The sequence below is a fragment of the Kitasatospora nipponensis genome (genome assembly GCF_039528135.1).
GTDB lineage: Bacteria > Actinomycetota > Actinomycetes > Streptomycetales > Streptomycetaceae > Kitasatospora > Kitasatospora nipponensis.
Window position 1 is genome coordinate 1 of the sequence record NZ_BAAALF010000034.1, and the last position, 56,256, is coordinate 56,256.

Annotated in this window: 62 protein-coding genes; 24 read left to right on the plus strand and 38 right to left on the minus strand. The window is 70.8% G+C overall.

Annotation, left to right across the window (positions count from 1 at the left end):
* On the minus strand, positions 1-580 hold a 580-nt coding region (locus ABD323_RS12580), incomplete at its 3' end, for an IPT/TIG domain-containing protein (RefSeq protein WP_344441483.1).
* A gap of 311 nt (positions 581-891) precedes the next feature.
* On the minus strand, positions 892-1,638 hold the full coding sequence (locus tag ABD323_RS12585; protein ID WP_344441484.1) for an IPT/TIG domain-containing protein: 747 nt from the start codon (positions 1,636-1,638) through the stop codon (positions 892-894).
* A gap of 2,289 nt (positions 1,639-3,927) precedes the next feature.
* Here ABD323_RS12585 and ABD323_RS12590 point away from each other — a divergent pair.
* The 5 genes from ABD323_RS12590 to ABD323_RS12610 all read left to right on the plus strand — a co-directional run bounded on the left by ABD323_RS12590 (position 3,928) and on the right by ABD323_RS12610 (position 10,938).
* Positions 3,928-4,911 carry an ice-binding family protein gene (locus tag ABD323_RS12590; protein WP_344441485.1) on the plus strand — a complete coding sequence of 328 codons (984 nt, stop codon included), beginning with the start codon at positions 3,928-3,930 and terminating at the stop codon, positions 4,909-4,911.
* Positions 4,912-5,131: 220 nt separating this feature from the next.
* Complete coding sequence (locus tag ABD323_RS12595; RefSeq protein WP_344441487.1) at positions 5,132-5,590, plus strand: class F sortase; 459 nt, start codon at positions 5,132-5,134, stop codon at positions 5,588-5,590.
* Positions 5,591-6,730: 1,140 nt separating this feature from the next.
* Positions 6,731-7,330, plus strand: coding sequence for a WD40 repeat domain-containing protein (locus tag ABD323_RS12600; RefSeq protein ID WP_344441548.1), 600 nt, complete (start codon positions 6,731-6,733; stop codon positions 7,328-7,330).
* Positions 7,309-10,065, plus strand: a complete 2,757-nt coding sequence (locus ABD323_RS12605; protein ID WP_344441488.1) for a P-loop NTPase fold protein — start codon at positions 7,309-7,311, stop codon at positions 10,063-10,065. Before ABD323_RS12600 ends, ABD323_RS12605 begins: the two co-directional genes overlap by 22 nt.
* 64 nt (positions 10,066-10,129) lie before the next feature.
* A protein-coding gene (locus tag ABD323_RS12610) for an IS5 family transposase (RefSeq protein ID WP_425555970.1) occupies positions 10,130-10,938 on the plus strand; the annotation gives its coding sequence in 2 pieces (ribosomal slippage) (positions 10,130-10,456 and positions 10,459-10,938; 807 coding nt in all).
* Between the two features lie 9 nt (positions 10,939-10,947).
* On the opposite strand, the gene ABD323_RS12615 is transcribed toward ABD323_RS12610, so the two are convergent.
* Positions 10,948-11,373, minus strand: coding sequence for a CehA/McbA family metallohydrolase domain-containing protein (locus ABD323_RS12615; protein ID WP_344441490.1), 426 nt, complete (start codon positions 11,371-11,373; stop codon positions 10,948-10,950).
* On the opposite strand from ABD323_RS12615, the gene ABD323_RS45990 reads away from it, so the two are divergent.
* A complete protein-coding gene (locus tag ABD323_RS45990) occupies positions 11,357-12,058 on the plus strand; it encodes a polysaccharide deacetylase family protein (protein WP_425555971.1) in 702 nt (233 codons plus the stop codon). The genes ABD323_RS12615 and ABD323_RS45990 overlap by 17 nt on opposite strands.
* Here the strand turns inward: ABD323_RS45990 and ABD323_RS12620 are convergent.
* From ABD323_RS12620 to ABD323_RS12630, 3 genes are all read right to left on the minus strand, one after another.
* A complete protein-coding gene (locus ABD323_RS12620) occupies positions 12,048-13,061 on the minus strand; it encodes a ParB/RepB/Spo0J family partition protein (protein ID WP_344441491.1) in 1,014 nt (337 codons plus the stop codon). The genes ABD323_RS45990 and ABD323_RS12620 overlap by 11 nt on opposite strands.
* Positions 13,058-14,212, minus strand: coding sequence for a ParA family protein (locus ABD323_RS12625; RefSeq protein ID WP_344441492.1), 1,155 nt, complete (start codon positions 14,210-14,212; stop codon positions 13,058-13,060). Before ABD323_RS12625 ends, ABD323_RS12620 begins: the two co-directional genes overlap by 4 nt.
* A 343-nt stretch (positions 14,213-14,555) precedes the next feature.
* The gene (locus ABD323_RS12630; RefSeq protein ID WP_344441494.1) at positions 14,556-14,960 is read right to left on the minus strand and encodes a hypothetical protein; all 405 of its coding nucleotides are present in this window, start codon (positions 14,958-14,960) and stop codon (positions 14,556-14,558) included.
* A 129-nt stretch (positions 14,961-15,089) separates the two neighbouring features.
* On the opposite strand from ABD323_RS12630, the gene ABD323_RS12635 reads away from it, so the two are divergent.
* Positions 15,090-16,238 carry an SMI1/KNR4 family protein gene (locus ABD323_RS12635; RefSeq protein ID WP_344441496.1) on the plus strand — a complete coding sequence of 383 codons (1,149 nt, stop codon included), beginning with the start codon at positions 15,090-15,092 and terminating at the stop codon, positions 16,236-16,238.
* 140 nt (positions 16,239-16,378) lie between these two features.
* Here ABD323_RS12635 and ABD323_RS12640 read toward each other — a convergent pair whose 3' ends face one another.
* The 9 genes from ABD323_RS12640 to ABD323_RS12680 all read right to left on the minus strand — a co-directional run bounded on the left by ABD323_RS12640 (position 16,379) and on the right by ABD323_RS12680 (position 20,856).
* On the minus strand, positions 16,379-16,756 hold the full coding sequence (locus ABD323_RS12640; RefSeq protein WP_344441498.1) for a hypothetical protein: 378 nt from the start codon (positions 16,754-16,756) through the stop codon (positions 16,379-16,381).
* Positions 16,757-16,847: 91 nt separating this feature from the next.
* Positions 16,848-17,219, minus strand: a complete 372-nt coding sequence (locus tag ABD323_RS12645) for a hypothetical protein (protein WP_344441499.1) — start codon at positions 17,217-17,219, stop codon at positions 16,848-16,850.
* Between the two features lie 129 nt (positions 17,220-17,348).
* On the minus strand, positions 17,349-18,215 hold the full coding sequence (locus tag ABD323_RS12650; protein WP_344441500.1) for an Lsr2 family DNA-binding protein: 867 nt from the start codon (positions 18,213-18,215) through the stop codon (positions 17,349-17,351).
* 1 nt (position 18,216) lies between these two features.
* Positions 18,217-18,627, minus strand: coding sequence for a hypothetical protein (locus tag ABD323_RS12655; protein WP_344441501.1), 411 nt, complete (start codon positions 18,625-18,627; stop codon positions 18,217-18,219).
* On the minus strand, positions 18,624-18,845 hold the full coding sequence (locus ABD323_RS12660; protein WP_344441503.1) for a hypothetical protein: 222 nt from the start codon (positions 18,843-18,845) through the stop codon (positions 18,624-18,626). The genes ABD323_RS12655 and ABD323_RS12660 overlap by 4 nt, the downstream gene beginning before the upstream one ends.
* Complete coding sequence (locus ABD323_RS12665) at positions 18,842-19,123, minus strand: hypothetical protein (RefSeq protein ID WP_344441504.1); 282 nt, start codon at positions 19,121-19,123, stop codon at positions 18,842-18,844. Before ABD323_RS12665 ends, ABD323_RS12660 begins: the two co-directional genes overlap by 4 nt.
* Before the next feature lie 141 nt (positions 19,124-19,264).
* Positions 19,265-20,008 carry a hypothetical protein gene (locus ABD323_RS12670; protein ID WP_344441505.1) on the minus strand — a complete coding sequence of 248 codons (744 nt, stop codon included), beginning with the start codon at positions 20,006-20,008 and terminating at the stop codon, positions 19,265-19,267.
* Between the two features lie 34 nt (positions 20,009-20,042).
* Positions 20,043-20,186 (minus strand): hypothetical protein, encoded by a 144-nt coding sequence (locus ABD323_RS12675; RefSeq protein WP_344441506.1) that lies wholly within the window; start codon positions 20,184-20,186, stop codon positions 20,043-20,045.
* A 283-nt stretch (positions 20,187-20,469) separates the two neighbouring features.
* Positions 20,470-20,856, minus strand: coding sequence for a hypothetical protein (locus ABD323_RS12680; protein ID WP_344441507.1), 387 nt, complete (start codon positions 20,854-20,856; stop codon positions 20,470-20,472).
* Between ABD323_RS12680 and ABD323_RS12685 the strand changes: the two genes are divergently transcribed.
* Positions 20,845-21,126 (plus strand): hypothetical protein, encoded by a 282-nt coding sequence (locus tag ABD323_RS12685; protein WP_344441508.1) that lies wholly within the window; start codon positions 20,845-20,847, stop codon positions 21,124-21,126. The genes ABD323_RS12680 and ABD323_RS12685 overlap by 12 nt on opposite strands.
* Before the next feature lie 140 nt (positions 21,127-21,266).
* Here ABD323_RS12685 and ABD323_RS12690 read toward each other — a convergent pair whose 3' ends face one another.
* The 5 genes from ABD323_RS12690 to ABD323_RS12710 form a co-directional block, all read right to left on the minus strand.
* Positions 21,267-21,761 carry a hypothetical protein gene (locus tag ABD323_RS12690; RefSeq protein WP_344441510.1) on the minus strand — a complete coding sequence of 165 codons (495 nt, stop codon included), beginning with the start codon at positions 21,759-21,761 and terminating at the stop codon, positions 21,267-21,269.
* A 129-nt stretch (positions 21,762-21,890) separates the two neighbouring features.
* A complete protein-coding gene (locus tag ABD323_RS12695; protein ID WP_344441549.1) occupies positions 21,891-22,331 on the minus strand; it encodes an NUDIX domain-containing protein in 441 nt (146 codons plus the stop codon).
* A 131-nt stretch (positions 22,332-22,462) separates the two neighbouring features.
* A complete protein-coding gene (locus ABD323_RS12700; RefSeq protein ID WP_344441511.1) occupies positions 22,463-22,702 on the minus strand; it encodes a hypothetical protein in 240 nt (79 codons plus the stop codon).
* Between the two features lie 79 nt (positions 22,703-22,781).
* On the minus strand, positions 22,782-23,501 hold the full coding sequence (locus tag ABD323_RS12705; protein ID WP_344441512.1) for a hypothetical protein: 720 nt from the start codon (positions 23,499-23,501) through the stop codon (positions 22,782-22,784).
* Between the two features lie 73 nt (positions 23,502-23,574).
* Complete coding sequence (locus tag ABD323_RS12710) at positions 23,575-23,931, minus strand: RRQRL motif-containing zinc-binding protein (protein ID WP_344441513.1); 357 nt, start codon at positions 23,929-23,931, stop codon at positions 23,575-23,577.
* Between the two features lie 654 nt (positions 23,932-24,585).
* Here ABD323_RS12710 and ABD323_RS12715 point away from each other — a divergent pair.
* Positions 24,586-25,068 (plus strand): WapI family immunity protein, encoded by a 483-nt coding sequence (locus tag ABD323_RS12715; protein ID WP_344441514.1) that lies wholly within the window; start codon positions 24,586-24,588, stop codon positions 25,066-25,068.
* Here ABD323_RS12715 and ABD323_RS12720 read toward each other — a convergent pair whose 3' ends face one another.
* The 16 genes from ABD323_RS12720 to ABD323_RS12795 all read right to left on the minus strand — a co-directional run bounded on the left by ABD323_RS12720 (position 25,069) and on the right by ABD323_RS12795 (position 38,105).
* A complete protein-coding gene (locus ABD323_RS12720; RefSeq protein WP_344441515.1) occupies positions 25,069-25,683 on the minus strand; it encodes a hypothetical protein in 615 nt (204 codons plus the stop codon).
* Positions 25,684-25,811: 128 nt separating this feature from the next.
* Positions 25,812-26,036, minus strand: coding sequence for a hypothetical protein (locus tag ABD323_RS12725; protein WP_344441516.1), 225 nt, complete (start codon positions 26,034-26,036; stop codon positions 25,812-25,814).
* 32 nt (positions 26,037-26,068) lie between these two features.
* Positions 26,069-26,728: a hypothetical protein gene (locus ABD323_RS12730; protein WP_344441517.1), complete on the minus strand. Its 660-nt coding sequence runs from the start codon at positions 26,726-26,728 to the stop codon at positions 26,069-26,071.
* Positions 26,729-26,873: 145 nt separating this feature from the next.
* Positions 26,874-27,338: a hypothetical protein gene (locus ABD323_RS12735; protein ID WP_344441518.1), complete on the minus strand. Its 465-nt coding sequence runs from the start codon at positions 27,336-27,338 to the stop codon at positions 26,874-26,876.
* 86 nt (positions 27,339-27,424) lie between these two features.
* A complete protein-coding gene (locus ABD323_RS12740) occupies positions 27,425-29,563 on the minus strand; it encodes an ArsR family transcriptional regulator (RefSeq protein WP_344441519.1) in 2,139 nt (712 codons plus the stop codon).
* Positions 29,564-29,834: 271 nt separating this feature from the next.
* Positions 29,835-30,230: a hypothetical protein gene (locus tag ABD323_RS12745; protein WP_344441520.1), complete on the minus strand. Its 396-nt coding sequence runs from the start codon at positions 30,228-30,230 to the stop codon at positions 29,835-29,837.
* A gap of 31 nt (positions 30,231-30,261) precedes the next feature.
* Positions 30,262-31,512, minus strand: coding sequence for a hypothetical protein (locus ABD323_RS12750; RefSeq protein WP_344441521.1), 1,251 nt, complete (start codon positions 31,510-31,512; stop codon positions 30,262-30,264).
* A gap of 22 nt (positions 31,513-31,534) precedes the next feature.
* Positions 31,535-32,080 carry a hypothetical protein gene (locus ABD323_RS12755; protein WP_344441522.1) on the minus strand — a complete coding sequence of 182 codons (546 nt, stop codon included), beginning with the start codon at positions 32,078-32,080 and terminating at the stop codon, positions 31,535-31,537.
* A gap of 205 nt (positions 32,081-32,285) precedes the next feature.
* A complete protein-coding gene (locus tag ABD323_RS12760) occupies positions 32,286-32,555 on the minus strand; it encodes a hypothetical protein (protein WP_344441524.1) in 270 nt (89 codons plus the stop codon).
* Between the two features lie 264 nt (positions 32,556-32,819).
* Positions 32,820-34,538 (minus strand): DUF2637 domain-containing protein, encoded by a 1,719-nt coding sequence (locus ABD323_RS12765; RefSeq protein WP_344441551.1) that lies wholly within the window; start codon positions 34,536-34,538, stop codon positions 32,820-32,822.
* A 139-nt stretch (positions 34,539-34,677) separates the two neighbouring features.
* Complete coding sequence (locus ABD323_RS12770) at positions 34,678-35,268, minus strand: hypothetical protein (protein WP_344441525.1); 591 nt, start codon at positions 35,266-35,268, stop codon at positions 34,678-34,680.
* 106 nt (positions 35,269-35,374) lie between these two features.
* Complete coding sequence (locus ABD323_RS12775; RefSeq protein ID WP_344441552.1) at positions 35,375-35,647, minus strand: WhiB family transcriptional regulator; 273 nt, start codon at positions 35,645-35,647, stop codon at positions 35,375-35,377.
* Between the two features lie 24 nt (positions 35,648-35,671).
* Complete coding sequence (locus ABD323_RS12780) at positions 35,672-36,091, minus strand: hypothetical protein (RefSeq protein ID WP_344441527.1); 420 nt, start codon at positions 36,089-36,091, stop codon at positions 35,672-35,674.
* 91 nt (positions 36,092-36,182) lie between these two features.
* Positions 36,183-36,677, minus strand: a complete 495-nt coding sequence (locus tag ABD323_RS12785; RefSeq protein WP_344441528.1) for an ATP-binding protein — start codon at positions 36,675-36,677, stop codon at positions 36,183-36,185.
* A 266-nt stretch (positions 36,678-36,943) separates the two neighbouring features.
* Positions 36,944-37,144 carry a hypothetical protein gene (locus ABD323_RS12790; RefSeq protein ID WP_344441529.1) on the minus strand — a complete coding sequence of 67 codons (201 nt, stop codon included), beginning with the start codon at positions 37,142-37,144 and terminating at the stop codon, positions 36,944-36,946.
* Positions 37,145-37,250: 106 nt separating this feature from the next.
* Positions 37,251-38,105, minus strand: a complete 855-nt coding sequence (locus ABD323_RS12795; protein WP_344441530.1) for a hypothetical protein — start codon at positions 38,103-38,105, stop codon at positions 37,251-37,253.
* 355 nt (positions 38,106-38,460) lie between these two features.
* Here ABD323_RS12795 and ABD323_RS12800 point away from each other — a divergent pair, with 355 nt between their 5' ends.
* From ABD323_RS12800 to ABD323_RS12835, 9 genes are all read left to right on the plus strand, one after another.
* A complete protein-coding gene (locus tag ABD323_RS12800; protein ID WP_344441531.1) occupies positions 38,461-39,273 on the plus strand; it encodes a GntR family transcriptional regulator in 813 nt (270 codons plus the stop codon).
* Complete coding sequence (locus tag ABD323_RS12805) at positions 39,263-39,607, plus strand: hypothetical protein (RefSeq protein ID WP_344441532.1); 345 nt, start codon at positions 39,263-39,265, stop codon at positions 39,605-39,607. Before ABD323_RS12800 ends, ABD323_RS12805 begins: the two co-directional genes overlap by 11 nt.
* A 2-nt stretch (positions 39,608-39,609) precedes the next feature.
* Positions 39,610-40,281, plus strand: a complete 672-nt coding sequence (locus ABD323_RS12810) for a YdcF family protein (protein ID WP_344441553.1) — start codon at positions 39,610-39,612, stop codon at positions 40,279-40,281.
* A 62-nt stretch (positions 40,282-40,343) separates the two neighbouring features.
* Positions 40,344-40,625 carry an FAD-dependent oxidoreductase gene (locus ABD323_RS12815; RefSeq protein WP_344441533.1) on the plus strand — a complete coding sequence of 94 codons (282 nt, stop codon included), beginning with the start codon at positions 40,344-40,346 and terminating at the stop codon, positions 40,623-40,625.
* Positions 40,626-40,682: 57 nt separating this feature from the next.
* A complete protein-coding gene (locus ABD323_RS45995; protein WP_425555973.1) occupies positions 40,683-41,258 on the plus strand; it encodes a GIY-YIG nuclease family protein in 576 nt (191 codons plus the stop codon).
* A gap of 747 nt (positions 41,259-42,005) precedes the next feature.
* Entirely contained in the window at positions 42,006-43,643 is a 1,638-nt protein-coding gene (locus ABD323_RS12820; RefSeq protein WP_344441534.1) for a helix-turn-helix domain-containing protein, read from the plus strand.
* Positions 43,640-44,560, plus strand: coding sequence for a DciA family protein (locus ABD323_RS12825; protein WP_344441535.1), 921 nt, complete (start codon positions 43,640-43,642; stop codon positions 44,558-44,560). The genes ABD323_RS12820 and ABD323_RS12825 overlap by 4 nt, the downstream gene beginning before the upstream one ends.
* A gap of 132 nt (positions 44,561-44,692) precedes the next feature.
* Entirely contained in the window at positions 44,693-46,315 is a 1,623-nt protein-coding gene (locus ABD323_RS12830) for a hypothetical protein (RefSeq protein ID WP_344441536.1), read from the plus strand.
* A 293-nt stretch (positions 46,316-46,608) separates the two neighbouring features.
* Complete coding sequence (locus ABD323_RS12835; protein ID WP_344441537.1) at positions 46,609-47,364, plus strand: hypothetical protein; 756 nt, start codon at positions 46,609-46,611, stop codon at positions 47,362-47,364.
* Positions 47,365-47,559: 195 nt separating this feature from the next.
* Here the strand turns inward: ABD323_RS12835 and ABD323_RS12840 are convergent, their stop codons facing one another.
* Positions 47,560-47,928: a hypothetical protein gene (locus ABD323_RS12840; protein ID WP_344441538.1), complete on the minus strand. Its 369-nt coding sequence runs from the start codon at positions 47,926-47,928 to the stop codon at positions 47,560-47,562.
* Positions 47,929-49,051: 1,123 nt separating this feature from the next.
* Between ABD323_RS12840 and ABD323_RS12845 the strand changes: the two genes are divergently transcribed.
* The 6 genes from ABD323_RS12845 (at position 49,052) to ABD323_RS12870 (ending at position 54,615) form a co-directional block, all read left to right on the plus strand.
* The gene (locus tag ABD323_RS12845; protein WP_344441540.1) at positions 49,052-49,318 is read left to right on the plus strand and encodes a hypothetical protein; all 267 of its coding nucleotides are present in this window, start codon (positions 49,052-49,054) and stop codon (positions 49,316-49,318) included.
* A gap of 435 nt (positions 49,319-49,753) precedes the next feature.
* Entirely contained in the window at positions 49,754-49,945 is a 192-nt protein-coding gene (locus tag ABD323_RS12850; protein ID WP_344441541.1) for a hypothetical protein, read from the plus strand.
* A gap of 228 nt (positions 49,946-50,173) precedes the next feature.
* Positions 50,174-52,228, plus strand: coding sequence for an NAD-binding protein (locus tag ABD323_RS12855; protein WP_344441542.1), 2,055 nt, complete (start codon positions 50,174-50,176; stop codon positions 52,226-52,228).
* A 23-nt stretch (positions 52,229-52,251) separates the two neighbouring features.
* On the plus strand, positions 52,252-52,602 hold the full coding sequence (locus ABD323_RS12860; protein WP_344441543.1) for a hypothetical protein: 351 nt from the start codon (positions 52,252-52,254) through the stop codon (positions 52,600-52,602).
* 405 nt (positions 52,603-53,007) lie between these two features.
* Entirely contained in the window at positions 53,008-53,619 is a 612-nt protein-coding gene (locus tag ABD323_RS12865; protein ID WP_344441544.1) for a DUF6461 domain-containing protein, read from the plus strand.
* 306 nt (positions 53,620-53,925) lie between these two features.
* Positions 53,926-54,615: an adenylate kinase family protein gene (locus tag ABD323_RS12870; RefSeq protein ID WP_344441545.1), complete on the plus strand. Its 690-nt coding sequence runs from the start codon at positions 53,926-53,928 to the stop codon at positions 54,613-54,615.
* Between the two features lie 315 nt (positions 54,616-54,930).
* On the opposite strand, the gene ABD323_RS12875 is transcribed toward ABD323_RS12870, so the two are convergent.
* Positions 54,931-55,320, minus strand: coding sequence for an aggregation-promoting factor C-terminal-like domain-containing protein (locus ABD323_RS12875; protein ID WP_344441546.1), 390 nt, complete (start codon positions 55,318-55,320; stop codon positions 54,931-54,933).
* Positions 55,321-56,256: the final 936 nt, after the last annotated feature.

Below are 56,256 nucleotides of genomic sequence, written 5' to 3' on the forward strand. Positions count from 1 at the left end.
GCACCGACGTGACGCCGGTGAACCCGCTGCCGGTCAACGTCACCGTCGCCCCGGCCGGCCCCGACGCCGGACTGACCGAACTGATCGCCGGAGCGGTGGGCACGTAGGTGAAGGCGATGCCGTTGCTGGTCCCGGACGGGGAGGTCACCGTGATCTGCACCGTCCCGGATCCCGCCGGCGCCGTCGTCAGCACCTGGGTGTCCGACACCACCGTGAAGGTCGCGGCCACCGCGCCGAAGTGCACCGACGTGACGCCGGTGAACCCGCTGCCGGTCAACGTCACCGTCGCCCCGGCAGGCCCCGACGCCGGCGTACTCACCGTGATCACCGGAGCGGCCGGCGCATACGTGAAGGCGATGCCGTTGCTGGTCCCGGACGGCGAGGTCACCGTGACCTGCACCGTCCCCGAGCCCGCCGGCGCCGTCGCCGAGATCACGGTCGCGGACACCACCGTGAACGACGCGGCCACCACACCGAAGCGCACCGACGTGACGCCGGTGAACCCGCTGCCCGTCAGCAATACCGTCGTGCCTGCTGGTCCGGACGCTGGAGTGGCCGTAGTGATGATCGGAGCAGTCATGGTGATCCTTTGCCTGTGCGCGGCCCGCTGGACCGGTCGAGGTGGAGGGCGAGCTGTGGCCGTCACCGTCAGCGCGGGCCGAGCAGGCGCCAGGGACGACTCCCCGCGCAACGGGGAATGAGCCCCGGCCGGATGGGGGATATCGGCCGGGGCTCGTCAGGGGGGGGTGGTGCCGTCCGAACAGGGATGGTGCGGGACCCGTTCGGACGGGGTTGGAGGGGCGCGGCCACGGGCGCGGCCGCTGAGTACCGCCGTCAGGTGCCGCCGTCAGCCATCCCTGTCAGGCGGAACCCGGACCGCGGATCCGTGGATCAGATGCCGGGGCCGGCGACGTAGGTGAAGGCGCCCACCGCCGTGGAGCTGCCGCCCGTGGTGGTGACGGTCACGTCCTGGGCACCGGCCGTCCCGGGCGGGGTGACCACCGAGAGGCTGGTGTCGGACAGGACCGAGAACGGGGCCACCGCTCCCCCGATGGTGACCGACTGGGTCGTCGTCAGGTTGGTCCCGGGGACGGTCACCGCGGTGCCACCGGAGGTCGGACCGGAGTTGGGGCTCGGGGTGCCGAGCGTGGGCGTGTCGACGTACGTGTAGCTCAGGCCGTTGTTGGTGCCACCGGCGGTGGTGACGCTCACCCCGACCGTGCCGGCCGCGGTGCCGGCCGGCACGACGACGCTGAGCTGGCCGTCGCTCAGCACCGTGGGCGTCGCGGAGTTGGCGCCGAAGGTCACCGCCGTGGCGGAGGACAGACCGACACCGTTGAGCGTGATGGTGTTCCCACCCGCCGTGGGGCCGGAGGTGTCACTGATCGAGGCCTTGAACGGCGCACCGACGTAGAAGAAGGAGAGCGGGTTGCTGGTCCCGCCCGGGGTGGTCACGGTGACCCCCACGGTGCCGGCGCCCGAGGGGGAGACCGCGGTGACCTGTGTGGGCGAGACGTTGGTGAAGGAGGTGGCCGCCTTCGAGCCGAAGTGCACGGCACTGGTGCCGGCGAGGTTCGTCCCGGTGATGGTCACCAGGGTGCCGCCGCCGGTGGATCCCTGGTTGGGGCTGATGGGCATGATGTTCCTCCTACTGACCTCGGTGAGAGTTCGACGCCGTCCCCAGGTCCGGCACCGGACCGCGGGATGGCGGGTACGTCCTCGCCGCACGAGGCGGCGCCTGCATCCGGCCGGTGGCCTCAACCACGTGCGGCCGGATCGTCATGGTCCAGGCGTTCGTTCGTCATCCCCGCCGGGTGGGGCCGGCGTCGACGCCGGCGACTGCGGCGGGAGCACGGCAGGTGCGGTGGTCATCAGGCAAAAATGGCCGTTGATGAAGGGCCGGGCGAGTGGCTGGGCGGCGGCGGACAGCTCGAGCCGCCGTTGCCGTGCCGAGGTCGTCCGGCTCGGCCGGTGGTGCTGTGGCTGCCGCGGCGGCGGACTGGGCCACCTCGAGAACCATGGAAACCCGAACCAGGCGGTCGGCGAGATCACGACGGTCAGCAGCACGGCCCGCAGAACACTGATCGCTCGCATGACGCCTCCCGGGCGTATGTGAGCCGCCGCACCAGCCGATGCCCAGAGGGCACCGGCTGGTGGATCCAAGTCCTCTTCGGAGGCGCCCATCGCAGGCCATCGCGTGACACCACCTCTCTCCCTGCGAGGAGAGGCAGCGAAACGCTGGCTGCCACGTTCCTCCGGAGAGGGATGGGCGGCCCGCCGGTTTGGATACACACAGTAACCCAGGAGGGTGAATACGGTGACAAGCCTTCCGCCATAAAGTCACCCGTACGGAGTAGTACTCTCCGGCGCCCGCCCCGTGCCACCACAGCTACGGCCGGAGCTGCGCGTCCTGGCTTTTCAGAGTCCGCGCGTCGCCGGGCGCTGGTGGAACGGTTTGCTTCTCGCGGTTCGGAGCCGCGTGGTCGCGGCGGTGTTGTCCGCGGACAACACCGCCGCGACCACGCGAAGGCCATCCACACCCCCGCCTACCTGCGTCCATCCCGCCGGCTCAGCGCGGCGGACGATGTCGCCGCCGGCCCGGAGCAGACCGTGCGGGCCCGAGCCGGCGGCAGCTGGGGTGACGGCCGCGTGGTCCTCCAGGCCGCATCCCGCTGGCTTCACGAACTCCCGTCCGCTGGCGGACGGGAGCAGCCGCCGACAGTGGTCAGCACACGTGAGTCGCTCACTGTGCGTAGGGCCGCTGGCGTGCAGGAAACGGCGCAGGGATGTCGTCCCAGGACAACACGAGGTGCTCGCCCGGACGCTGGCGGACCGCAGGCGCCGGGGCAGGGCGGCCGGCTGTGTACGGGCCGACCGCCCCGGAGACGGCACGCCGTGCGGACCCGAGCCGTTGGGAGGCGAACCGGTTCGGGCGGTGTCGAGCAGGCGGTACCGCGGGGCGCTCCCGGCGAGCGCTCGCCGGGACTAACGACGACCTCGCCGGAAGGGCACGGTCATGAGCTTGGCCGAAGTCCGGGCCGGCGCGACTGTCGAGGTTCGAGCACCGAAGCTCGACTGACAGCCATTCAGCTCGGCCAGGCCGCCCGCCAGCTTCTCCGCGGTTCTCCGGGGCAAGGCATCCCCTCACCGGAGGCCCGCACCCCGAGGAACGACCCTCGTGATCCTGATCAACGGACTGACGACCCGACGCCCGCTCCTCAGAACGGGGCCCGCGGTCGGCCCACAGGCTGGCTCTTCCTCGACTGCCGGTCCGCGGCAGCCAGCCCGCTCGCAGCGTCGAGTCGTCCCAAGGACGGGGCTCAAGAGGAAGCCGCATACCTATATGTACACAATCTTCCACAGCCCTGAGATGCCTGAAGAAGGACCGGGAGTGAAGTACTCCACCGTCGATTTCGACCCTTCCCCAGCCTTTCCGCGCATTGCCACCAGCATCGTCCTCGACCTGCGATGGCACCTGCCGCGACTGCCACAAGTGACTGGTACTAATGGCCTGTTGGCGCCCAATGTCCCCACACTCTTGCAATTTCAACGAAATGGGGAACTTTCGAAGCATGGCCACGAAACGAGAAAATAGGGCGAGCGTGGCTGCCGGAAAGGGCGGTAAGCCTGTGGTGCTATGAGCACATATAAGAGCCTCACCGGCCCGCCATTGACGCGAGGCGGCCACGGTCGCGACCCGACCGCCTCGGAGGCTCGACGCGTGCGTGGGCCTGGTGCTGCCGGCTCGTGCGTGTCATCGGTGCTCGACGCTTCCCGTCTCGGAGCCGTCGGGCTGATCCATGATCAGAAAGGTCTTCTCCTGTGCCAGTTGATGCCTCTATTCCGCCTGTTCTGCTGCCCGAACGGCGCAGCCGTGCCCGCTTCCAAAGCTGGCTCGCCCTGATTCCCGGGATCGCGCTCCTGACCGTGACGGTGGCCCTGCTGCCGAGGCCCGCCTATGCGGCGACGCTGCCGGTCCCGCTGGGGACGGACAGCAGTTACGCGGTCCTGGGTGGGTCGACGGTCGCCAACACCGGCCGGAGCGTTCTCCACGGTGACCTGGGGCTGAGCCCCGGCACGTCGGTGACGGGCTTTCCGCCCGGCGTCGTCCACGGGGCACAACACGTGGGTGATGCCGCCGCTCTGCAAGCGCAGTCGGACCTGGGAGCCGCCTACAACGACGCGGCGGGGCGAGCTGCGACGTCCAGTGTCGCGGGGGACCTCGTCGGATTGACGCTGACGCCGGGCGTGTACAGGTCCGCCGGTTCGCTGGGTTTCACCGGGACCCTGACGCTGGACGCACAGGGTGACCCCAACGCGGTCTTCGTCTTCCAGGTCGCCTCGACCCTGACCACCGGGCCGGCCAGCAACCTGGCCCTCATCGGTGGTGCGCAGAGCGACAACGTCTTCTGGCAGGTGGGCGACTCGGCCACGCTCGGGAGCCATTCCTCGTTCAAGGGCAACATCCTGGCACTCACCTCCATCGCGGCGCAGAGCGGCACGGTGATCGAGGGCCGGGCCCTGGCACGCAACGGCAGTGTCACGCTCGACACCACCACGGTCTCCAGGGACGGCACTGGGGCGACACCGACCCCCACGCCGACCCCCACGCGGACACCGACGCCAAGGCCGACTCCTACCTGGACGCCGACACCGCGGCCGACTCACACGCCGCAGCCGACTCCCACCGCCACCCCGACCCACGGCTGGCCGGGTGGAGGCGATGACCCCGGTGGCCCCGGCCATCTCGGCGGCGGGCCGGTGGGCGCGATCGGCGCCGGCGGCGGCGGCAGCGTGCACGACGTCGACCCGACCGAGATCATCGGTGGCTCGGCCCTGCTGGCAGCGGTGGGGACAGGCTTCGGCATCCGCTTCCTGCGCCGGCGCGCCGCCCGCGATGCGGCGTCCTGACGCACGACCCCGGCCCCGCCGCGGCCGTGGAGCCGGCTGGCTGGTGTCAGGCGTCACGGCCGCGGCGGTGGCAGGCGGCCTGTGGCTGCTTCACGACGGCATGCAGATCACCGGTCCGCCCCAGCCGCTCCCGCAGGCCGCTGCCGGTCAGTCCCCCAGCGGGAGTGAGGAGCCTTCGGTCAGCCCCTTGGCCCGATCGCCCCAACCAGAAGCGGCACCGATGCCGCCCTCGGAGCCGACCCGGATCAGGATCCCCTCGATCCGGGTCGACGCTCCGATCACCGCCCTCGGCCTGGACCCTGACCACCACCTCAGCACGCCACCGGTGGCCGTGAAGAACCTGGTCGGCTGGTACCGGGACGGCGCCAGCCCCGGTGCGCCCGGCAACGCCATCGCAATCGGGCACGTCGACACCATGACCGGCCCGGCGGTCTTCTACCTCCTTGGGGTCCTGCACCCGGGAGACCTGATCGAGGTGATCCGCCGTGACCGTCGGACCGCGGTCTTCACCATCGACGCCGTGCGGATCTACCTGAAGAGCGCGTTCCCCGACGCCGCCGTCTACAGCCCCACCGCACGACCGGAGTTGCACCTCATCACTTGCGGCGGCAGCTACGACAAGCGAACCGGCTACCAGTCCAACACCGTTGTCTCCGCCCACCTCACGGCCAGCCGATAGCAGTACGCCTCGGCGGGCGAGGCCATCACCGTGCGGATCCCCGGCATCAGCGCCCCGACCAGTATGCGTACGACTTCACCGGAAGCGTCGCCAACCCACCGATCCAAACAAGCTGATCACCGAGAACCAGTACAACCAGGCCGAGCGCCTGGACCTGCATCACCGGGCCCGCACGGCACCCAGCTCAGCGTCACCACGCCAGCCACGACGTACCCGGGATTGTCTTCATCCCGTCGCTACTGGGCGCGAGCACCGAGGCCTCGGTCGACGTCTACGGCAGCCCTGGACCGGCTCACCACCGGGGTCCCGCAGGACTGCGCCCCCGAGGATGGCTACAGCTGGGGCGCCAACAGAAACGGCACCTCCGAACAGACGGTGCTGGCAGGCGGCGGCATGCCCACCCACGTCGGCGGCTGAATCTACATCGTGATGACTTCCACACGGCCTTCTTCGCGTGTGGCCCAGGCCGGGGGTGTGGAAACGGCGTTTCCACACCCCCGGCAGGTACCCGGGATCCTTCGGCGGCTGACGGCCGACCTCCCCCATGCGGTGGCAGCACATCACAACGGGCAGCTCAGACTGCCCTTATATCGCCAGGAAGGCCATTCCTGGGAGGAGAAAATCTCTACACGGGCGCCTGACGACCTCTCAGCACTTTGATCATCTCGGCATACCAGCAGGCAGCCCGCAGGCCGCTAGAGGGCCCATTCTGGCGGTCGCCTTTCGCAACAAATACCCCTTTTGCCGGATCTGGACCCCAGGAGCCGGGCGCACCTCGGGTAGCTCCACCATCCGGCTGGCCAACAAGTCCAGGAGCGCCAGCACCGAAGCGTGTTGTCCGTGGACAACACGACGCCAGCCGTCCTTCTCCAGACTGCGCATGTCTCGTGAGACATCTCTGAGCGATGATCTCGCTGCGAAATCAAACAGCAGATATCCCCACACCGCGGTTACCGGCCCGATAGCCGCAGGCCTTCGGGCTGGTGGTGCAGCCCCGGGTGGCCAATCAGGTCAAGGCTGGTTGGAATCTCCTCCGTCCGGCCAGCTCGCTGGACCAGACTTGCTCACGGGCTGTCCTCAGTCCCCGGTGTGCCACACGGTCATTGGGCGGCCGGGCCCCATGATCGAGTGGTGACGAATATGCACTCACCAAGGCAAACTCGACGTGATCCTCCTCTCCTGGGAGTCCCGCTCGGCGAAACTCTCGCCAGCCACACCGGCTGGGTGTTGTCGGTGGCGTGGGCGCGGGACGGGGACCGGCTGCTGCTGGCCACCGGCAGCAGCGACTCCGTGGTGCGGCTGTGGGAGCTGACCGGCCCGGACATGCTCACCCCAGCCGACGAAACCCTCGCGGGCGGCGACGGGCATGTGTTGTCGGTGGCGTGGGCGCGGGACGGGGACCGGCTGCTGCTTGCCACCGCCAGCGAAGAATCGGTGGTGCGGCTGTGGGAGCTGACCGGCCCGGACACGCTGACCCCGCTCGGCGAACCCCTCACCAGCCACACCGGGCGGGTGTTGTCGGTGGCGTGGGCGCGGGACGGGGACCGGCTGCTGCTGGCCACCGCCAGCAGCGACTCCGTGGTGCGGCTGTGGGAGCTGACCGGCCCGGACACGCTGACCCCGCTCGGCGAACCCCTCACCAGCCACACCCGGTGGGTTCGGTGGCGTGGGCGCGGGACAGGGACCGGCTGCTGCTTGCCACCGCCAGCAGCGACTCCGTGGTGCGGCTGTGGGAGCTGACCGGCCCGGACACGCTGACCCCACTCGGCGAACCCCTCGCCAGCCACATCGAGGTGGTGGGGTCGGTGGCGTGGGCGCGGGACAGGGACCGGCTGCTGCTTGCCACCGCCAGCGACGATTGGACGGTGCGGCTGTGGGTGCTGACCGGCCCGGACACGCTGACCCCGCTCGGCGAACCCCTCACCAGCCACACTCGCCCGGTGGGTTCGGTGGCGTGGGCGCGGGACGGGGACCGGCTGCTGCTGGCCACCGGCGGCTGGGACGGGACGGTGCGGCTGTGGGAGCTGACCGGCCCGGACACGCTGACCCCGCTCGGCGAACCCCTCACCAGCCACACCGGGCGGGTGTTGTCGGTGGCGTGGGCGCGGGATGGGGACCGGCTGCTGCTGGCCACCGGCAGCGACGACCGAACAGTCCGATTGTGGGAGGTGGTGGAGGATCGAGCGGTGTCGCGGCTCCCGCGATACCGTTCCGATGCGCCGGAAATGGTGGACGAGCTGGCCCCGGGCAGCGAGGCCCGGTCGTTGGGAGTGGTGGACGAGCTGGACCGGAGCCAGGACGCCCGGGCGCTGGCTGAGCTGATCACCGCCCGCTCCGCGCGCCCGCCGTTGGCCGTGGGCCTGTTCGGCGACTGGGGCACGGGCAAGAGCCACTTCCTGGAGCTGCTTCGGCGCGAGGTAGCCACGGTCGCTCGCCCCGGCAACGAACTGGCGCGCCAAGCGGTGCGCCAGGTGCGGTTTAACGCCTGGCACTATGCCGAGACCAGCCTGTGGACCAGCCTGGTCGCCGAACTGTTCGCCCAACTCGCCGCCCCAACACCAGAAATGGATGCGGCTGGCGCGCAGCGCAGCATGTCGCGGCTTACTGCCGACCTGGTCGACCGTCGACGGCTGCCGGAGCGGCTCGCGGCCGCCCGGGCGCGCCATGAACGCCTGCAGGACGCCTTGCGTCGGCGGGATCTGCGGCGGGTGCTGTCCGAAGATCAGCGACGAGAGCTCGATAGGTTGATGGGCGAGGATGCCGCACCCGCCGCGCTGTACGGGCGGGTGGCCGGGGATATCGCGGTGCTACGGGAAAGCCTGCTCACCGTGCGGGCGATCGTCAAGGGAAGCGGGCGCCAGCTTCTGCTCTTCCTCGTCGGGTGCACTCTGGTCCTCGGGGCCGGTGTTGCGGTGGTGTGGGTGTGGTCGTGGCTGCCGCGCTGGGTGGCGGCCGTGCCGGTCCTGGTGCCCGTGCTGGCGGCGGCGCAGTGGGATTGGGCCAAGGTGCGCGAGACCAAAGCGAAGCTGGACGAGGCGTGGAAGCGCGCGCATGCGTTCGTGGAGCGGCAACGGACACGGATTCAGATCGCGGCCGAGGTCGCGTCGGCCGAGGTCGCGGAGCTGGAACGGGAGATGCAGAACCTGACCGCGGCTGGGCAGCTGGCAGGCATGGTCAACGAGCGGGCCGCGGCGGCAGACTACCGCAGTCAGCTGGGCGTGATGACGCAGATCCGTGAGGACTTCCAGCGCATGGCCGCCCTCCTTGCCCAGGCCTCCATGCCCACCGAGTCGGACGCCCCGCCACCCGAGCGCGGCCCTGCTCCCGGCGCCGCACGAACCGAGGACGTGGCAGGAGACAACCTTCCCCGAATCGACCGCATCGTCCTCTACATCGACGACCTCGACCGCTGCCCACCGGACCGGGTCGTGGAAATGCTGGAGGCGATCCACCTGCTGCTCGCCGTCGACCTCTTCGTCGTCGTGGTCGCGATCGACCCGCGCTGGCTGCTGGGGTCGATCGCCGCGCACTACCGTGACGTCCTCGACAGGCCAGGCAAGGCCACCGACGCGTTCGACCCGAATGACGAGGACGCGTGGCTGTCCTCGCCCTCCCAGTACCTGGAGAAGATCTTCCAGGTGGTACTCACCCTCCCTGCCCTGGACGCTGGCGGATACCAGCGCATGCTGCACTCCCTGATCAGCGCACGCCCCGACCAGAAAGCACCCGAGCAACCTGCCCCCGCAGCGTCCGAGAACCGCCCACTGTCCCCGACCCCGACCAGTGATCGGCCGACACGGCCAGCCGACGACGAGTACGAGGAGTTTTACGGGCCGCGCGTCAAAGCCGTCCGCGCCGTCGAGCGGGTCGACCTACTCACCCTGGATCCCGACGAACTCGCTCTCCTCGACCTTCTTGGCCCGCCGCTGATGGTCACCACGCCGCGCGCCGTCAAACGCCTGGCCAACAGCTACGGCCTGCTCACCGCGCTACGCCGGGACAAGCGCGAGGCCGACCGCACCGAGCACGACAACCCCGGCGCAAGCACCGTCATCGACGCAACCTCGGTAGAAGAACCCACCACCCGCCCCTACCGGGCCGGCATGGTGCTCCTGGCCGCGCTTGTCGCCTTTCCTGCCCTCGGGCCAGCCCTGTGCCTGCACCTGCACCGGCAGGCCAGCGAAACCCCCGACCAGACGTGGACCGAGTTCTGCACCTCACTTACGCCGCAGCCCCTGGACAGGCATTGGTCCAATGCCGCGCACCCGCACATGACGACGGCACAGGCGAAGCAGTGGGAAGCGCTCCGCCAAGCCTTGGAAAGTGTCACGCGCGCGGCCGCCACCCACACCCCGCCCCTGTACCTGCCTGCCCGGCTTGGACCTTGGCGCGAATGGGTGGTCCCGGTAGCCCGCCTCTCCTTCCCCGCAGGGCACATCGTCGACACCATCCTGCAGGCCATCTCCCTTTACTGATCGTTTCAGAATGAGTTGAACCGCGGGTCTTGCGCCTAGCGATCTTGGTCGGCAAGGTGTCCGGGTGCGTGCTGATCTTGTTCCGGATGACTTGTGGGAGCGCGTGGCTCCGCTCCTGCCACCCGCTCCTGAGCGGCGCCACCGCCACCCCGGGCGACTGCGTGTCCCCGACCGGGCGGCCCTCACCGGGGTGATGTACGTACTGCGGACTGGCGTCGCCTGGCGTGATGTCCCGGCCGAAACGGTCGGCTGCTCCGGGGTGACGGCCTGGCGCCGCCTGCGGGACTGGACCGAGGCCGGCGTCTGGCCACGCCTGCACGCAGCCCTGCTGACCGAGCTGCGCCGCGCCGACCTGCTGGATCTTGAACACTGCGCTGTTGACGGCTCGCATGTCCGGGCCCTCAAAGGGGGGATCACGTCGGCCCCTCGCCAGTCGACCGCGCCCGTCCCGGCTCCAAGCACCACCTCATAGTCGACCGGCACGGAACCCCACTCGCTGTCACGCTCACCGGCGGCAACCGCCACGACGTCACCCAGCTGCTGCCGCTGCTCGACGCGGTCCCGCCGATCCGGGGGCTACGAGGACGGCCTCGCCGCAAGCCGCGGCACCTGTATGCCGACCGGGGCTACGACTTCGACAAATACCGCCGCCTGCTGTGGAAGCGCGGCATCAAGCCGATGATCGCCCGACGCGGCGTCGCCCACGGCTCGGGGCTCGACAGAGTCCGTTGGGTGGTGGAACGGGCCTTCGCCTGGCTGCACCAGTTCAAACGACTCCGGATCCGCTACGAAAGGCGCGCCGACCTCCATCAGGGCCTGCTCGAACTGGCATGCAGCCTCATCTGCCTCCGCCGCCTGCGGACCTCACGATGAGACGAGCGGTCAGTTGAGGATGATCGGATTGGTGAGTGCGGCGACGTGCCCGTTGGGATGGCGGACCTCGATGCGGACGAACGCCGAGGACTCTGCTGTCGTGTCCCACTGCACCGCTCCCGCCCCGTCACCGGGGAGAGGGGCCCGGTGGACCTTTCCTCGATCGGTGTGGAAACTGACGGTCCCCGCCGGCACACCTCGTACTGCCGCGTGGACTTCCACCTGCCCACCATGAGTCGCGAGCCGCTCTCCCACCCCGGCAACGCGACCCTCGGCATGGGCGGCGAACGACACGTCCACATCCGCCGATTCAGCGATCCAGCTGCGGCCGGCGCGGATCCCGGCCAGGACTGCCTCTGTGCTCAGTTCCTCGGCGAAGACCACGGTGTGAGGGATCCCGATCTGCCCTTCCAAGTGGGTGTCGCTGTTGCCCATCGCCGGTCGCCACGAGCCCGAGCGAAGGTCCGCCGCGAGGCTCCGCCCCCATTCGGCCAGGGCCGCCTCGTTGTCGGCATTCCAGGGCCGGCCCGAACATGGGCTCCACTGCCTCGGCGACCTATCCCCCGCCGACGTCCGCGACCAGGACCAGCGCACCCAGGACGCCGTCACCGAGATCAGCGGGATGGCGCCGGTGCTGTTCCGTGCCCCCTACGGCGACTTCACCGACACGGCCCTGGCCATCTGCGCCAACCTTGCCCTGCACCCGGTCTCCTGGTCGGTAGACCCCACAGATTGGTCCAACACCGGCACCGACACCATCGTCGCCCGAGTACTGGCCGGCGCCGCCACCGGTGCCGTCGTCCTAACCACGACGGCAGGGAAGGAGGCGACGACAACCCGACAGCGGCGGCGACCGCTCCCAGACCGTAGCCGCCCTCAGCCACTACCTGCCATGGTCGATAAACGCCCGCTACAGCTTCACCACGCCCGACGCTCAGCCATCACACATGGCCCGTCGTCGGCTACGGACTGGAGAGCCACCAGGGGAGCCGACGGAGCCCACAGAGGGCATGAAAGCGCCCCCGGCTCAGGCCGGGGGCTCTTTCATGCAGCAACCCAAGGGGGTGTGGAAACGGCGTTTCCACACCCCCCAGACACGTGCGAGGGGTTCAGGGCATAGTGAGCTCTTCAAGGAGCTCATCAATCTCCTCGGACGTGCAGACGAGTCGCAGAGTTGTCGCCCACTCGGACGGGATCGCTCCAAGCTGGAGCAGAGCAGTACGCGGGTCCGGACGGCCTCCTTCGAGCGGACGCTGCGGTGGCAGCAACGGCGCCTCGGAGGGCGTGGTGGAAACGGCGTTTCCATCTCCTGTTGCCCTTGGCCCGGTGGTCGTGTTGCCGCGGGCGGTGGAAACGGCGTTTCCACCGGGGCCCCCGCGCGGGCGCTTCACTGCGGCGCGCTCTTCGATGGCCTTCTCGACTGCGGCCTGCTGCTGCTCCTGCGGGAGGCGTCCTGCCGCGCGTGCGATCTCGACCGACAGCTCCTTGGACTCAACTGCTCCTTGGAGCTCGGGAGTCAGGTTGAGCAAGGCGAGCCGTTGGGATACCCAGACGTGGCTTTTCCCAAGTCGCTTGGCGACTTCTCGCTGTGAGCCGTGGACGGCGACGAGGCGTTCCAGGGCCTTGGCTTGGTCGAGCGGTTCAATCTCGACGTGCTGGACGGCGGCAACAAGTGCCGACTCGAGCATGTCGTCTGCGGTGTCTGCCAGGGTGTCGTCAACGTGGACGGGCAGTTTGTCGAGTCCGGCCAGGCGGGCGCCAGCCAGGCGGCGATTGCCGTCGAGAACGACGAAGTCGGCGGCTCCGATCTTGTCTTCGTGGCCGGGGTGCGCGGCCGCGAAAGCGGTGCGCGTGACCACGGTCAGGACTTGGACGATGCCGCGGGCTTCGAGGCTGTCGGCCATCTCCTTGATCTCGGTGAGGGTCTCGCGTGGGTTGAACGGATTGTGCGCGAGTTGGCCGAGGCTGACCTCGTTGCGGATGGCTGTGGGCGCTGCTGGCGGCTCGGTGGGCCTGCCATCGAGAGCGGCCAGGGCTCGTCCGCGCGCGCTCACCGGCTGCGGCGCGACAGCATCGAAGGTGCTGGAGCCGCCGAGCAGGGCGGCCTTGTTGCGACTGCTCACGCGGATAGCTCCCTGACGATCTGGCGCATGGTGTGTGCTTGCTCGCTGTCGGGGGCGTAGGCGAGCAGCGGTTGGGTGACGCGGACTGCCTCGCGCTGTTCGCGCAGATCCTTGTTCACTGCAAGGACGCGCGGGGTGCCGAGGCTCTGCCACTTCTCGAGGGAGGAGGTGGCGATGAAGCCGCGTCGGGCGTCGTACTTGTTGACGACGAGTCCGAGCAGCTCAAGGGTCAGGTCGTAGTCCTCGGTGAGGGCGGTGATCTGCCTGACGAGCATCCCGTAGGCCTTCGCGGAACTGTCCTCTGCTTCAACGGGGATCACGACGCCGGAGCGACCCTCGAGCTCATCGTCGCGCTGTCGGCCGTAGTAGAGGGCGGCGTCCATGGCCAGGCCCAGGCTGGGCGGGGAGTCGATGACGACAACGTCGTAGTCGGCTTCGGCGGCGCTGAGTGCGCGTTCGAGGACTGCGTGGCGGGGGCCACGGAACATCGCCAAGCCGGCGTCGAGGAGGAAGGCGTCGAAGGCAGCTGGCAGGACGTGGAGCCTGCCCTCGAACTGGTCGCCGGGGATGGCGACGGCCAGGTCCTGGATGGTCCCGCGAGCCTTATCGCGCTCGAGCATGTGGGTGACGAGGCTTTCCTCGCCTGCGTCGATGGCGGGGATGTTCAGCTGGTGGCTGAGGTGTCCTTGCGGGTCGTAGTCGATGAGTAGAACCCGCAGCCCGGTTTCCGCGAGCGCCTGCGCGACGCCGGCGGAGAGAGCGGTTTTGCCGACGCCTCCCTTTTGGTTGGCCATGACGATGCGTCGGACTGGCTGCTGCACGCTCTGGGGTGCGTCGGCGGCGTGCTGGTCGAGCCAGAGCCGGACCGCCTGGGCGAGCCCTTGAATGTAGGACACCTCGCGCGTGGCGCAGTCTTCCTTGAAGGTGTCGTAGAGGCCCTCGGGCAGCCAGGTGCCGAACGAGTCGGCTCCGGAGGTGTCGATCACGGGCAGGGGAATGGGGTGGGCTTGCCAGGTGATGATGCCGTCGGCGACGGCGTCCTGGACATCGACGCCCAGCTGAGCGGCGCGAACCTTGAGATCTTGACGGAGGGACGCGGGCAGCTTAGACGTTAGCTTTTCCCGCTCACCTCCCACGTACGGGGATGCCATGGCGTCAGCATACTGACGCGGAGCTGCCAGTCACGAACCACATCGGCGTGTCGGTGTATCAGGCCCCATTCAGGGAGTCCTGCTGGGTGGAAACGGCGTTTCCACCCAGCAGGACTCACGCCCAGAGTAAAAATCGGCGAAGGGGTGTCGAGCAGGGCCCGGTCCGACTCAAGACCAAAAAGGGAGGTCCTGTCCTGACTATTCGTCAGGAGCAGGACCCTCTCAACCTGCGAGCCCAGCCACGGCGTACAAGGCGCCAAGGCCGTGCAAGTGCAACAGGGCTCGGCCCCGGCCACTTGCAGCCAGGGCCGGGCCCTGTTGAGTTCGGCGCTGTGAGAATTGGTCAGGCCGTCGGAGGCATGCCCCTGGCAATGCAGCAGGCGGCTGGCCAGTTGGCGCCGCAGGTGCGGCAGTCACGGACAAGCGGGCCGGCGCCGAGGGGGCGTATCCGGGCGGGCTTGTAGTGGGCGGTGTTGGTCAGGCGGGCGCAGTCGGGGCAGCGGCTGGGGGCGGCGAGCAGTTCAAAGTCGCCCAGGCCAGGGATGTCGAGCAGCGTGACCGGCTGGGCGCCGACTTCGTTCTGTTCGGCGAACTCGAAGCTCCAGCTGCCCTCGTTGTCCTCGTCGACCGGCTGCTCGGTGAGGGTGCCGAAGGTGTAGGTGATGCGGGGGAGCTCACCGGCCATCGGCCGGTAGCGCTCGATGCGTTCGGTGCGCAGCAGGCGGTTGGCGGCGGCGGTCATTCCCACCGCCAGGGCGAACCTTGCCCTGGCACCTGCAGGGCTAAGAACCCCCAACGGAATGACTGCGGCGCCGGCTCATGAGGCGAGCGTAGGGTGGGGCGGCTCATGCTCGCGTGGCTGTGGAGGACAACGACCGTGCACCCTGACGTGGAGCGCCTCAAGGCGCTCATGCCGCCCGGGCCAGAGGACGGGGACCAGGTCGACTGGCAGGCGGTCGAGCAGGACCTGGGCTGTCGGCTGCCGGCCGACTTCCGCGACCTCATCGCCAACTACGGGGTCGGCACTATCGACGAGTGCCTGATGGTTCTCCCGCCGACCAGTGCTGAACACGATTCTGGGATCCCCTCCGTGGGCCAGATGACCCCGACCGCCGAGAAGATCGCCTGGCTCGAACACACCAAGTCCGAATATCCGCTCTGGCCGGCGCCCGGTGCCCTGCTGTGCGGCCTGCGCATGGTGGACATCAACGGAGACTTGGCGGGAGCGGTCTACTGGTGCACGACCGGGCCTGTCCCCGAGCAGTGGCCGGTGGTCGTGTGGCAGCGGTACCGCCCCTTCGTCGAGTTCGAGCTGAGTATGACCGGCCTCCTGGTGAAGTGGCTGGCCGAGTCCGCCGACATCGAGTTCGATCAGCGGATGGTCTTCGGCGCCCCGCACTCGCGGTTCATCCACTGGCGCGCCGAGCGCGCGATGCGCGAGCAGGGACTGGACCCCTGGGAGTACCTGGAGCCGCTCCACCTTGAGGCGAACGAGGAGTGGGAGGAACGGAACCTGACCGGGACGCGCCCCAGCTGGGCGTTGGCGCACGAGGCCAACATTCGGCCGTCGGCGCCCGAGAGCCTGCCGCGGCCTGAGGGCCCGCAGCTCACGGTGCTGGGCGTGAACGGACAGTCCAGCGGAGACCTCGTGGTCAAGGCGTCTGTCGCGCTGGGCAGCAGTACGGCGGCGCCCATCCAACTGACACCCCCGCTCGGGCCGCAGGGCCCCGTGCTGGAGTTCACCGGACCGGAAGGCCTGCTCGCGGTGGCCTTCGGCGCTGAGGTCACCGCACCGGAGCCGGGCACACCGCTCGTAGTCTCGGCCACGCAGCCGTTGACGTTCGAGGCCCGGGTGCCCCAGTCCGCGATCTTGACCGACGCCACATGGCCGGACGTGGTCCGCCGGCTCACCACCGACACCACGATGAAGCTGGTCGTGCAAGACCCCGCGATGGCCGACCTGCGAGCCGCCACCTCTGCGGAGGCGGACGACGTCATCGTCGGTTGGTGGCCTCCACAGGGGTGAGCCGCCGCCAGCAGATCAGCACGCACGCGAGACCCAGCAGGGTCTCGCGGATGTTCGCGAGTTTGGGGCTGGCCCGCTACCTGGGTAGTTTCGCGGCGCGCTCGGGGTAGGCGGTGGCGACGTAGCGCATGGCGGTCTGTTCAGTGATACCGAAGAGCCTCATGAGCCTGAGCGGGTCCCCTGTGGCGAAAGCCTCGTCGAGGATGCGGTCCTGACGCAGCCTGTCGAGACTCAGTCAGCATCAGCATGGTGGGCGCCGCAGCCGTCGTGAGCAGTTGCTCGGCGGCGGTGGTGAAGGCCGCGCGGGTAGGCAGGCCGATGAGCGGGTCCCGTCGGGCGTCCTCCCGGCGCCGCGCGAAGTCGTCGCGTTCCGCGAGCAGTACCCGGGTGGTGGGCAGGAGGGCGAGCAGGTCGCGGTGCAGGGCCCGGACGGCGTCGGCGTCCTCAGGGCCCGGGGCGTGCTGGTAGCGGTCGAGGGTGGCCTCGGCGCGGGCGATCAGGGCGGTGGCGGTGGTCATGGCGGTGCTGCTCCCTTCCGGGATGCGCGACGGGGTCGGCGGCCCGGGGTGGGCCGCCAACGGGTTCAGGACTGCTTGGGCTGGAGGATGATCAGGCGTCCGACGCCACCTGGTGGGGCCTGGCCCAGCTGCGGTGCGGGTGGTCCGGGTCCCGGGGGAGGTGGACGTGCTGCTCGGGGGCGAGCGTCCAGTCGGCCCAGGGCAGGTCGGTGATGTGCGGGGAGAAGGCGAGACAGGTGGCGGTGGCGATGCGCGGCAGGAACAGGGCCATCCGCTGGCCGTAGGCGCCGGCGGCCTCGCTCCGGCCGCACGCGGGGTTGGACGTGGCGGCGTAGTCGCCGAGCGGGCGGCAGGCGGTGCCGGCCGGGCTATACGGTCGCTGCTCGTGCAGGCCCCACGCGGGGTCGAGCAGCGCGTCGTCCGGTGCGCAGTAGCCGATCACCACCTCGGAACGGCCGTCCACGGGCCGGGTCGTGGAGAGCAGCGCGTAGGCGCCTCAGTCAGGCCCGGCGGCGCCACCCGGCGCGGGACAGGGTGCCCCTGCCCGCGCCAACAACGTGGCCCGGCCGGGTGCCCGCGCGGGCCGACACGGTCAGCCGGCCTGGGCGAGCGTGTCGGGGTGGGCGTCGTACCAGGCGCGCAGCACGGTCTGGGGGATGACGCCGCGGTCGGCGACGGTGTGGCCGTGCTCGGCGGCCCAAATGCGGATCGCGTTGCGGGTGGCCTTCTCGGGGGGCTGCGGCAGGTCGCTCCCGCCCGCCGCTCCGGCCTTGGGGGTGGTCTTGGCGGCCTTGGCGTCGCGCAGGGCCTGCTCGGCGCGCTGCAGCTGGGCCTTGAGGGCGGCGACCCTGCCTTCGTGGGCGGCGACGGCGTGGTCGGCGGCGCGCTGGACGAGGAGCTTGTCGAGGGACTGGCGGGCCTGCTCGGCCAGGCGCTGGACCTTCGCCTGCGGGTGCTGCTCACCCCAGGCGAGGAGTCCGTCCACGGCGCTGCCGTGGGGCGAGGCGGGCTCGGCGGTGTCCGGGCGGTGGGCGATGAGGCGCCGGACGTCGCTCTCGTCCAGGCCGGTGGCGGCCAGGATCTTCAGCGGGCTGTCGCCCTTGGCGCGCATGGACAGGACGACCTCACGGGTCATCGGGTCCAGGTCCGCCAGGACGTCACCCTGCTCGGTCGGCTCGGTGGCGGGGCGGGTGTGGGACACGGTGGTGCCTCCGTTGTGGTGGTCGGGACGGCCTGCGGTGCCGGCCGCGGTGGCGACGTGCGGGGCGAGTCGGGCGAGTTCGACCTCGTCGTTCGGCAGGCCGAGCGCGGCCAGAAGCAGGACCAGGTCCTGCTCGTCGTGGGCGCTTCGGGCGGTGCGCACCGCGGCGTCGGCGTCCTGCCAGGCCGCGGTGGGGGCCAGGTCGATGCTCTCGGCGGCGATCAGGACGGTGGCCGGGTTGGCGGTGTCGGACGGCACGTCAGCCCGCCGTGGGGTGGGGCGCCGCGATGAACCTCAGGTCCCAGGACGCCAGCACGTACAGCTCCAGGATCTCCAGGAGCAGCTCGTCGATCTCGCCGTCGTCCCCGGCGTCCGCGTCGGAGACGCAGACCCGCGGCGGATCCGCGCGGCGGAGGTGGACAGCCAGGCGGCGCGCGGGCGCGTCGTCGATGTCCACGTCCGGGCGCAGCTCCCAGATCTGCCCGGGCGCGGCGAGGAACAGCGGGTCCCCATCGGTGGCGCGCTCACACGTCAGCCGCAGCGCAACGTCCTCGGGCAGCAGGTCCTCGCGCTGCAGCCCGGAGGCGATCTGTCGGATGACGGTGGCGGCCAGGTGCGGGCCGAGGATCAGGCCCAGGGGCACGGTCTGGCCGTGGTCGTCGGTGCTCATGCTGCGCTCTCCCTCGGGCTGGGCGTGGCGGTGCGGGTGGTGGGGCGAAGGGCGGCGAGGAGTTCGGTGCGGTGCTCGGCCGCGCGCGGGTCGGGCGTCACGGCGGCGAGGTTCCGGACTGCGGCAGCTCGGCGGCGGCCCGTCGCGAGGGCGGGGCACTGGGGGACCAGCTCGGCGAGCAAGCGCTGGTCCAGCGCGTCGGGCAGCTGGCCGGTCACCGGACGCTGGCCTTCGGGGCGCGGGGCAGGACCGGGGCCAGCAGGAGTCGGTGGAGCAGCGAGGCGTCGTGGCTGGCGTGGGTGGCGGGGAGCCCGCAGTTCCAGCAGTCGGCCTCGGGGCCGGCCCAGGCCGTGGAGCAGGGGGCGCAGGCGTAGCGCGAGCGGTGCGGGCGCGGGGCCAGGCAGCCGATCGAGCGGATCGTCAGCGCCGCCTGGCGGCGCTGGTCCGAGGAGGGGGTACGGGGAGGAGCGGGACGGGTGAGGAGCGCGGTAGCCATACTGAGCTGTTCCTTCGGTCTCGTGTCGGAGGGAGTACTCGGGGGCGGCCGGTCGGCTGTGGAGGCAGGTTCGGTCGTACCCGAGAGCGGCTGAGGCCCGCCCGACGTGGTCGCCGGGCGGGCCTCAGTGCTGGTGGTGAGTCAGAACGGGCGGTTGTCCCTGGCGGTGGTGGGCTTCGGGTCCCTGTCCCAGGGGGCGCCGTCGAACGGCGGGCGCGGCCGCGGCGGCGTGGTGCCGAGGCAGCGGTGCCGGTAGCCGCCCTCGAAGGTGAAGCCGCGGCCGCCGCATGCACAGGTGGCGTCGTGGGCCTGGTGGTAGCAGCCGACCAGGCAGTCGACGGGTTCCTGGTGGACCGGCACGTAGATGCCGTCGCCCTGGTCGTCCCAAGTCATGATCTCCATGACCTCGCCGGTGCCACCGCACCCACCGACGCAGTCCGCGTCGTGCGGCTCGTCCGGGCACGGGGAGCCGTCCTGGTCGTAGTCGGCCTCGCCGAGCACGACGGCGGCCTGGCGCAGCAGCAGCTCAGCCTCGCCGAGCCAGTCGGCCAGCTCGCGGTGGCCCGCAGCGGCCAGGTCGGTGTTCAGGTCACGGAGCAGGTCCGTCAGGAAGAAGCAGGGGGCCTGCTCACGCAGGGCCTCCAGCACCTCGGTCGGGTCCGACCAGTCGCCGGAGGCGAGCCAGTCGTGCAGGTGCTCCACCTCGCCGCTGATCAGGCGCGGACGGTGCTTGCCCTGGTCCGGTTGGCTGGTCGGCTCGGCGGCCTCCGGGGCGAGGGTGAGAGCGGGAGGCGTGGTGCTGCTGCCTCGCCGCAGGCCTACGGCGAGGCCGGCAGCGGCCATTGCGGTGACCGCGCAGGCCGAGGCCAGAAGGGTGGGTCGCATGGTGTTCGTCCTCCGAGGGCTGGTCGTGTGGCGGTCAGGTCCAGGTGCTGGTGAGGTTCTCGCTCCACCCGGTGTCGGTGTCGGCCGGGATCTCGTCGACGCGGGCGAATCCCTCGCCGAGCAGCTGCGCGGCGAGGGGCAGGAGGCGGTGCTGCTCGACCAGAACGTGGTCGGGCACGACGCGCTCTCGGGCGGTGTTCCGCGCCCGGCAGAGCTCGAGGTCGGCGGTGAACAGCAGCGCGCCGGTCAGGCGCAGCCGCTCGCGGATTACATCGCGCGGCGATGCGCGGCCAGGGCGGCCATCAGCGCGGTGACAGCCTGGCCCGGCTCGCGCCGCTGCTCCTGGGTGGTGTCGGCGGCCCGGTCGGCGCGGGCGGCCCGTTGCTGGAGCAGCGCGGCGCTGAGCGTTCCGGCCAGGGTGCCGGCGACGCCGACGATGGCGAGGACGAGCTCGTCGGCTATCAGGCCGCCCGCCCGTGCGGCCAGTCCGCGCTGTCCTGGGCCTGGGCGAGGTGGGCGGCCGCGAACTCGAGCAACTGCTGCTGGTGCTCGCCGCTCGCCGCCGCGATGGCCCGCAGGTACTGGCTCGCCGCACGGAGGTGTCCGCCAGCCTCGCCGAGACGGGTGTCCACCAGCAGGAGGGCGGCGTCGCGGACCAGCGTGGTGAACGCGGCCAGGGTGCGGGCGGTGCGCTCGTCGGAACCCGCCAGGTCGGCCAGCGCGCGGGAGTGGCGGCCGGTCAGCGCCTGGATGGTTACCGGTTCGGTGGCCTGCTGCGGTAGTTCCCGGGCGGGGGTAGTGGGGGTGAGGTCGTTGCAGTAGACCTCCACCAGGTCGTGTCCGGGCACGTTGATCCGGCCGGCGACGGCCACCGGCTGCCCGACCCGGACGAAGTCGCGCTCGGCAGCGGCATCCAGGTGCGCGGGAAGTTCTTGATCTCGATCTGTCCGGTGGTGTCGGTGAGCGTGAGGGTGGCCCACTCGGAGCCGGCCCGGTTGGCGTGCCGGCGGGCCTGGGTGATGGTGCCGACGAGCCGGACCTCACCCTCGCTGCTGCCCGAGGTGCGCAGGGCGGCGATGGTCGGGCTGGTCGGCATCGGAGCGGAGAGAACGGCCTGAGCGATGATCACGTGGTCCTCCAAGGGGGTGTTCGGTCTCGGCCGGGCGGCCGCGCCGCTCACCGGGCTCGCTCTGGCACCCGGCTGGTGGCCGGGCGGCCGTGCGGGGTCCGGTGGGCGGCGTGAGCGCCCGGGACGGGATCAGCGGGACAGGAGGAGAGCAGCGGCCGTTTCGCAGCCGTGATGGAATGCCTGATCGAGCTCAAAGGACCCGCAGATCGGGGACAGGAGCTCGTAGAAGGAGCCCTTGCCGGTGGCCTTGGCCAAGCGGGCCAGGGGGAGTCGCCTGTCCGCGACGTAGTGGGTCGCAAACGAGACGGCCAGGGCGGCGGCAACACGGCCGGGCCCCAGGTGCAGGCCCAGCAGCCGCGAGCCGATGAGCAGGGCGCCGGCCTGGGTGGCGGTGTAGGTCGCGCAGTGGTGGAGGCAGGCGAGCTGGCCCTCGCGGGTGCCGTGCACGGTCTCGGTGCCGGCCTCCTCGTCGCGGTCGACGACGGGGTTGGTGTCGGTGGCGCCCTTGATCCGGGCGCAGGTGTCCGTCTGGACCCACATATCACCGATCGCAGCAGCGGCCCGCAGGAGGGCATAGCCGGTGGCGAAGCGGGCGGCGCGGTCAGTGGCGGTGATGGTGGTCACGGTGGTTCTCCAACCGTTGTTGGGGTGGTGTCCGGCCGGGTGGCCGCGCCGCGCACCATCGCGCCCCGCAGGCCCGCCTGGGTGCCGGGGGCGGCGGGGCGCGAACCGGTGGGCAGGGTCAGCGCCCGGTCAGGCGGCGGGTCCGGTGGCCCTCTCTCCGCGCAGGGCCGTGGCGAGGATCGCGGCGTGGTCGAACGCCAGCTGCGCCGGGAGGTCGTCGCACGGCCACCAGCGGGCGGTGCGGGCGTCGTCCCCGGCGACGATCGCGGTGTCGTCCGGGACAACAGCGAGGTAGGCGACGGTGACGTACCGGCCGCGGGGGTCACGGCCAGGGGTGTCCCAGGTGCCGAGCTGGAGCAGGTCCGCGGTGTCCACCCGCACGCCCGTCTCCTCCTCCAGCTCCCGGCCGGCCGCCGCGCGGCTCGTCTCGCCGGGGTCCACGTGACCGCCTGGCAAAGCCCAGGCGCCCTCGAACGGGGGCCAGTCGCGCTCGATCAACAGGACGCGGCCGTCTGGCGTGGTGGCGACCACGTCGGCGGTGTAGCGGATGGGCTCGAAGGCCTCGATCATCGAGTTCTCCCGAGTAGGTGTGGCGTGTCCGGCCGGGTGGCCGCGCCACGCACCATCGCGCCCCGCCGTCCAGGCCTGGGCGGCACGGAGACGGGGCGCGATGGTGGGCAGCGTCAGTGCCCGGACGTGGATCAGCTGGCGAGGTGCCACAGGAAAAAGGCGATCAGACCGAGAAGGACGAGCAGGAGCTGCGGGGAGATGCCGCGGGAGCCTTCGAGTTCCTTGATCTCGGCGTAGATGGCGTTGACCTCCTTAGTCATGCCGTCGTGGGCCGCGGTGCCGGGCGGCAGGTTGCCGAGGACGGCGGCGCGTTCGGCCATGAGGGCGCGCAGTTCGGTGAGGCGGGCGTCGCGGGATATGGCCCAGGTCATTGGGGGTTGGTCCTCTCGTGGCTCGGCGGTGCGGGCCGGGGCCGCGGTCGGCGGCCCCGGCGGGACTGGTGTCGGTGGGTCAGTCCTGGTCGCCGTCGCCGCCTGCGAGGCGGCGGCCGTTGATGTCGACCTGCAGGCGCTGGACGTCGACGACGACGGCTTCGATGCGCGGCTCGGGCACCTGGACGGTGACCGGGGCCGGGAGGGTGGTGGGCTGGGCAGGAGGCTCGTTGACGACGGTGAGGTGGGTGGTGATCCAGCTGCCGGTCAGGGCCAGGGCGGCGAGCACGGCCCAGGCGAGGGCGGCCAGGCCAGCGGCGACGGGTCGGGCCTGGGTGTTGGTGCCGGACCAGACCATGCCGACGGTCAGCGCGCCGAACACTGCGGCGCCGAGCTGGACGCCGACGGTGGCGCCCTGGCGCAGGGCCCGGATCAAGATGACGGCGCCAGCCAGGGCCCAGGCGGTGTAGAGGGTGCGGGGTCCGGCGGCAAGGCCCGTGTTGTGCTGCGCGAGGTAGGCGTGGATCGGGGTGTTGATCGTGCTCCACAGTCGGCTCGCAGGGATCGTGGAGTGCTCGGGCTGGGTGATCCAGTGCAGGGCGTGCACCACGTACGGGCCGAGCGCGAGAACCAGCACCGTCAGGACGGTCAGCACTCCGATAACGATCCCGGCGATCTCCGCGGGGCCGAGGTTGCCGTAGGCGTTGCGCAGCGGGCTGGTGCGGGGGTCGTGCCAGGTCAGGTCGGTCTCCTCGGCGTCGGGGCGGGTCTGCTCGGGGGTGGGGTACGGCTGGGACATGGCGCTGACTCCTTGTCAGGACAAGCTGGCGGCGGCCGCTGCTCGGGGCGGTCGACGCAGAACGGCGGGACGGTCAGACAGCGGTGGTGAGGGCGGCGAGCTGGTCGCGTTCGGTGTCGGTGAGGTCCGCGCAGGGCAGGCAGCTGCCGATGGTCTTGAGTGGCAGGCAGTGGTCGTAGCGGGTGCGGCACACCGGGCAGGTCTGGCGGGCGGCCATCGCCCGGTCCAGGGCGGCGGCGCGGCCCGGCGTCATCGCCCGTACGGGCAGCGCCTGGTCGACGCGGTATAGGAAGCCGATGCGCTTGCCGCGCCGGCATACGACCTGGGCGGCTGGTCCCTGGCCTCCCGGGCGAGAAGAGGGCGAGTTCGCAGAATCGTGAAGGGGGAGGCCCGTGAACCCGCCTGCTGGTGCAGTCAGATGGGTCGTCATGCAGACGGGTTCGCGATAGCTGGCAGGCGGTCGAGGAGAATTGGAGGTGCGACGCCCATGGATCTGCGACTACAACAGGTCCCATGACGGTCTTCTACTGCTCCAAGTGCAGCATCGCGCTCACGCCGGACTTGACGGCGCCGTCCAGCGTCCCGATCGTCCCGGACCTAGACAGTGCTCGGCCCAAGGGAGCACGCCAGGCGTCTCCGACCGTGCCTCGGGGGCACTATGCACTCGAGGGCGAGCCGTGGGGGGCGCCTTTCGTCCGGCAGGAAGACCAGGACAACCCGGTACCGGGCTTTCCCCGAGGACCTCTCATGGCCACCGAGGAAGGCTTCGTAGTCTCGGCTGGCGTCCGTAGCACGGTCGTTGTCCACCCCGATGACGTGCCCGACCTGCAGCCGCTGCCAGGATGGGAGAGCAGCACCGGTTGCTGCGGCCCGAACGGGACCGAAGGACTCAACCGGGCCTGCCCGTGTGGGGTCCGGATCGCGACTCTCGCTGCAGACTGCTCCGGGCCATACGAGCTGCACCTTGACCCGGTCCGGACATACGCCTTCGACGGGCAAGGCACGGCGTCGGACACCGAGGACCGATCCAGGTGATCATTTAATGCGCCGCACTGAGCTGCGGGAGCCATGACATCCTGTGGCCGTGCTTTTGAGTGATCACGCGAGCAGTGTCGAACTCCGCCCGCTGCGCTATCAGTTCTCTGCGCTCCGAGGCGACTCCTACGAAGACAACTGGCTGGTCATCGGTGGATCGGTGGCCACTCCTGAGGGCAGTTGGTCCTTTGCCGATCCATGTCTGCTGACCCATGAAGCCCGTCAGGTGTCCGCGTGGCTGAGGGCGGTGGCCGCCGGGACAGTGACGGTGACCGGGCCCGATGCCGAAGGCTGGCTGTCTCCGGACACATGGTTCGTCGAACCGGTCCTTGCTGTAAGCCTCGCTGATCGAAGCGACAGCGGGGCAGTAATTCGAGTTCACCTGTCCCTCGAGGCCGCACCCCCATGGCAGCAGAAGGATGACGGGGCGGACATCTACCAGTACTTCGTTGAACTGCGGGTGGACACTGCAGCACTGCTTCACGAGGCTAACCAATGGGATCTTGCTCTGAGCTCCTTCCCGGCTCGCTGATCAGCGCAATGGCTTGGCGGTGCGCTCAGGGTGAGCGGCTTGGACGTACCTCACCGCAGTGACCTCGCTGATCCCGAAGAGCCGGATGAGGTGGAGCGGGTCGGCTGTGAGCTGGGCTTCGTGGAAGATCCGGTCGATACGGACCTGTCGGGGGTTCAGCCCGAGCTGTTCGAAGATGTTCTTGATCGTGCCTCGGGAGGTCCCCGGGCCGTTGGCGTCCATGGCGGTGATCTGGTTGACGATCAGGTGCGGGTTGCTGGAGAACGGCCACCGGCGGTGCCGCTCTCGCAGCCAGTCAGCTGCCAGTCCGTGGGTGACCTCATCGAGGTAGACGACGTGGCGGATTCCGGGGCGTCGAACGGTGAGGCGGCCTTTCGCAGTAATAGCCAGAATCCCCCGGGGCTTGCGTAAGGCAAGGATGCCGCCGGTGGCCTGCTGGCATGCACCGATCCTCGCTTCCAGTCCCTCCAACGAACCCGCACGGACTCCACTTAGGCCCATCTCGCGTAGTTGGCGGCGGGTGGCCAGGAGGGTCCTGGCCGGGCCCTTACGCCAGGGGTAGGTCGGCGTGCCGCCGTGCCGCTCGCCGATCGGGTCGAGGTCGAAGGCGCGCACGAGGGGCCCTCCGGTCAGTCGCGCTTCTCGAAGCAGCCGGTCCCGCCCCCGGACACGCCGCCGCCCACCCGGCCGGGGCGTGGCGGGGTGGGCGGTGTGCGGCTCGGGGGCGAGACCGGTCGGCCGGGTCAGGAGCCTTCGGCGACCGCTCGGGGCCGGTCGGCTTCGGCGCTGGCAGCGGCGCGGAGTTCCCGGACGATGGGGCCCGCGGTGCACCAGAGCGGGTCTGGGTCCTTGTCAGGGGTCGGCGGTTCAGCGTCGGCGGGCAGGTAGACGCTGGGCAGGTCGTCGTCCCACAGCGGGGCGGGACGGCGGTTCAGGAAGTCGAGCAGGCGGGCGAGTCGCAGTCGCACGGGGCGTTTCCTTCGGTGGGTGTCGGGTGGGTTCAGCCGTTGTTGTTGGTGATGGAGCCGCGCCAGCCGGCGGACTGGCGGCCGATGTGGGTCTGGTGGGTGCGGTGGACCAGGGCCAGGACCGTGCCGGTCGCGCTGGCGCCGTCGCCGCTCGCCGTCGTCCCGGAGGTGGTTCCGGCGGCGACGGAGCGCAGCTTGCCGAGAACGCCGGCCACCCCGAGCACGACGGCGGCGACGAGGACGGCGGCCCATTTGAGGAGGTCGCCGAGCTCGCCGGCGTGGGGGGCGACCTCGGCCACGGCGGCGCCCAGCATCCACACCGCGCCGCCGGCCGCGAGGGAGGCGATGGAGCCGTAGAGGACGTACTGGCGCACCGCGAGCGACAGGCCCGGTTCGGCTACCGGCTGCACCGGGGTGGTGGGCCCGGGCATGCGGATGGCAAGCGCTGCGGTGAGCTCGGCGTTCAGGCGGGCGGTGGTCGCCTCCAGCGTCGCGACCGGGTCGTGAACGGGGATGGCTTCGGCTTGGCCGCCAACGAGGCCGGGCACGCAGGTGGCCTCCCGGGACTCCGGATTCAGCGGGATGGCGACGACCTGGCCGTTCAGGGTCGCCGGCAGGTAGCCGGGCTCCAGGAGGATGACCTGCTGGTCGGCAGGCTGGCCGGTGATGGGGAGGAGACGGAGGTCGGTCACGGCGGGGCTCCTTGGGGCTGCGGGACGGGCCGGGAGGCGGTCGGGCGGGGGCGCCGGGCGCCTTCTGGGGCTGCCGGACCGGCCCGGTGGCGGGCAGGGCCGGCGGCCCTCGGAGAGGCCGGGAGAGGGGGTTGGTGAGGCTTGGTCAGGTGGTGCGGGGGCGGCGGTGGAGCTCGGTGACGGGCCCGTGGCGCAGGCCGTACGGCCAGCTCTGCAGGCTGGAGTCGGACACGGCGAGGACGGTCTCGACGGAGCCCTTGCGGCCGGTGAGGGCCAGGACCTTGAGCAGGTGGGCGGCTTCGTCCTGGCACAGGACGGGCTCGGCGCCGTCGATGACGATGCGGATGCGCGGCTCGGCCGCGGTGGGCTCGTGTTCGCGGCCGCGGCCGAGGCGCTCGGCGGCGATGGCGGCGGCCTCGGTGAGCAGCTGCACGGCCTGGTCGGCGCCGACGGTGCGGTCCAGGCCGGCCAGGCGGCTGCCGCCCGGTTCGATGCCCCAGATGGCGACGGTCGGGCCGCAGGCGCGCTTCTCGGCGGCGATCAGCTCCTCGATGGTGTGGGACTTTTTGCCGGAGCCGGTAGGGCCGACGATCAGGTGGGGGACGGGCACGGTGGCCTTCTCTCTGGTGTGAAAGGACCGTGCCTGCCCCACGGTGGCGGGGCAGGCACGGTCCGGGTCGGGTTGGTGAGGGTGGGTCAGGCTGCGGCGAGCTGGGCGGAGCCCCACTTGCCGTGGCCCAGGTCGCGGGCCTCGCCCCTGTCGGCGGCCTTGCGCAGGGTCTGGGAGACCGTGGAGGGCGAGACGCCGAGGTGGGCGGCGATGACGCCGCTGGTGCACTCGCCGCGCTCTTCCAGGTAGGCGAGGATCGCCCGCTTCTTCTCGCCGCGGGCGGGGGCGTTGTTGGCGGAGACCAGGTTCGCGAACTCGGCTGCGGACGCCGAGCTGGCCTGGGCGGGGATGCGGTCGGCGGGCTTGGCCATGGCGACCTTGCCCGCCTTGCCGCCGGTCGTGCCGGCCTGCTGCACGGCCGGTGCGGCGCCGGCCTTCTCACCCTCGCCGTCGAAGGGGGTGTCGACACCGGGCACCTCGGGCTGCTCGCCGCGGCGGCGCGCGGCCAAGCGCTCGCGCCACTGGGTGTAGGCCGTCCCGCACACCTCGCGGGATTCCTCGCCCAGGGTGCCGGGCTGGCCGCCCTTGGCCCAGCGGGTCGCTGTCTCCTTCTTCTCGGGCCGCCAGCCACGGAAGACCGCGGCGCGGGCTTCCACGGACTTGATGAACCCGATGCCCGTGGTCGTGGAGCCGGGCAGGCCCGGCCAGGTGGTGGGCAGGTCGTTCGGGTCGGCGGGCAGGTTGATGACGTGCCCGGCCGAGCGCTCGGTGGTGCGCAGCGCGATGATGTTGCCGCTGGTGAGCGGCTGGCGGAGCTTGGGGGAGCCGACGGAGTCGAGGGTTGGCAGGTGGGTGATCAGGCGCAGCTTGATGCCGCACTTGCGGCCGAGGATCGCGAGGCGGACCGCGAGGTCGATGGCTTCGGGGTAGGCGCCCCAGACGTCCTGCCATTCGTCGATGGTGATGACGAGCAGCGGCTCCTCGACGGTGGGGACGAAGTCGGTCTCGCCGTACATGAGGTCGCCGTCGGCATCGGTCCAGGTGGCGAACGCGGATGCTTTGGAGCGGCGGTCGAGTTCGGCGTCGGCGGCCAGCAGCATGGCGAAGCACTCGTCGACGCCGGGGGCGAAGTAGTCGAGGTAGTCGCACCAGTAGCCGAAGCTCTTGCCGAACTGGGGGTCGCCGCCCCAGGAGCAGATCAGTCCTTTCGCCCAGCGTTCGATGGCGAAGAGGCTGGTGACGACACCACTCTTGCCGGAGCCGGTGGCCCCTGAGATGTGGTCGTGGACCGCGCCCCAGCCGGGGCGCCACATTTGGTAGAGGGCGGGGCTGCCGTCGATGTGCGGGCCCAGGGCCGCGATGCCGGTGGTGGTGTCCAGCGCCGTCTCGACGGGGCAGTGCGGGACCTCGATCAGCGGGTTCGTCTCGTAGACGAGCAGGGTGGCCTTGTCGTTGGTGCCGTCCGCGGGGGCGTCGACCGCGACGGAGGCGACCGGGACGCCGAGCGCTCCGGCGATGCGGCCCGACATCATGCGAGCGTCGCCGGTGGTGTGCCGCTCCGCGTCGAGGATGATGTCCGCGGCCCAGGCGCCCTGCACGTCCAGCTCGCGGACGTTCGCAAGCACCGAGCCGGGCAGCGCGCCCCGGCTGGAGCCGACCTTCGCCGCCCAGCGGGCCGCCTGCAGCGTGACGTCCGCCTCGGCCGGCTCCTGGGCCGCGCGGATCCGGCGGCGCCACCACCACGGTGCGGCGGTCACGGGCAGCCAGGCGAACCAGAGCCAGCCGGCGATCGGCGCCTGGAACGGGCCGGTGTGCAGGAACGGCATCGCAGTGAGCAGCGTGCCGGCCGCCGCCGTGGCGGCCGAGGTACGCAGCAGCTCGCCGCGGCGCATCGGCCGGTCCGGCGGAGTCGGCAGCGCCCGGTGGGTGTGCAGGAAGCGGGCGACCTTCGCGGTGTAGGGCTTCTTCCTGCGCCAGGCCCGCAGGCCGGCGACGCCGGCGGGCAGCGCCAGGTCAGCAGCCAGGGCGCCGTAGCCGCCGTGCGGGGCGAGCACCAGGGCCTGGCCGTAGGCGGCGAGTGCGGCCGCACTGTAGAGCGGGGCGAGGTGGCGGCGGTGGCGCCAGGCCTTGCGGTAGGCGCCGCGGGCCAGGCGCACGGACAGCGGGCCGCCTACGGGGGCGGTGGTCGTGTCCGCCCCGGGCGGGGCGGCGGCGGTCTTGCTCACGGGTGGTCCCTTCAGGGCCGAGCGGGGCGGGGCGAGGTGAGGGCGGGGCGGGGTGAAGGCGGGGTCAGTAGACGGGCGAAACGATGACCAGCCCGAAGAGCGCACGTGCGTACGGCCACCCGGTGGCACCGAGCGCGGCGAACGAAGCGCCTCCCTTCTGGTTGGAGCTGGCGCCGGGGGTGCGGCACCTCGGCCGGACACCCGACCGCCCGCCCCCGGTGGTGCGCGGGGGCGGGCGGTGCGGTGTGCGACCGGGATGCGACACCCGGGGTCAGAGCCGGTTGTTGTAGGCCTCCCGGTTGGCGGCCGGCACCGGCGCCGAGGCCACAGCGACGTCGATGCCGCTGTGGCGCTGCTGGATGTTGCGGCCGGCCTGGTGGGCGGCGGTGTTCAACTCGATCGCCGAGTTGGCGGCGTCCATCACGGCGGTGGCCTGCCCGATGAGCGCCTGCCCGACCTGCTCCATGTCGCCGAGCGTGAACGGGTCGAACCCCAGGGCGCGCAGCGAGTGGTAGACGCGGTCGGCGTCGGCGACCTTGGCCGTCACCCGCTCGAACCGCTGACGGGCGGCCAGTTCCTCGGCCGCCGTCGCAGCGGCCAGTCGGGCCAGGGACTCCAAGACCTGGCGGTAGCTGATCTCTGCCGGTCGGCGGCTGATCTCTCCCATGTGGGCTGCTGTTCCTCTCGGTCTGCGGCGGTCAGTCGCCGTAGGTGGTGGACTCGGCCATCTCGACCGGAGCCGCGGCCGCGGCCTCGTTGATCGCGCCGTGACGGAACTGGACGTTGTGCCCCGACGCCGTCGCGTTGTGCGCGGCCAGCTCCGAGGAAGCCAGGTCCTTCTCGCGGGTGGCCCGCAGGTGGCCGAGCTGGTCGACGATCGCCGCCAACTCGCCCAGCGTCTTCGGGTCGTACTTCGCACCGGCCGCCGCCGCATAGGCGGCCTCGGCCTTGGCCTGCAGGTCGGAGATCCGCGTGACCGCGGCCTGGGCGTCCTCCATCTCCAACTGCGCCCAGCCGTGCATCTGACGCAGCCACAGCTGCAGGGAGTCGACGCCGTTCACCTCAACGGTGGCGGTGCCGGCCGAGGCGGTGGGCAGGTTGGTCATGCTGCTCCTCGGGGTTGCGGCCCCGCCGGTGGCGGGGCCGGGCGGGGCGGGGATGGGCGGTGCGGGGGTGGGCAGCGCCGGGTCCTTGACCAGGCGCAGGCCCGGTGCGGCCGGGGCCTGGGGCTCTGCCCGGCTGCTGGGCGCGCCCAGCAGGTCGTCCCGGAAGAGCCAGTCCGGGAGGTCCTCCAGGGGCTCGTCCGGTGGGAAGAGCCCGGAGGGCGCCCGTGCGGGGGCCGGTCCGTGTCCAGTCGGTGTTGCCGGCCCGGGGCCGCCGGCGGTGGGCCGGTGGGTCGGTTTGGGCGGCACGGGCCGGGCCCCGGCGACGGTCGCGCCGGCGGGCGGGGCGGGGTCGGCGACGACGTGGACCCGGACCGTGGCGTCGGTACTCGCAGCGGCGCCCGCCGCCTTCGCCTCGGCGATCTTCTCCGTGCTCGGCGCGGTGGGGCCGCCGGTGTTGACCACCTCGTCGTCCTCGACGATCTCCGCATCGAGGATCTCCGGGTCCTGCGGGGTCTGCGGCGCGGTCTTCGCCGGCGCCGTCTTCTGCGCGTCGACTGTCGTCTTGCGTTCGGCCTTGGCCGCCTTCACCGTCGCGCGGCGCTCGCTGATCGCCGTCTTGGTCTCGGGCCAGGCCTTGCGCCAGCCCTCCTTCGCCCCCGAGCTCCAGGTGTAGACCCGGGCAATCGAGTTGATGGCGCCCTGGGTGGCCTTCCTGCCGGCTTGCGTCCGATCGATCGGCTTGGGCGCCTTGGGGGTCTTGGTGTGCTGCTGGGCGGTCGCGTGCCCGGCGGTGATGCCACCGCCGAGCGCGTACGCGAGCGCCATCATGATGAGGATCTCCATCAGGCTCTCCCCTTCTCTTCCGCTACTTCGTGGCGAAGGCGCTGGCGACCACGTGCGCCACCGTGGTGACAACCCAGGTGACCGCCACCGCGGCCGCGTGCCCGACCGGGCCGGGGATCGCCGCGAGCAGGGACGGCACCGCCAGTGCCAGCGCCAGCGTCCGGGTGCCGGCCTCGTCGTCCCGCACGTCACGCATCAGGATCACCAGCGCCGCCCCCGAGACCAGGAACCCGACCCCGTCCCCGACCCAGGCCCGCAGCCAGGACGCGACCAGTTGGTTCGCCCAGGTACTCAGCTCGTTGATCAGGTGACCCAGCCCGGTACCAGCCACACCGGCCCCACCGGTGAGGAACAAGGCCACGTGCAGGCGCGGCATCTCCAGCTTGGAGAGCACGCTGTTCAGCGTCTGCGACACGGCGCCGCCGCCCCGGCCCCCGCCACCGCGGTGGCGCTTGCCCATCCCCGCCGTCACCGTGGACCCGGCGGTGGCGAGCACCTGCAGCGCCACCGACACACCCACGCTCAGAACGCCGACACCGGCGCTCACCAGACCGTCGACAACTGCCATGACCGTCCCCTCCCAAGGGGCTCGTGGATCAAGAAAAGCGACCGGCCGACGGCCGGTCGCGACACTCCCTCAGGCCACTTGCCATCACAGGCAGTGACCCCGTACTCTCGCGTGCGCGCACGCGCGCCCCTACGCGTTACGGGTCCGCACATTCACGCTCGGACGTGAATTCGGGATCGTGAAATTCACGAACCCCCGGCAGCAGCTACGGGTTGTGACCGACCGTCAGACGCGTCGACAGCTGCCGCAGTACCGCGGCCAACTGCGCCCACTCCCCGTCCCGGGCCGCCTCCGGCAGGCCCCCGATCACCCGCCGCACGATGTCCCACTCGGCCTCCGCCGAGGCCTTCGCGCCGCCGGCCACCGCCCTCGACCGCAGCCGCACCTGGTGCGCCGCGACCCGTCTGGCGCTCTCCTCCGAGCGCTTCGTCTCCCTCTTGCGCCGCCAGGCCGGCGGCTGCGCGGGACTGCTCACTGCTCCCCTCCGAACGGGAATCGGGCCACCCGACACCAGCCGGGCAGCGTCCTCGGTGTCGGCCGGACGGCCGTGACCGCCCCCGCACCCACCTCTTCGGATGGTCGGGAACGGCTACGAACAGCCGGACGGGACTGCTGTTGTGACGTGCTGTTTCGCCCCCGCTCAGCGCGGTGGGCGTGGTTGGATGAAGGCCCGGACGGGGGCGACATCAACGCCCCCGTCCGGACTGCTCTCCCACCACTGCCACGCTCCGGCCGCTCTTCAGAGCAGGTGACCGTGGTAGCCGGCGGCGAGCAGCTCGCCGGCCTCCTGGCGGTACTCGGAGGCGGTGGCGGAGGAGGAGACAGCCAGCTCGGCCATGATCTGCGCGAGCGGCAACTGCTCGGGGTCACGATCGGGCGTCGTGAGGATCATCCGGGCGACCTTGCGCACCGCCCGCTCGCGCGGCTTCAGCTTGGCGACGTCCTCCGCTTCGACCGCGCGACGCTCGATTTCGGCAGCGGCCCGCCGCGTTTCGGCAGCAGCCCGCTCGGCTTCGGCAGCGGCCTTCTTCGACTCCTCGGCGGCGGCAACAGCGGCCTGCCGGCGCGCCTCCTCCTCCGCCGTCCTGCGGTTCGTTTCGGCAGTGACACGCCGCGTTTCGGCAGCGGCCTCCTCCCTTTCGGCAGCAGCCCTATCCGCTTCGGCAGTGGCCCGGCGGGCCACCGCGATGGTCTGCGTGTCGATCGCGCGGGCCTCCGCCGCGGCGACCTTGTCGGCCTCCGCCGCCGCCCGACGCTCCTCCGCCGCGAGCCGCTCGAGTTCCGCCGCCTCCCGATCGGTGGCGGCCTGCGCCCTACGCTCGATCGCCTCCTGATGCTCGGCGGCCGCCGTGCGGGCCCGGGCCTCGGCCATCACCGCAGTCTCCAGCGCCTGCTCCTCCAGCGCGGCAGCCCGCTCGGCCGCCGTGACCTGCGCCCTGGCGTGAGCCCGGGCCTGCCCGGTCTCGCCCTCCACCTGCGCCCGGACCGTCTCCACCTGACCCTGCGCCCGCAGCGCCTCGGCCTGCGCGTTCGCCTCGGCGAGCTGGCGGCGGGTCTCGGCCTCCAGGCGCCGGCGCCCTGCCTCCTCCTGACGCTCCTCCGCCGCGCGCTCCTGCTCGTCCGGCATCGCAAGCGCCTGGGCGACGGTGTAGCCGTAGGGAGCCATCGTCATCGGCAGCCGCTCGTCCTCGGTGGCGTCCCTCAGGTCGCCGCCGTGCTTGCGCTTGAGCCACAGCTCATAGGCGATGAGCTCCTGGTCACGGCGGACCATCTCCGGGTAGGAGGTGATGCCGTACAGCCGCATCCGACGGTAGAACTTCGGCGTGGCCCGCGGCGAGAGCAACCAGCGGTGCAACGGCACCTTGTCACTGGCGGTCCCGGCCTCCAACTTGGCCTTCTGAATGACCAGACGACGCGCGGCCTCGACCCCGATGACGAACAGGAACGGCATCGCGCCGTGCGCCACCGCCCGCACCGGATCAGCCGCGATGGCACCCTGCGAGCTCGCGTTGAACCAGATCGTCGCACCGGTCATCGTGTGAGCGGCCAAGCGCAGCACCGGCCACGGGGTGCCCTTACGGACCAGATACAGGTCCAAGGCCAGGAACGCCACGATAGAGGCGTCCACACCCACCGGGAACCACGGCGCCAACTGCGCGCTGAAGCCCCAGGAGTGCAGCGCCACGGCGGACAGCGTGTCGTAGGACATCGCGAATCCGATGGCCCCGACGAGGATCCCGCCGACGGCCGCCACGCCCGTCAACGCGAACATGAGGATCTTCATCGCGCGGCCGGCGCCGGGTGCTCCCGAAGCGGCCGGCGCCACTCCCGAAACGCTGCCGAGTGCCCCCGAAACGGGTTCGGGCGCGGGCGAAACCGGCTCGGCCGGGCGCGAAACGAAGCCCGGCGGGGACGGGTCGGGATCGGTCGGGGCCGCGGTACGCGGCCAGTCGGTCATGGTCACGATGGCCTCCAGAAGGCTCGGTTCAGATGGTGCCGAAACGGCGACCGGTACTCCCGAAACGCGATCACGCGCTTGCGAACCGGCCGCCGCTGCGGGCGAAGGAGAGGCAGCCGGGCCCGAAACGCGGCCTCGGTCAGCGAGTCGGGGCGTTCTGCACTACGGCGAGGGCGAACTCGATCGCCTCGGCCCAGCGGCCCAGCACGTCCGGCTCGCCGGTGGCCTCCACCGCCTGGAGCCGGCTGGTCAGCGGGCTGAGGCCGGCCTCCGCGGTGCGGTGCACCTCGTCGGGGTAGGCGAAGTCGGCGGCCAGGTCGGCGAGCAGCTGGCGGATGCCGGTGTTGATCCGCGTCGCCAGCAGACGCTGCGCCTGCCGGTCGACGACCTGCTGCCGGCCGGACCGCAACACCGTGCTGGTGACACGAAGCCGGGTCCCCTCGGCGAGCTCCTCGACCAGGACGAGCAGGCCGGCGCGGCCCCGGGCCAGGTCCAGGTGCTCGTGCAGGTCGGCGATCTGGGCGGCCGGGACCTGCAGGCTGGGGCGCTGGGCGTCGTTGAAGGCGCGCTGGGCGTCGGTGGCCTCCACCTGCTTCTCCTTGCGGGCGGTGCGCCAGGCCAGGCGCCGGGTGGGCTCGTCCAGCCAGCGGCCCAGCTCCACCAGCTGCTCCAGCGGGTCCGAGGTGTGCTCCAGGCCGAGGTACGAGGCCATCCAGGTCGGCTTGCTCACGGGGTCCTCCTATATAGGGGAGAGGGGGCGGGTGCGTCAGGCACCGTCGAACGCCCCCGCGCCGGCGGTCCGGGGCGGGGGCGAACGACAGCAACCGCTGCAGGGGTCAGTTGGTGCGGGCGCGGTTGCGGGCGGCGCGGCGCTTCATGGCCCGCCTCTCGTCCTCCGAGAGCCCGCCCCAGACGCCGGCGTCCTCACCGGTCGTCAGGGCCCAGGTGAGGCAGTCCTCCAGCACCGGGCATCGACGGCAGACCGATCGGGCTTCCTCGATCTGCAGCAGGGCCGGGCCGGTGTTGCCGATCGGGAAGAACAGCTCCGGGTCCTCGTCGCGGCACACCGCGCGCATCCGCCAGTCGGTCTCGGCGGCGGTCGTGGTCATGGTCATGGTGCGGGCTCCTCTCGGTCAGCTGATCTGGGCGGTGCGGGCGAGCTCGCTGAAGGCGGCGACGGTGGCCGGGTGGGCGGCTTCGTCCAGGACGTGGCGCTGCTCCAGGAGCGCGCCGCTGGCGGCCGGGGCGGCCAGCGTGTGCTCGGCCCAGAAGGTCAGGGCGGCGGCGCCGGGCTCGGCGAGGACGCGGTCACGGCGCTCGTCCCAGGCGGTGCAGTGCGTGCGGATCCGGGTCTCGCCCAGGGTGCGCACGCTGATCTGCCAGGGCGACTCGGTCCGGATGGCGAGGACCTCGTACACGTCGTTCCAGTAGCCGCAGCGGTAGATGCCGCCGACCTGCTGCGGGCCGAGCTGGCGGACGACGTAGCGGCGGTAGGCGGCCTGCTCGCGCCGGGCCTTGACGGTCGATCCGGTGGTGCTGGTGTTCTGCTTCATGACGGCCTCCGGCCGGGAAAAGTTCACGAGCGGGCCCGCTGCGCCCGGGCCGAGGTCCGGGGCGCAGCGGGCGCGGGGGAGCGGCGGTCGGTCAGCCGGCCGCGGGGATGCGGCAGCGGATCCGCTTGCCGATCGGCGAAGGCGTGACGGTCCAGCCGGGGGCGAGGATGTCGAGGAGGACCAGGCCGCGGCCGGACTCCGCCTCGTCGCTGTCGGGGGCGGTGCCGGTGCGGCGCGGGCCGGTGCCGAAGAGCGGGTCGTGGACGGTGACGACCGCGTCGTTCTCAGCGCGGTGGACCTCCACGACCAGCGGGGCGTGGGGCCCGCAGGCGCGCACCGCGTTGCCGAGCAGCTCGGACAGGACCAACTGCGCGGACTCGGCGGTCTCCAGGTCGACGCCGCGGGCGACCAGGACGGTCAGCGCCAGGGCCCGCACGGTCTGAACGGTGTCCTGGTCGGCCGTCAGGTGGGCGGTGATCCCGCCCAGGCGGTGCACCAGGTACAGGCCCGGGCGCGGGGCAGGCAGGATCGGCTCGGTCGCGGTCAGGTCGGGCGCGGTGCCGGTGCCGAAGACGGTGACGGCCATCACCGGCCACCTCCCCGGGCCCTGCGCAGTGCCTCGTCCATGTCGGGGTCGCTGTCGCCGGGCGCGGTGTTCAGCAGCGCGGGGCATGCGATGATGTTGTGCAGCAAGGTCGTTGCCTCCAGTTCAGGCGACGTGGACGGCCCCGGGAGAGCGAATCCCGGGGCCGTCGCTGTTGGCGGGGGGCGCGGTCCTGCCGTCCCCCCGCCGTCGCCGCACCGGGTTCCGGGGCGGCGGCGACGGGCAGCGTCGCAGGAGAGATGCGCTGATCAGGCAGCGGCGAGGACGGCCAGCCGACGGGGCCGGTAGCGGGGGCCCGAGCGCAGCGGGCTCGCGGCGGCGACCAGCCTGTCCTCGGTCGGGGTACGCCGCTGGTCGACGATGGCGGTGCCGGCCGGGCGCGGCTCCGGCGTGGTGAGCGCCCGGATGAGCAGCGGGAGCAGCTCGCGGGAGATGGTGGCGTAGCGCACGGAAAACCTCCGGGATGCGAAGCGGCGACCCGGAGATTCCGGGCCGCCGCGGGCTGATGGAGTGCTGTTCAGTTCTGGAACCGGGCCGGGCCCGGCGTGGTGCTAGTCAGGCGGAGAGCCGCTGGCGCTTCCGGATGGGGTTCTCGTCCAGCACGTCCTCCGCGCTGCGCACCGCGCCGATCGGGCGGGCTCCGACCGGCACCGCCGCGCCCTGGATCGGCTCGACGAGACGGCCGGTGATGTGCTGGGCCCGGCGGCGCTTCGCGAGCAGGAAGTCCACCTGCGCGTCCGGCCACTCGGCGGCGCGCTGCTTGAGCTGCTCCTTCGCCTGGCGGCGCTCGGCGAGCTGCTGCTCCTCCTCGCCCCGGGCCTGGGCGGCGCGGCGCTCCGGCTCCTGACGCAGCAGCTCGAGGTAGGTGACGGCCAGGCGCTCGCCGTCGGGGCAGTGCACGACGCGAAGCTTGCCGTCCTTCTTGCCGGTGGTGCAGGCCGCGCACCGGGTGCGGTGCGTCTCGTAGGTGCGGCGGGCGGTGTCGGCGGTCGGTGCGGCCGGGGTGAGCTGGTGGAGTGCCGGCGGCTTCGGGGTCGGCACCTTTCGCAGGACCTTGGTCGGCCGGCGGGCGGCGGCGTCGACGCTGGCCTCAACCTGCTGCTCCTGCAGCCGAACCAGCGTCACGTCGATGGTGACCAAGCGGTTGGAGTTGCTGCAGCGGCGGGCACCGGGGGTGCCGGCCTTCGCGGTGTGGTGCGGGGAGAGCTTCCAGCGCTTGGTGCCCTTGTCCAGGGTCAGCGGGCACCAGGTGTCGCAGGCCGGGCAGGCCAGGACCTCGGCGCGGTGGGTGAGCTGGACCATGGCGGGCGGGAGCTGCGACACCAGGATCGGCGGCTTGCTGGAGACGTTCGTCGTGCGGGTCCGGCTCTTGCGCTGCTGGGCGGTGGGGATCGCGGTCGAGGTGGTCATCAGGTGCTCCTCGTCTGTGCGGAGGGAGATGAGGGCCGCGTTGCGGTGCGCTCTCCGCTCCCCAAGCCGCACGGGAATCCCGGCGCCCTGGGGAGCGGACAGCGCATCAGCACTGCTGCGAGGCAGTCGCATGGGTTTGGTGGAGCTACCCGGCACCCGAATTGTGGGCGGCGACCTGCGGTTTCGTGCTGGCAGCGAACTTCACCAACTTCACTGGTGAAGTTCGTCACGGAATGAAGGTACGCAGCGACCCTCAGTCGAGTCAAGAGCTTCACTGGTGAAGTCTGAAGATTTTCACCAGTGAAGTAGCACCAGGATCACTGGTGAAATGTCGAAAGTGAGCTAACCTAGCGCCATGACGACACCGCCCGACCCGCGCCCGGCATCCCAACGGATCGCCGATGACCTGCGGGCTGCCATCGACTCGGGCGACATCGCCCCTGGCGAGAGGTTGCCGACAACCAGGCAGCTCGTCGCGCGCTACGGCGTCACGGCGGAGACGGTGCGGCAGGCCGTCCTGCGTCTGAAGTCCGCCGGCGTCGTCACGAGCCGTCAAGGCGGCGGCGTGTACGCGCGTGAGCAGCTGCCGCTGAAGCGCCTCGGCATCCAGCGCTACGACAAAGCCAAGTGGCGCGACCGGGGCGAAGTAGCCTTTATCGCCGACCGGGTCGTCAGCGGCCGCGAGTACAACCGGAACGACCAGACACAGGTGGTTTCCCGCCTCCCAGCGTCCCGGGCCGTCGCGGCGGGACTCGGCGTACCTGAAGGAACCGAGGTCGTCAGCCGGGCTCGCTTGGTCAAGGAGGCGGGGGTCCCTACGCACACGCTGACTAGCTACTACAAGGTGCAGCATGTCGAGGGCACACGATTGGAGGACCCCACCCCGGGTCCGGCAGGCAAAGGCGGCGGTTTCGGAGTGTTCCTCGAACTGGGCCTGGAACCACACCAGATGACCGAGGAGCTCTACGCGCGGATGCCGACGCCGGCCGAATCTGCGGAGCTCGAACTGCCTGCTGGGGAGCCCGTCATGGTGCTCCACCGAACGACTTACACCGCGGACGGCACTGTGATCGAGTACGCGGTCGGCGTGCACTCGGCCAGCCGCTTTTCGTGGGAGTACAACTTCCTCATCCCAGACTCTGCAGCAGGAGACTCGCATGCCCAGTGAAGCCCGCCCGCGCGCCATCGACACGGCAAACATTGCAACGCCTACAGACGTGCCGCCAGCCGCGCTCATCTCGATGGCTCACCGTCGAGACACCCACCTCGCGCGTGCGCTCGGTCGTCGGCAGGACCTCGGCTCCACGACCGCAGCCGACCCTCTCGCAGCTCTAGCGCTTGGGGTCGCGATCACTCGGGAGGTCCTGCAAGAGCAGCGCCTGCTCGTCCAGGCCGCAGTAGAGCGGGGATGTTCCTGGGAAGAGATCGGCTGCGCTTTGGATACACCTGCAGCCACAGTCAAGGATGCGTTCACCAGCTCGACAGACAAGCAGGCCAAGTGATGATGGACACGCGCACGGGCATCTCCCAGGGTGCCTGGGACGATGCGCAGTTGCTGTGGGACTACCACCAGCTTCACCACACGATTCGACCGTGCTCGGTGATCATCGGTCTGGGCAGCCACGACCTTGGCGTGGCCACGCACTCTGCGCAGCTCTACTTCGAGAAGATGGCACCGCTCATCGTCTTCAGCGGGGCCAACAGTCCGACCACCGTGGACCGCTTCCCCCGCGGGGAAGCGGTCCACTACGCGGAGCATGCAGTATCGCTCGGCGTTCCCCGCTCAGCGATCCTCTTGGAGACGCATGCGACCAACACCGCCGAGAACTTTCGGTTCTCGCGCGAGGTTCTGCAAGCTGCGGGTACACCCGTCACCTCCATCCTGCTCGTTTCGAAGCCGTACGAGCAGCGTAGGAGTCTCGCCACCGCAATGAAGACGTGGCCAGAGGTAGATGTGGTGTGCGCTTCTGAATCGATGACCCTGAGCGAATACGTGGACCGGATCGGAAGCGTCAAGACTGTCGTAGACATGTTGGTTGGAACTCTGCAGCGTCTGGTTGAGTACCCGAAGAAGGGGTTCATCGTCGACCAGGACGTCCCCGTCGAGGCTGTCAGCGCCTTCCAGCGGCTGCGAGACGGCGGGTTCGACAGCCGGGTGATCCGTCCAGCCCTCTGACGAATGAGGCATGACTTGTCTGACTGTCAGAGCTTCGTCATCCGCGACACCATGGAGGCGGCATGAGCACCACGCGGCACGACGCCCAGCTCGTAATCGTCGGTGCCGGCCCCGCCGGATGCTCAGCTGCCCTGATGGCTGCGAGCCTCGGAATCACGAGCATCGTCATCGAGGCCACTGGTGAGGTCGGTGGGGAAGCTCCCCCTGATCAAGGGCCCAAGGCTCGGGAGCCAAAGCTGCCCTGGCCGACTACTACCGTGCCACGACCGCCGGCGGGAGGGCGTGATGCCTGGGCCTGGACAGCAGAAGGAACAGTCGTAACGACCACGAACCGCACCGACTGAGTCTGGCTGGAGCTGAAGATGAATGATCGTTGGGTCAGTTCACGGGTACGGCCCGAGATGGCGGTGTACGCCATCGGCGAGGACAACGGGTCCGGCCTCGTCAAGATCGGGCGCTCGATGGACGCCAACGCACGAGCCCGGCAGCTGCAGACAGGATCACCACACCAGCTGCAGGTACTCTGGCAGCACTCAACGCTTGATCCCGATCTTGAGGCCAAGCTTCATCGCCACTTTCAAGATCGACGCCTCAAGGGAGAATGGTTCGATTTTGGGCACAGCGACTGGCGAAGGGCCCTAGACGAGGCCGCCGCTGAGCTTGAGGCCATTCCTGATGCACCCGTGATGCCTCACCAGAGGGTTTCGATCGCGCCGCCCCCGAGGCCCTGGCGCAACCACCACTTCCATGACGGGGAGCCGGCTTGGTCCCTTGCGGGGCATGGCATGGGCACCCGGTGCCTCTGTGGGCACAAGGCTGCGCTCCACGGTGATGATGAGTCACATAGTTGTGGAAACCCGATCCCGGGATGGGGCGCAGAAGTGCTCTGCGAATGCCTGGGCTTCAGGAGCACCTCTGCATGGACCCCAGCGATTTGGACACGAGATGCCGAGGACTGCGCCACGTGTGCTTCGTAGAAGGCCTGTCGGAGCGTCACTGCCACCCTGCCTCAGTTCGACACGGAGGGTGGGGACGTGCGTGCGGGCTGCTGTGGGGGAGTAGTCTGGTGCCGCACTTGATCGTCACAAAAGAATTCGCCGCCCGGACCTTAGGCAAGTCCGAGCGGCGCGAATGGATCGGCGCCCCCTGGCAGGGGCCCTCTCCGTGGTCAGACCTGAAGACTAGGAAGGTCGACGTAATGCAGCGTACCCGTATGCGCCCCAAAGCACACAAGCGGCGCCCCGCCGTGGACGCGATCCGAGATGGATCGCTCCGGCGGGGCGCCGTCGTGTCTGTGTGTGGATACACCTCGCCCCCGGAGGGGGTTGAGATGACGTAGTCGTCGGGGCGGCTGCCACCCCCGCCAAGGGGTTCCACCGCCCGGCCGCAGCCGATGACGCCAATCATCAGGATCTACGGCCCCACTTCACCGCCACCGAGCGCCAACTCGATGGCGAGGGCCCAATCTCCGGCTACCTACCGGTTGATCAGGCATTTCAGGTTCTCCCAAGAACCGCAACAGACACCGAGGGCGCCCTTTGCGTGCCCACCTATCACTAGGAGGCTCTGCCATTTTGCAGCAGCCCTGCTCGGGTTGCCAGCCTTGCCGTACCCGGAGTGCCGCTGCCGGCACCAGCGGGTCCGGTTCGGCCAGCGCCCCGTGCACACAGTCAGGCACGGCCGATTCCGCTTCCCGCCTGGGATCTGGCGGTGATCCAACCGCCTTGGCAGCAGGCGACGCCGCCGCATCGTCGCTCCGGGATGTGACGCACATCACTCGATTGGGTGATGTGACGGAGGGTGCTTGGAAGGAACGTTCTCTAGCTTCGGCTGCGCCGTTCGTTCCCGGGCAGCGCCAGGAGTCCGCCTATGTCCCCGCGAGGGCTTCGAGGGCTGCCGCGAAGTTCGTTCCGTGCTCGGCGGTCCTGCCGGCGCTGATGGTGCCGGAGGCGGAGCAATGGGTGCGGTCGACGCGGGGCCGGGTCGCGCCGGATCCGTACACCTGGAAGCAGGCCGTGCACTGGGTGGTCGGGTCGGGCTTGTACGTGCCGGCCTGGGAGCACGGCCCGAAGGCGATGGGTCGTTCGACGGTGCTGGTGGCCCAGGAGTTGGCCGCGCTGTCGCCTTGTCGACCGGGTGTGGACTACTTGATGCGCAGGCTGCGGCTGTCTGAGCGGACGGTGCAGAACCATTTGCGGATGCTGCGCGAGGCCGGCCTGCTGGCCTATGTCGCCATGGGCACACGGCGGCGGGGCGCGAAGCCGCAGGCGTCGGAGTTCGCGCTGGTGATCCCGCCTCAGTTCGACCAGGCACTGGGGATTCGGACGGTTGGCGAGGGCTCTCGACGGCGGGTGGTCGGGATCGCCGAGGCCGGGCGCGCGGTGATAGCGCTGCTCGGCAAGCGGGCCTCGCGCAAGGTCCGGGCTGCCCGGGCGAAGACGTCCTCGAAGAGCGCCGCCAAGGGTTCGGTGACGGCTTCTCAGGCACTCGCTGGCCCCGTTTCGTCACAGGTGTCACAGGCCGCTGAGAGCGCCTCAGGAGCCGACTGCCGTTGCACCCCAATGGAGGGTGGTTGCTGTACTTCTTCAACCGACCGTTCTACCCACCTCCCCTCTGAGAGCAAGCTCGATGCCGGGACTGACGATTCCTCCACCCCGGGCAAGCAGCAGTGGCGGGAGCGGGCGGGCAAGCCGAAGCGGCGCGTCCTGAACCGGGTGGGTCGGCGCTACCAGCTGGCGTTCGAGCTGATCCAGCGGGTGCCGTGGCTGTCGAAGGCGACGGTGGCGCGGGTGGCCTGGGTGACCCGGGAGCTCGCGGATGCCGACTGGACCGTGAACGAGGTGCTGGCTTGGCTGGACCTGCGGCAGGAGCCGGACCGGGTCCGGCGCCCGTCGGCGTTCCTGGCCGCCCGGCTCCGCGGCGCGCTCGCCACCGGCGACACGGCGGACAAGCGGCGGCGCCTGGCGGAGGCCTGGCTGGACAACCGCCGCGCCACCGCCGGCCGACACCAGGAATGGGAGGGCACCTGGGCGCAGCCGCGCAGCCAGCACGTGCGCAACCTGGTCACCCGCGCGGTGGCCGGCTGCGCCCTGTCCCCCGGCGAGGAGGCCAACGCCACCGAGCACAGCGAGGACGACCCCGGCCAGCTCCTGGAGGACCTGACCCGCGAAGAGGTGCGGCACCTGCGCGACCTGGCCCAGCACCACCCGGACCTCGTGCTGACGGCGATCGAGTCGCAGGGCGAGGACTACGCGCGGCGCCTGTACACCAACGCGGTCGTCGACAAGCTGCTCTCCTTCCAGGCGAAGGCCCCCGTGTACGGGTCGCGGATGGTCGTCCACGGCGGCTGGGGGCAGGCATGACCGACCAGCTCGCCACCGTGATGGACGACGTCCTCGAGCAGCTGCGGCACCCCGAGCAGGCACCGGCTCCGTCGCAGGCCACCCCAGAGCCGGACCCAGTTCCGGAACTGGAGCTGTGCGGTGCGGACCTGGCCAGGCTCGCCCTCAACGCGGCCCGCCAGGCCGCCCGCAGGAACGGCGTCGACCAGCTCGCGGCCAAGCGCGCCAAGACCACCGTCCGGGTTCGCCGGACCGACGGCCGCGACCCGATCGGACTTGGCGGCGCCCTCCAAGCCCTGATGGCCGACCGGGCCTGGGACCTGCCCGTGGTCGGCGGCAGCGTGCTCGCCGACTGGCCGACCATCGCCCCCGAACTCGCCGGCCACGTCCAGGCCGTCGCGTTCACCGCGGCCACCGGCCAGCTGGACCTGCGCCCCGCCTCCCCGGCCTGGGCCACCCAACTGCGCCTGACCTCCACCGCGTTGCTCGCCCGAATCAACGCCCACGCCGGCACCGGGGCGGTCCGCTCGATCCGCGTGCTCGCCCCGGCCACCGTCGCGGCCGCCGAACCGAGCATGCCGGCGGTGCCGAAGAGCCCGGCCCCGGTGGTGGCCGAGGCCGCGCAGCCCAGGGAACGGTGCGCCAGCTACCAGCGCGCTATGGTCGCCCACCGCCAGGCCCAGCCCGACCGGCGCCCGGCGGCGAACATCCAGCAGGCGATCCAGCGGCAGGACCAGGCCCTGGCCGCTCACCGGGAGCCGGAGCAGGCGTTCCGTCAGGCGCTGGACCACCAGGCCGAGCTGCGCGACCAGGCCAACCGGGCCGCGACCACGGACAGCTCCCACACCCGGGCGCTGCGCCGGGCCCGGGCAGAGCGGGCGGGCGCCGTCCCGCTGCGCACGGCCCTCGCTGCCCCGCAGCGAAGCGGTGCCGCGTGACCGTGGCGGCCGGTCCGCCGTACCGAATGGGCACGCCGCTCCGGCGGGCGATTTGCGCATTGCCCCGCCTGGGGCCCCGGCTCGGTGACACGATGAGATGTCCATGGTCAGGCACCTGTTGGGGGGTTGTCGTTGCCGGGTGACAAGCGCCGTATTCAGACGGCGGTGCTGGGCGGCGCGGAGTCGGAGGAGCCGCTGCTCCTGCCGCTCGAGGCGATCGAACTGGAGGCTTTCCGCCAGCGGCACGTGGAGGACACCTTCTGGTGCGGGCTGCTGCTCGGCGGCTGCGGCACCCAGCTCACCACCAAGCTCTACACCGACCGGGTCTGCCACTTCTCCCACCTGCCCGACCCGACCGGCCTGCACGTGTGCGAGCGCCGGGCCCGGGGCGTGGGCAGCGCCGACCACCTCTACGCGAAGTCCGCCGCCGCAGCCTGGCTCCGCGACCAGGGCCACCAGGGCGCCGTCCACCTGCGCGAACCGCTCGGCTCCGTCGTCGACGTCACCTTCGAGCACCAGCCCCGCGGGCTGCGCCTCCACCTGGACGACACGGTGGCACCGGTGTGGGACGACGAGACCATGGAGCCGGTTCTGGGCGTATCGGTGCCGGTCGACGACGCGACGCTGGTGCGGCGCTGGTACGTCCACCGCATCCGGCTCGAAAGCCAGGGGACCGCCCGCGACGTGCGCATCGGAACCGAGGCGTTCGCCCGTCCGACCCGGTGGTTCACCCTCCAGGAGTGCAGCATCACCGAGCGGGGCCTGAGCACGCCCGCAGTCGAGGAGATCTCCGCCGCCCGCCGCGTTCCCCGATCAGGTGGCACCGGATACCGGCCGGCGGTGGGGGCACCCAACACGGCGGCCCGCGCCAAGGCGCTGCTGCGCCGCCTCGCGGAGGGCCGCAAGCTCGAGTCGGTGGTCCTCGTCACCAGTGTTGTCGAGGAGATCCGTGCCCTGGGCCCGCTCGACCCGCCGACCCGCTCCCAGGTTGACCAAGCCCTTCAGGACCTGGATCAGTGGTTCACCGTGCAGGCGAAGGCCCGCCGGGACCTGTTCACCCGCATCGAACAAGCCGTCCAGGACCAGGACACCGCTGAGGTGCGCCACTTGCTGCTCCTCGCCAACGTCAAGGCCTCCCACGAACGCACCGTCGACGAGGAGGCGGCCCTGGTGGCCGCCGCCGAGCACCTCGCCGCCGTTGCCGCACGCCGCCGGGCGGCCCCACAGCCAGGGTTGCCCACCTCGGTCGTGATCGCCCGTCACCGGGCGGGAAGTCTGCTGGACGATCTCGAAGGCCGGCGCTCCATGGAGACGGCTGAGCTGCGCGCACTGGTGGACGCACTTGTCCAGGAAGCGGCCACGGCCGGCGACGCGCTCAGCCCCGAGGACCAGGCGCTCGTCCAGCGCTGGGTCGCCCGTGCCGGCAGCAACCGGGCTGTCGCACGGGCCGCCTCCCGGGACCGACCGGTGAGCTACCCGTGGAGCATGCACGATAAGGTCGCTCGCCGTTTTTGGATCGCGCGTTCGTGCCCTCGGTGCGGCGCGGAGGCCGGGCAGGACTGCCAGGCAGCCGAACCGTGGCGCCGGGGGCCCCACGAAGAACGGACCCAGCTGATCCTCGACGAACGAAAGGCTCGCCAGCGGCGGGGAACCTGCCCGGTCTGCGGTCGGCCCCCCGGCGAAGCGTGCGCCACGACGAACGGAGGCCCGCACCCCGCGCGCATGGCCCGCAAGAACAGGGCCAGCAGCAGTTAAGCGACTCCCATTACGCCCCCTGACGCCGTCCCTCTCGCGCCCGTCCCTCCCGGCGGGCAGCCGACAACGGTTGAGCGGCGTGAAGAAGCGGGGCCTTCCCGTAGCGCCTGATCAGCTGCTGGCGGGGAGAACCTGCCACCCAGCGGTGAGTGCTCCGCCGGCGACCTGGCGCAGGCCCCACCCGGCGCGGACGCGGGGGTAGCAGCACCGGTGCTGCTACCCCCGGGAATCAGGCCGCTGCGGCGGGTGTTCAATGGCCCGGTCACCGCACGCTGAGCTGGGAGGACGTCACCGTGGGACGCAAGAAGCCGAGCAAGCCGCGTCGGGAGCGCGCCGCCGCCGGATACACCCTCCAGCAGCTCCAGCCGCCCGGCTACGACCGGTGGATGACCCCGGCCGCTGACCTCGACCCCGAGCGAGCCGCCGCCAAACCCGGCCTCTCCGCGCAGGCCCTCGATCTGATGCGCCGTCTGGTCCGGCTGCGCCCGATCTACGGGCCGAAGATCCCGGTGCAGGCCGTCCAGCTGGACGTGGCCCTCGATGGCGGGGCCCTGCGGCTGCGCCGCCCGGACGGCAGCATCAGGAACCTGCCCGCCAGCAAACTCGCGGCCATGCTCGGCGGCGCGATGGAGCCGGCGGACGTGCGGGGCGCGGTCCACGAGCTCCACGCAGGCGGCATGCTGCTGGTCGAACCGGACGGCGAGGACGACACCGTGCTGCGGGTAGTCGTCGGCAAGCCCGCCAAGCCCGGCGACCCGTGGCTGTTCGGCGGCGACATCGCCAGCGACCTGGTGCCCAAGGCGTGCATCCCCGGCGACCCGCGGACCCTGGGTGCCGACAGGTTTGCCGCGCTCGCATACCTGCGCTCCCACCTGGCCGAGGGCACCGTCGGCACCGCCGAGGAGTACGCCACCTTCGAGGGCGTCGGCTCCGTCGAACGCGCCCAGGAGCTCTTCGACTCGGTCGCGGACCTGGTCGACGTCCGCGGCTGCCCGGCCTGCCCCACCGCCCACCTTTGCACCCGCGACCCCGAAGCGCTGCCGGCCTGACGCACTCCGGCTGGCAGCCACAACCCCGTGGCGTGAGGCGAGGTTGCAGCGATCTGTTTTACGGCCGTAAAACAGACCCGACCTCAGCCTGTGTCATCTGTATCCCGATGACCGTGTTTTCCCTGGTGGAGGGGTGCGCCTGTATCTCCTGTGTCAGCTGTGTCAGGGCCGCCGCCGTCTGGCCAGTCGGGTGGGTCACCCGGCGTCCGCGCTGTTCGCGGCCGCGGTGGCGGTGCGGCCGACGGTGGTGGCGGCGTTCAGCTCGTCGGCGAGCAGGGTGAGCTCGCGCGGCAGGTCGCCGAGCACGCAGCCCGGCATGGCGGCCGCGAGCGCGCAGACCGCGACCAGCGGCATCCGCTCGCCCGGGGCGAGGTCGGGCAGGGTGCCGGTGTAGGTGGCGCCGAGCAGCACGTCCGCAGCCAGCGAGTAGCGCAGCTCCTCGGCCAGCTGCCCGTCGCCGCCGGGGATCACCTCCTGGTGGCTGGCTCGCTCGATCCCTGCGGCCGCGTGCTCCAGGGCCCGGGCGTGGCGCTCGTCCTCCTGGCGGCCGGCGAGCTCGCGCACCCACCTGGCCGCAGCCTCCCCGGCGTCGCGGCCCCGGTGGAGCGCGGTAGCTGAGCGGGGTCGAGCGCCTGGTCGTCGGGCCCGGAGTCGGGCTCGTCCTCGGCCGGGTCGGTCGGGCAGGGGCGGCCAGGACAGAGGAAAGGTCGTTATGCCGGTGCAGCCGCCTGCCGGGCCGGACGGTCACGGGGTGCAGCAAGGCCGGCCTTGCTGCACCCGGGCACGCTGCTGCTCCTCGTGTAGCAAGGCGACCCTTGCTACACGCTGCTGCACTTCCGGTGGTGCAGCAGCAGCGCGTGTTGCACCACCGGGTGCTGCGACTGCGACGGCCCGCGCAACCGCCCCGACCGCGATGCGCAAGGGCGGGTGCGGACCCTGCGGACCGGGTGCGAAGCCGCAGGTGGGGGCGGTGCGACGGGGATCGCAGCCGCAGGTGCCGCAGGCCTTCGCCGGGTGGCCGGCCGGGCCGGTTGCGCACCGGCCCGGGCGCGGGCCTTCCGCCGCCGCGGCCTGCAGCAACACGTACCCATGCTCGGTCGGCTCGTGCATCACAGTCCCACCCTCGCCTCGCTCGTCGTATAGTCCGCCTTCGATCATGCTCACGCGCGGCGCCCGGTGTCCGAGGTTCTGCCGGATCGGTCAACGGCGATTGCGCTCGGTGGCCCGGTCCGGGCACACTGGACCTCACGTCCGGCGTGCCCGGACGCGCAGAACACCGAAACCGGATCACACCGGAGGCGTAGCAGGTCAATGGAAAGGCTATTTAGTACCCCGTATTCTTAGAACGCATCACGTTCTCGGGGCTGCTCGAAAATAGCCAGACAAGACCTCCGTCGGAGATGCCCGGAAAATCGGGAGAATCCCCAAGGAAAATCTCAGAAAAACCAGCCCCAATTCTTGGAATTCCGGGGCCAGCTCGCCATGCCCTGAACCGTCCCGCCCTCGGCGGGTGCTCCACCAGGTCCGGATGCCGTACCGCGGCATGGGCCGCAAGCGCCGCACTGTCATCGTCGACCCCGGGCCGCTCCGGGACGTCAGGTCATGGTGCGGTGGGGCCGCACCATGCCGGAAAGGCCTGGTCGTGAGCTCTTCCGCCCTCCGCCCGTTGGCAGCAGGAGCCGCCAGCGTGCCCACCGCACTCACTGGCGCCCCCTGGTGGGCTGTACTCGCTGCAGGCACCCTCGCCGCCCTCTCCGTACCGCTGACCAGCCTGCTGCGCGGCATGCTCCGAGACCGTCGTGAGGGACGCCTGGACGATGCGTTCATCGAGATGGTGCGGGAGATCGGCGACCCTGAAAAGCAATCCCAACTGATCATGCAGTATCGGAACCAGGCCTACGCGATAGAGCCGACCGGGCCACCAACACCACCCGCGACAGAATCGGCGGAGTAGGGCGGGAGGAAAACGCCGGGGCCCCACCCCGGCTCATCGTCACGCCTGGAGATTTCCTCAGCCGGGCGCCTCCGGCCCGCAGCGCCGGACCGCCGGAGCCCGCGGCGCGGAAGCCACCGCACCATCACCATCTCGTGCACCTGCAGCCATGCCCGACCAGGCCGCCGCCGCAGTGGCGAGCAGGTCAGCCACAGGCCTGGGCGCGCCCCCAACGGGTGACGATCAGTGCTTCGTGGACGCAGGAGCACTATCTCTTGACGCATGATCACTTCTCGTGGGTGGCTGCGCGCCGCCACCACCCTCGCCGGCCTCTCCGTCGTTCTCCGCCCTGCCGCCCTGCCGGCCAACGCCGCGCCGGTGCTCGCCGCCTGAGCCCCGCTGGCCGAGCACCGCCAACTGCCTGAGCCGCCAGCGGCCGAGCAGGTCCGCGCGGAGGTGGGCGACCTGGTGGTCGAGGCACCGCACTCCGTCCTGCAGCGCGATGGCCAGGACGTCGTCACTGACAACCAGTGCCGCGCGGTGTCCGGGACCTGGACCTCCCCCTACGACGGCAAGGTCTTCACCTCGGCTGGTCAGCTCGACGTCGACCACATGGTGCCGCTGGCCAACGCTTGGCGCAGTGAGTAGGCGGAGTTGCGCCTGACGCATCAACTCCGCACGCGGTGGGCACGGCTTTGACCTGGTCCGACAGTCTCGGAGGTGGCTGCGTAGGTGAGACCTGGCTCTGGCACGTTCTAGGTGCCGCAGCCCGGACCGGCCGGGGCAGGCCGTAAGGCGCGCACCGGCTTTCGGCCTGCCCAGCATGCGAGCCAGGCTCTCGTCGGATCTGGCGGGTCGTCAGTAGACTCCGTCGCTATGACCGGGCGACGACAGGGAAGCCTTCAGACGGACGAACGCGCCGACGATGTGGAGGAGCACCCCGACCCTGCAGGCGAGGCGCTTGGGATCGCGGGACATTACATCGTCTGTGGAGCGTCGGCTCTCGCCTATGAACTGGTGATCGAACTGGTCCGGCGATACGACGTGTCCGTCGTCGCCATCGTCCCGGACCCGGAGCGGGACCATGCCCCCCGCATCGCGCAACTTCCCAGGGTGGTGGCGGTGCTCCGCTACGGGGCCGTCACCGATGAGGCGCTCACAGCGGCCAGGATCGAGGACGCGGCGGGCGTTGCGATGGTTGGCCACAGTGACGAGGAGAACTTTGCGGCCGCGACGGTGGCCAGCCGTATCCAGCCACGGATCCGCATCGTGCTCAGGCTCGATGATCCCCATCTCGGTAGGCTCGCCCGACAGCTGTCAAACAGTTGCACTGTCCTGTCTGACGCTGACCTGGCGGCTTCGAGGATGGCCCGCCGCGTTCTGGAACTGCCGCAAGAGGTGGAGGTGGAGGGCCGGATCCTTACGGTCGACGTCCGAGCGTATGACGACGACGGCCGCGATGTGCTGGCCGTCCTCGCGGACCGCATCGACGACGAGGATCGGCTCCGCCTCTTTCCACTGCCCCCGGCGCACGCGAGTGAGTTCATCTGGCTGGCACGGAGGTTTTCGGCAGATGAACACGAGGTCCCGGGCAGGCATGCGGACACACGCGCTCTCGTGCTCGTGTCGTTCCCGACCGACCGCATCCATGGCATCCCACTGCGAGTGCGGCTTCGCCTTGTGCTGTGGCGCTGGGTCGGGGTGGTGGGCAGGGGCCGGCCCCAGCTGACCGTGTTGGTCGCGCTGCTGGCGATCTTGCTGGGCACGGTAGCCGCGCTCGACGGGCTGGCTGGCCGAGTCATCGGTGGTGTCGCATTCGCGGCCGGCGGATTGCTGTTGTCGCGGGCGCTCGGCCGGTATTCGCGCGGTGACCGCGGCACAGAGGTGACGGCAGGGCTGCGCGACCACGTCATCGTCGTGGGGTTGGGCAGGTTGGGCGGGCGGGTGGCCGCGCAACTCCAGCGCATCGGGGTTCGCGTGGTCGGCATTGAACCAGATCCCGCTGCCTCTGGGATCGAGGAGGCACGCGCGCTGGGCATTCCCGTGCTGGTGGGCCCTATGCCTTTCGACACCCAGCTGGGGCAAGCGCGGATCTCCCGCAGCCGCTCGGTGGTGGCACTGACTGGTACGAGCGAGGGCGACTGGGAAGTGGCACTCAAGGTACGCGAGCTCGGCCAGTACCAGCGGATCGTCACCGGGCACCCCGTTCCCGAGGTGTGGCTGAGCGGGCAAACCCGGGTCGCGTCCGGGACGATCGCATTCCTGTCGGCACCCGTCTTCGCGGCGGCCCTGGTCGGCAACCCGGTGCTGGGTACGTTTACGGTCATGGGGCGTCCGCTGCTGGTCGTCGAGATCGGCGCAAGCGGGCACCTGGCGTTGGCGGGGCGCACCCCCCGAGAGATTGAGGAACCCAACGACGCGCGGATCATCGCGCTCCGATCAAGACGCGCGGAGACGGTCTTGCGGTGGGGCTACAGCGACCGGGACCGACGGCTCGAGGACGGCGACCGGGTGATGGTGGTGGCCACCCCCGCCGGACTGACGCGGCTGACGCAGAAGGGGCAGGCCCACATCCCCTCGGATCCGGCCGAGAACCAGGATTCAGCGCCGCCGACGGAGGGCGCGTGGCACCGGATCTGTTCGGCCGGAAAGCCGTTCGGTGTGGCTCTCACCGCAGCGGCGGCACTGTGGCTTGCCTTGGGGGTGCTGCCATCCGGCGTGCCGTGGCAGGCGGGTGTCCTGAGTGCGCTGGGGATCGCCACGGCTGTTGCGCTCGCGGTCCGACCTCTGCCCCGGAGGGCCGCATCGCCGTCCTTCGAGCAACGACTAGCCGAGGCCTACCGCGGTCTCGGGCCGCCACCCGGCCCCGGCTCGGGTCCGACCAGGCACAACTCGTCCGACAACTCCGGTCCAGAGAGGCAGAGCCAGTGAGTGCGCGCGAGGAATCGGCTGCAGTGCCGTCCCCCGCCCCGAACCCGGACATCGGCGCCTGGGACAGACTGCCGGCAGTCGAGCAGGCGGAGCGGTGGGAACAGGTCGTCCCGGGCAGCGCGGCTCGGATGGTCCGTCAGATTGAGGCGGATCTGGCCCATCAGCGCCGACTGGCTACCCTCCAGATGGTGTTGCAGGCCATCGGTTCGCTGATCGGGGCCGGCGCCGTCGTTGCCTACGTCTGGATCGCGAAGTCCTACCTTGATCACGGCGAGGCCACTGCCGGGGCCGGCATCCTCGGCAGCGGAGCAGTGGGCGTAGCCGGAATCTTCGTTGGACGGAAGATCGGTAGGGGGACTGATACTCCACCGTAGATCAGGGAATGGGGCGGTTGGGGTGAGCCTGTAGCAGCCCGAGTGGTTCGCCGCCCTGGACGGGTGGTGGCTGGCGGCGGTGGGGTTGCCGAGAAACTGACCACACGGTCAGCATCGTCGTGATCTACCTCGGCCGGATCGGCCGACCACCGAGCGGGCACCTTGTGGCCGGTCCCGTCGTGGCGGCGGTGTACTCGTTCATGGAGGGTGTTCTTCGGTGAATTCGGGGGCCGATTCGGCGAGTCTGGGAGCCACTGATCGGGTGACTTGCCGGACTTGGGCGGAGTGTCCGCAGGAGGCTGGGCCAGGGCACCGATAGCTTGTGGCCGCGCGCCCGGGCAGCCTCCCTGACTAGATGCGGCCGGGGCCCGCGTCGATGTCGGGAACGCCTGGTATGTATGCGCGATGGACATTCAGGACGACCGGTTCGACTGGATCGATGAAGAGGAAGGGTTCTACCCGGTCCTCACGCTTGTCGAGGGTGTTGCCGAAGACGAGGTGATCCGGCGGTTCGGAGGCGACCCCAGGAGCGCGCGCCTTCTGGTGGCTGACGAGATCTACGATCTTCAGCCGGGTCATCAAGGCCACCGTGGCCACGTGAGTGTCGGCACCGTGGGCGGGGTGGTCTTCGCCTTGGAGGTCGTCGGCTCGACCGGAGCGGTGCCCGGTGTTCTGCGTGACATGTCTCGCGGGGGCAGGTGCTTCGGGCTCCTGCTCGGCATCAACGGCGACGACTCCGTGCAATACGCGGTCGACGGCGACCTCGTCGTCCACGAGGAACCCTACGGACCTGTCACGCCGTTGCGAGAAGGCGACGTCCGTTGGAATCCCGCCTGGTGCACTGGCCTGGTCGATGTCGAAGACTCAACCGAGTTCTGGGGGCCGAAGCTGTTCCTCCTGGCCGAGCGGGTGATGGGCGTGACCATCGAACGGTCGTGGTTCAGCCGACCGCTGAGAACCGCGGAGATCCCCTACTCCGGGATCTTCATGAACACGCCTGCATGGGACATCCCGTGAACGCCAAGCTCTGCTCCCCCACCTGATCAGCGCCGGAGGGCCGGGCCCGGGGGGGCGGCCCTCCGGCGACCTGAGAGGCCCTCAGAGCGCGCTGGGCAGTGCGCCCACGCCCGGGCCGAACCTCGGTGTTGGAGTTCAGGTTCGGCCCGTCAGACGTTGGCAGACTGCGGTTGCAGCATGGCAGGATCGCGTCTCGCGAAACCTGACTCGATCTAGGGTCGGGAGGGGGCGTCCGCGTCTGCATGTCCAAGTTGCGGGCCGCCCAGTGGATCTGCGATCAGAGCCAAGCTAAGGAGTGATGGGCTGATGCGCGTCGTTCTCCTCCAACCACCAGTGTTCAGGCGGGAAACTCCGGCCGCTTCGCTGGCTGAGGGCCTGGCAGTGCCGCAGATCCACTTCGGCGATCTCATGCGCACTCACCTCTCCCAGGGCACCGAGCTGGGAATCCGAGCTGCCGAGATCATCAACTCCGGCAGACTGGTTCCGGACGAGATCATCACCGCGATCATCCGGGACCACCTGCACCGGGTGACCGATCCGGGTTTCCTCCTCGTTGGATACCCGCACAGCGTCGCCTTGGCGCTCGCTCTGGATGAGTTGCTCCGCGAGCTCGGCAAGCCCCTGGACGGCGTTCTGCACCTGCATCTTCCGGGAGAGGAGAAGGAGCGCCACGTCCGTCACCTGGCGGGCCGCCGCCTCTGCCGCAACGACCAGACCCACATCTTCGAGCCATCGGTGGATCATCTCCTCGTCGAGGACGTCTGCAACGTCTGCGGCGGTGAGCTCTATCAACGCGGGAACGACAACGAGAACAGCATCCGCGGTCGGTTCAGGTCCTACGAGGCGATGCTGGAACCCATCACCCAGCACTACGCCAGGCAGCATCTCCTCGTCACGGTCAAGGCTGTCGGCACGTTCGACGAGATAGCCAGGAGCGGGCTCACTGCGCTCCGGGAGCACGGTCCCCGGCCCTACTCAGGGCCAGCGACGTCCTAGAGCCCGGCTGCCAAGGATCGGACACAGTTCCCAGGAAAACGTTCGGAGGACACGAGCGTGGAACGCCGCAGCCTTGCAGGTCATGGCGATGCCGTTGGACAGCGAAACGCGGAACCTACACGCCCGCCTGGGACATCCCCTGACCGCCGAACTCCACGGCCGCTTGGACAACCGAACGCCGAGGGGCCGGTACGCGTGGTGCGCGTACCGGGCCCTGGGCTGCCGGCTCCGCTCGCCCCGACGTCGGCTCGTGGCGTCCGTCGTGGGGCGGGGTGGCTGATCGGCGGGTGCGGCCGATCCTGGAGCTGTGGCTGATCAGTAGTTGTGGTGGATCTGCCAGTAGGCCCAGGCCTGGTTGGGGCTGCCGTAGCGGCCGTTCATGTAGTCGTAGGCCCACTTGATCTGGGTGCTGGCGCTGGTCTGCCAGTCGGCGCCGGCGGAGGCCATCTTGTTGCCGGGCAGGGCCTGGCCCAGGCCGTAGGCGCCGGACGAGGGGTTGGTCGCGGTGACGTTCCAGCCGCTCTCGTGGGAGATGATCTGGTCGAAGGAGGCCAGCTGGTTGGCGGGGACGATGCTGGCGGCCAGCGACTGCGGGGTGGCGGCGGAGGCGGCGGTGGGGGCGATGGCGGCGCCGATCGCGACGATGCCGACGGCGGTGGTGAGCAGGGCGGCGGACTTGCGCATGCGGGTGGTGATCACGGGCATGTGGAGTTCGACCTCAATCGTGTGGGCGCCTGCTCCCGCGCTGTGGCGGACCCGGTTGGTCCGGTGGGCGGGTGTCGGCACGGGGGCGGTCACGTGGGGCGAGCGCCCGACGGGAGTCGCGGCGGTGGATCGGACCATCGCCGCAGCTGGCGACTGAGCCATTGTTAGCGGGGTGGGTGGCGGGTTCCAAGGGGTGCCTGCTACGACGCGGCGTCGTAGCAGGCGGAGCCGACGCGCGCTTGCGGGAGGGGGGTCCAGCACTCGTCGCCTAGGCGGTCGGACTCGGCCGAGCGCGACCGTTATGAGCGATTTGCGCCGGTTTACCCCGCGAAAACGGCGGAGACTCGGCTGCGAGCAAGCGAGCGCCGCAGCGGCGGCGACCAAGTGAACGAGCGCGGCGGACGCGACTGGCTAGCGGCCTACTAGGAAGGGTAGGAGGCGCTCGGGGCGCGTGAGCACCATCACGAGCCACACCCGTCCAGCACCCCCGCCAAGGGGATCCAGCTCACATCACGGTGACTGTCAGCTACCCGCGGGTGACGCCTGCGCATGTTCGGCTGTCAGCCGGTCGCCCAAGGCCCGTGGACCGCCCACACAGTGACTGAGGAGGGACGGGAGTCGATCCCCCGATTCGGATGGCGGGTGCGTGCCGTTGGTGTCGGCTGCGCACACCTGGCGGAGCTTGGCGGCGACGCCGCGGGTGGTGGGCATCGGGGACGGTGGTGGCGACGACCTCGGTGGCCAGGACGGTCAGGACGTTCCCGGTGCGCGACAGCAGACGCGCGCGATCCGCGCAGCGCCAGGCAGAAGTCCTGTAGCCGTCGAGTTTCGGTTCGCACCAGGTCCCGGTGAGGTCCTCGGCGGGCGGGGCCTGCTCCGGGGTGGGGCGGGCCAGGTCGCTGGGTGGGCGTAGGACGAGTGGGTCCCGGCCGGCCA

Bases quoted from the DNA above. Each gene is read 5' to 3' on its own strand.
- ABD323_RS12780 (WP_344441527.1), bottom strand. From the start codon at position 36,091: ATGAAGCAGAACACCAGCACCACCGGATCGACCGTCAAGGCCCGGCGC.
- ABD323_RS12810 (WP_344441553.1), top strand. From the start codon at position 39,610: ATGGACACGCGCACGGGCATCTCCCAGGGTGCCTGGGACGATGCGCAG.
- ABD323_RS12755 (WP_344441522.1), bottom strand. From the start codon at position 32,080: ATGGCAGTTGTCGACGGTCTGGTGAGCGCCGGTGTCGGCGTTCTGAGC.
- ABD323_RS12665 (WP_344441504.1), bottom strand. From the start codon at position 19,123: ATGGCTACCGCGCTCCTCACCCGTCCCGCTCCTCCCCGTACCCCCTCC.
- ABD323_RS12815 (WP_344441533.1), top strand. From the start codon at position 40,344: ATGAGCACCACGCGGCACGACGCCCAGCTCGTAATCGTCGGTGCCGGC.
- ABD323_RS12795 (WP_344441530.1), bottom strand. From the start codon at position 38,105: ATGACCACCTCGACCGCGATCCCCACCGCCCAGCAGCGCAAGAGCCGG.
- ABD323_RS12750 (WP_344441521.1), bottom strand. From the start codon at position 31,512: ATGGAGATCCTCATCATGATGGCGCTCGCGTACGCGCTCGGCGGTGGC.
- ABD323_RS12670 (WP_344441505.1), bottom strand. From the start codon at position 20,008: ATGCGACCCACCCTTCTGGCCTCGGCCTGCGCGGTCACCGCAATGGCC.
- ABD323_RS12615 (WP_344441490.1), bottom strand. From the start codon at position 11,373: ATGGGCAACAGCGACACCCACTTGGAAGGGCAGATCGGGATCCCTCAC.
- ABD323_RS12655 (WP_344441501.1), bottom strand. From the start codon at position 18,627: ATGAGCACCGACGACCACGGCCAGACCGTGCCCCTGGGCCTGATCCTC.
- ABD323_RS12765 (WP_344441551.1), bottom strand. From the start codon at position 34,538: ATGACCGACTGGCCGCGTACCGCGGCCCCGACCGATCCCGACCCGTCC.
- ABD323_RS12865 (WP_344441544.1), top strand. From the start codon at position 53,008: ATGGACATTCAGGACGACCGGTTCGACTGGATCGATGAAGAGGAAGGG.
- ABD323_RS12625 (WP_344441492.1), bottom strand. From the start codon at position 14,212: ATGGCATCCCCGTACGTGGGAGGTGAGCGGGAAAAGCTAACGTCTAAG.
- ABD323_RS12585 (WP_344441484.1), bottom strand. From the start codon at position 1,638: ATGCCCATCAGCCCCAACCAGGGATCCACCGGCGGCGGCACCCTGGTG.
- ABD323_RS12640 (WP_344441498.1), bottom strand. From the start codon at position 16,756: ATGACCACCGCCACCGCCCTGATCGCCCGCGCCGAGGCCACCCTCGAC.
- ABD323_RS12805 (WP_344441532.1), top strand. From the start codon at position 39,263: ATGCCCAGTGAAGCCCGCCCGCGCGCCATCGACACGGCAAACATTGCA.
- ABD323_RS12700 (WP_344441511.1), bottom strand. From the start codon at position 22,702: ATGACCTGGGCCATATCCCGCGACGCCCGCCTCACCGAACTGCGCGCC.
- ABD323_RS12745 (WP_344441520.1), bottom strand. From the start codon at position 30,230: ATGGGAGAGATCAGCCGCCGACCGGCAGAGATCAGCTACCGCCAGGTC.
- ABD323_RS12695 (WP_344441549.1), bottom strand. From the start codon at position 22,331: ATGATCGAGGCCTTCGAGCCCATCCGCTACACCGCCGACGTGGTCGCC.
- ABD323_RS12710 (WP_344441513.1), bottom strand. From the start codon at position 23,931: ATGACGACCCATCTGACTGCACCAGCAGGCGGGTTCACGGGCCTCCCC.
- ABD323_RS12775 (WP_344441552.1), bottom strand. From the start codon at position 35,647: ATGACCACGACCGCCGCCGAGACCGACTGGCGGATGCGCGCGGTGTGC.
- ABD323_RS12600 (WP_344441548.1), top strand. From the start codon at position 6,731: ATGCACTCACCAAGGCAAACTCGACGTGATCCTCCTCTCCTGGGAGTC.
- ABD323_RS12875 (WP_344441546.1), bottom strand. From the start codon at position 55,320: ATGCCCGTGATCACCACCCGCATGCGCAAGTCCGCCGCCCTGCTCACC.
- ABD323_RS12785 (WP_344441528.1), bottom strand. From the start codon at position 36,677: ATGGCCGTCACCGTCTTCGGCACCGGCACCGCGCCCGACCTGACCGCG.
- ABD323_RS12870 (WP_344441545.1), top strand. From the start codon at position 53,926: ATGCGCGTCGTTCTCCTCCAACCACCAGTGTTCAGGCGGGAAACTCCG.
- ABD323_RS12855 (WP_344441542.1), top strand. From the start codon at position 50,174: ATGACCGGGCGACGACAGGGAAGCCTTCAGACGGACGAACGCGCCGAC.
- ABD323_RS12705 (WP_344441512.1), bottom strand. From the start codon at position 23,501: ATGTCCCAGCCGTACCCCACCCCCGAGCAGACCCGCCCCGACGCCGAG.
- ABD323_RS45995 (WP_425555973.1), top strand. From the start codon at position 40,683: ATGGCGGTGTACGCCATCGGCGAGGACAACGGGTCCGGCCTCGTCAAG.
- ABD323_RS12800 (WP_344441531.1), top strand. From the start codon at position 38,461: ATGACGACACCGCCCGACCCGCGCCCGGCATCCCAACGGATCGCCGAT.
- ABD323_RS12595 (WP_344441487.1), top strand. From the start codon at position 5,132: ATGCCGCCCTCGGAGCCGACCCGGATCAGGATCCCCTCGATCCGGGTC.
- ABD323_RS12825 (WP_344441535.1), top strand. From the start codon at position 43,640: ATGACCGACCAGCTCGCCACCGTGATGGACGACGTCCTCGAGCAGCTG.